The organism is Streptomyces sp. NPDC046939, from assembly GCF_040644575.1.
Taxonomy (GTDB): Bacteria; Actinomycetota; Actinomycetes; order Streptomycetales; family Streptomycetaceae; genus Streptomyces.
The window spans coordinates 112886-168881 of sequence record NZ_JBEYWV010000020.1; the positions used below are offsets into that span (position 1 = coordinate 112886).

The following is a 55996-nucleotide window of genomic DNA, read 5'->3' on the forward strand; positions in this document are numbered from 1 at the left end:
CGCCGCCCCCGGATGAGCCGCGCTCACGTCAAGAAGCTGGTAGCGGTCGATCGCCTGCTTCAGGAGGGAGCGGTCCAGTTTGCCCTCGCGGGCCAGTTCCGTGAGGACCGCGACGACCACCGACTGGGCGTCGATGTGGAAGTAGCGGCGGGCGGCGCCCCGGGTGTCGGCGAAGCCGAAGCCGTCGGCGCCGAGGGACTGGTAGGTGCCGGGGACCCAGCGGGCGATCTGGTCGGGCACGGACCGCATCCAGTCGGAGACGGCGATGAACGGACCCTGCGCGCCGGAGAGCTTGTGGGTGATGTACGGCGTGCGCTGCTCCTCCTCGGGGTGGAGCAGGTTGTGCCGCTCGACCTCCACGGCGTCGCGGCGCAGTTCGTTCCAGGAGGTGGCGGACCAGACGTCGGCCCGTACGTTCCAGTCCCGGGCGAGGATCTGCTGGGCCTCGATGGCCCAGGGGACTCCGACACCCGAGGCCATGATCTGCGCGGGGATCTCGCCGGAGGTGCCCGTGCTGACGCGGTGGATGCCCTTGAGGATGCCCTCGACGTCGACGTCGGCGGGTTCCGCGGGGTGCTGGATCGGCTCGTTGTAGACGGTGAGGTAGTAGAAGACGTCCTCGCCGGGCTTGCCGTCGGCCGTCGGGCCGTACATCCGGCGCAGGCCGTCCTTGACGATGTGGGCGATCTCGTAGCCGTACGCCGGGTCGTAGGCGACGCAGGCGGGGTTGGTCGAGGCGAGGAGCTGGGAGTGGCCGTCGGCGTGCTGGAGGCCCTCGCCGGTCAGGGTCGTACGGCCGGCGGTCGCGCCGAGGACGAAGCCGCGCGCCAACTGATCGGCCATCTGCCAGAACTGGTCGCCGGTCCGCTGGAAACCGAACATCGAGTAGAAGACGTAGACAGGGATGAGGGGTTCGCCGTGCGTTGCGTAAGCGGAACCGGCCGCGATGAGGGAGGCCGTGCAGCCCGCCTCGGAGATGCCGTCGTGGAGCATCTGGCCGGTCGGCGACTCCTTGTACGCGAGGAGGAGGTCGCGGTCGACGGACTCGTACTGCTGGCCGAGCGGGTTGTAGATCTTCGCGCTCGGGAAGAAGGAGTCCATGCCGAAGGTGCGGTACTCGTCGGGCGCGATCAGCACGAAGCGCTTGCCGATCTCCTTGTCCCGCATGAGGTCCTTCAGGAGCCGGACGAACGCCATGGTGGTGGCGATCGACTGCTGCCCGGACCCCTTCTTGACCGTGGCGTACGCCTTGTCGTCCGGCAGTTCGAGCGGCTTGGCGCGCACCACGCGGGTCGGCACGTAGCCGCCGCATGCCTTGCGGCGGTCGTGCATGTACTGGATCTCTTCGCTGTCGCGGCCGGGGTGGTAGTACGGCGGCACGCCGCTCTCCAGCTGGGCGTCGGAGATGGGGATGTGGAGCCGGTCGCGGAACCGCTTCAGGTCGTCGACCGTCAGCTTCTTCATCTGGTGCGTGGCGTTGCGCCCCTCGAAGTTCGGGCCGAGGGTCCACCCCTTGACCGTCTGCGCGAGGATGACCGTCGGCTGGCCCTTGTGCTCCTTGGCCGCCGTGAACGCCGCGAAGATCTTTTTGTGGTCGTGACCGCCGCGGCCCAGGTGCAGGATCTGGTCGTCGGTCATGTTCTCGACCATGGCGCGCAGGCGGTGGTCGTCGCCGAAGAAGTGCTGGCGGATGTAGGCGCCGGACTCGGTGGCGTAGGTCTGGAACTGGCCGTCGGGCGTGGTGTTCAGCTTGTTGACGAGGACGCCGTCGCGGTCCTGGGCGAGCAGCGGGTCCCAACTGCGGTCCCACACCAGCTTGATGACGTTCCATCCGGCGCCGCGGAACTGCGACTCCAGCTCCTGGATGATCTTGCCGTTGCCGCGCACCGGTCCGTCGAGCCGCTGCAGGTTGCAGTTGACGACGAAGGTGAGGTTGTCCAGGCCCTCGCGGGCGGCGATGGAGAGCTGGCCGAGCGACTCGGGCTCGTCCATCTCACCGTCGCCGAGGAAGGCCCACACGTGCGAATCGGAGGTGTCGGCGATACCGCGGGCCTCCATGTAGCGGTTCATCCGGGCCTGGAAGATCGCGCCGAGCGGGCCGAGGCCCATCGAGACGGTCGGGAACTCCCAGAAGTCCGGCATGAGGCGCGGGTGCGGGTACGAGGAGAGCCCGTGCGGCGCCTTCGACTTCTCCTGGCGGAAACCGTCGAGCTGGTCCTCGGTGAGCCGGTCCAGGAGGTAGGCGCGGGCGTAGATGCCGGGCGAGGCGTGCCCCTGGAAGAAGATCTGGTCGCCGCCGCGGCCGTCGTCCTTGCCGCGGAAGAAGTGGTTGAAGCCGACGTCGTACAGCGACGCGGACGAGGCGAACGTGGCGATGTGGCCGCCGACGCCGATGCCGGGGCGCTGCGCGCGGGAGACCATCACCGCGGCGTTCCACCGCGTGGCGTTGAGGACCTTGCGCTCGATCTCCTCGTTGCCGGGGAAGAAGGGCTCGTCCTTGGTGGCGATCGTGTTGATGTAGTCCGTGCTGCGCATCTCGGGCACGGCCACGCGCTTCTCGCGGGCCCGCTCGATCAGCCGGAGCATCAGGTAGCGGGCCCGCTCACGGCCGCGCTGGTCGACCGCGGCGTCGAGGGAGTCGAGCCACTCCTGGGTTTCTTCCGGATCGAAGTCCGGGACCTGACTGGGAAGACCGCCAATGATGATCGGGTTGCGATCGGATCCGGAAACCACGCTGTTCCTTCACTGTCGGTGATGCCACTCTCGGTGGGTTCGGCCGCGCACGGTCGGTTGTGCATCGTGCACTGTCGCGTACGCCGTCGGGGTACACCCTTGTCCATCGTGTACCTCGGAATCGGAATCGTCATCTCTGTGCGAGGCAATTCGACGGGCCCGTTACGCTCGGTGTCGGCGCAGGGCGGGCAAACCCGGCAGAATGCTGTGGCGTACATCACCGGCCTGCGGGAATCCTTGACAGGAGTTGTGGTGGCACAGCCCGGAACGTCACCGTTTCGGCGGTCTCGGCGGCCGGGTACTTGCGCGATCCGTCGCGCACGTGTGGACTACGGCCAACGCTTCGCGCCTGCGCGAGGCTCAGACATTCATAAACATGATCAGGAGGCAATCCGTGAGCGCGACCGCGGACCACGCGGAGACGAACCTTGCCGCAAGGCTTGGTTTCCAGACCGACATGGTGGTCCAGGAGATCGGCTACGACGAGGACGTCGATCAGGAGCTCCGTGAGGCCATCGAGGCCGTAACCGCCACAGAGCTCGTCGACGAGGACTATGACGACGTGGCTGATGCCGTGGTGCTCTGGTTCCGTGAGGACGACGGGGACCTTACTGATGCGCTGGTGGACACCACCACGTACATCGAAGACGGCGGTTACATCCTGCTTCTGACGCCGAAGACCGGGCGGGACGGGTACGTCGAGCCGAGCGAGATCGGCGAGGCCGCCACGACCGCCGGGCTCTCGCAGACCAAGGGCGTCAGCGTGGGCAAGGACTGGACCGGGAGCAGGCTGGTGACGCCCAAGACGGCCGCCAAGAAGCGGTAGACCGGCCCGGCGGGACCGGTAAGGACCCGGGAGACCTTGACGAGGCCCCGCGGGCGCACACGTGCGCCCGCGGGGCCTCGCCGCTTGCGCGTGGGGTCGGCGGAGGGGCGCACCCGCCGCCAACTAGGGTGAAGCCACCCGAACAGCCCCATCGAAGGGAAGCTTCACCATGGCGATCGAGGTCGGCACCCAGGCTCCGGACTTCGAGCTGAGGAACCAGCACGGCGAGACCGTGAAGCTCTCGGACTTCCGCGGCGAGAAGAACGTGGTGCTGCTCTTCTATCCGTTCGCTTTCACCGGGGTCTGCACCGGCGAGCTGTGCGCCCTGCGGGACGAGCTGCCGAAGTTCGTCAACGACGACGTGCAGTTGCTCGCCGTGTCGAACGACTCCCCGTTCTCCCTGCGGGTCTTCGCCGAGCAGGAGGGCCTGGAGTACCCGCTCCTGAGCGACTTCTGGCCGCACGGCGAGGCCTCGCGCGCGTACGGCGTCTTCGACGAGGAGAAGGGCTGCGCGGTGCGCGGCACCTTCATCATCGACAAGGAGGGTGTGGTCCGCTGGACGGTCGTCAACGGCCTGCCCGACGCCCGCGACCTCAACGAGTACGCGAAGGCGCTCGAAGCCCTGTAAAGCGGTTTTTCCGGATTCCCGGGGTACGACACCCGGCGGGAACCTCGCCGGGGTGGGAACCCCTCACTAGGATCCAGACGTTGATCCGATACAAGACGCACTACGGGGCTCCCCGCCCCTACAGACCATAGGGAGGACTCGTGGGAGTCAGCCTCAGCAAGGGCGGCAACGTATCGCTGAGCAAGGAGGCCCCTGGCCTCACAGCGGTCGTCGTGGGCCTGGGTTGGGACGTCCGCACCACCACCGGTACGGACTTCGACCTGGACGCCAGCGCCATCCTGATCAACGCGGAGGGCAAGGTCCGCAACGACCAGGACTTCGTGTTCTTCAACAACCTGAAGAGCGCGGACGGCTCGGTCGAGCACACCGGCGACAACCTGACCGGTGAGGGCGAGGGCGACGACGAGCAGGTCAAGGTCGACCTCTCCGCGGTCCCGGCCGACGTGGACAAGATCGTGTTCCCGGTCTCGATCTACGACGCCGAGAACCGCCAGCAGTCCTTCGGCCAGGTGCGCAACGCCTTCATCCGCGTCGTGAACCAGACGGGCGGCGCGGAGATCGCCCGGTACGACCTCTCCGAGGACGCCTCGACGGAGACCGCCATGGTCTTCGGCGAGCTGTACCGGAACGGGGCGGAGTGGAAGTTCCGCGCCGTCGGCCAGGGCTACGCCTCGGGCCTGCGCGGCATCGCGCAGGACTTCGGCGTCAACGTCTGAGCCGGCAGTAGCCACACGAGCGGTCGCCGTACGCGCGGCACGCTCACCCGTCCGGCGCCGCACTCTCGCAGTGCGGCGCCGGACGCGCTCGACCACAGCACTGTCTTACACGCGGGGAGGACCAGGGATCATGGGCGTCACGCTCGCCAAGGGAGGCAATGTCTCCCTCTCCAAGGCCGCACCGAACCTCACGCAGGTCCTGGTCGGGCTCGGCTGGGACGCACGTTCCACCACCGGGGCCGATTTCGACCTGGACGCCAGCGCGCTGCTGTGCAGCGGCGGCCGGGTGATGGGCGACGAGTGGTTCGTCTTCTACAACCAGCTCAAGAGCCCGGACGGCTCGGTCGAGCACACCGGGGACAATCTGACCGGTGAGGGCGAGGGCGACGACGAGTCGCTCATCGTGGACCTGTCGAAAGTGCCGGCCGCCTGCGACAAGATCATCTTTCCTGTCTCCATCCATGACGCGGACAACCGCGGGCAGACCTTCGGCCAGGTGAGCAACGCGTTCATCCGCGTGGTCAACCAGGCGGACGGCCAGGAGCTCGCGCGCTACGACCTCTCCGAGGACGCCTCCACCGAGACGGCGATGATCTTCGGCGAGCTGTACCGGTACGGCGGAGAGTGGAAGTTCCGTGCAGTCGGTCAGGGGTATGCGTCCGGTCTGCGGGGCATCGCTCTAGACTTCGGAGTCAACGTTTCCTAAAGCGTTGCTAAAGCCGTGCACGGAGCGGGGGAGCCCCGTACAACCAGCACGGGGAAACCCGTACACACGATGGGGTAGTCAGTGGTTCTGAAAACCTTCGGCTGGTCGTTCGCGATCACCGTGCTCGGATTGATCGCCGCGGTGTTCTACGACGGCTGGACGGCGCTCGGCCTCGTCGGGATCCTCGCGATCATGGAGGTCTCCCTCTCCTTCGACAACGCGGTGGTCAACGCCGGTGTCCTGAAGAAGATGAACGCCTTCTGGCAGAAGATCTTCCTCACGGTCGGCGTGCTGATCGCGGTGTTCGGCATGCGGCTGATCTTCCCCGTCGTCATCGTGGCGATCAGCGCCAAGATGGGCCCGGTCGAGGCGGTCGACCTCGCGTTCAACCAGCCGGACCGCTACCAGCAGCTCGTCACCGACGCGCACCCGTCCATCGCCGCCTTCGGTGGCATGTTCCTGCTGATGATCTTCCTGGACTTCATCTTCGAGGACCGGGACATCAAGTGGCTCGGCTGGCTGGAGCGCCCGCTCGCCAAGCTCGGCAAGGTCGACATGCTGTCGGTCTGCATCGCGCTGATCGTGCTCCTCGTCTGCGCCATGACCTTCGCCGTCCACGCGCACCAGCACGGCGGCGTGCACGCGGACAAGCAGTCCACGGTCCTCATCTCCGGCGTCGCCGGTCTCATCACGTACCTCGTGGTCGGCGGGCTCTCCAGCTTCTTCGAGAACCGCCTGGAGGAAGAGGAGGAGCGCGAGCACGAGGAGGAGGAGCGGGCGGCCCGTGAGGGGACCAAGCCGAAGTCGGCCGTGCTCCTCGCCGGCAAGGCCGCGTTCTTCATGTTCCTCTACCTCGAGGTCCTGGACGCGTCGTTCTCCTTCGACGGTGTGATCGGCGCCTTCGCCATCACCAACGACATCGTGATCATGGCGCTCGGCCTCGGCATCGGCGCCATGTACGTCCGTTCGCTCACCGTCTACCTGGTCCGCCAGGGCACCCTCGACGACTACGTCTACCTGGAGCACGGCGCGCACTACGCGATCGGCGCTCTGGCCGTGATCCTGCTCGTCACGATCCGCTACGAGATCAACGAGATCATCACCGGCCTCATCGGCGTCGTCCTGATCGCCTGGTCCTTCTTCTCCTCGGTGCGCCGCAACAAGCGCCTCGCGGCCGAGGAGGGAAACACGGGCAGCCCGGACAAGAGTGAGGTCTCCTCCGGGGTCTGACCTGGAGAGAGGCCCCCGGGGTTTTAGCCGGGCCCCAATCCTGGAACGCTTCGGACGGGGCGGTCGCACGAGGCATTGCCTCCCCGCGACCGCCCCGTTCGGCATGATCGGCACGATCGGCATGAACGGGCGACTCGGCATCGGCAGTTGGGGGCGGCATGTCCTTGTGGGACAAACTCTGGCGCGGCGGCTCCGCGCAGTTCGACTTCGACTCGGGGAGCGCGGCGACCAACGCCATCGAACTCACCAAACGACATCCGACGATCTCGCTCTCCAAGCAGGGCGCGACCACCGGCAACCTCCGCGTCAATCTGTCCTGGCGGATGCGGACCTCGGACATCGGCGGATTCGAGAAGAACAGCCTGATCCGCCATCCGTTCAGCATGTTCAAACCGGACGTCGTGCAGGCGCACACCCAGTCCATGGTCAATGTCGACCTGGACCTCGGCTGCCTGTACGAGCTGACCGACGGCGAGAAGGGCGTCGTACAGCCGCTCGGCAGCTTCTTTGGCTCGCTCAACGCGCCGCCGTACGTGAAGCTCAGCGGCGACGACCGGTTCGGCTCGGCGTCCGGCGAGACCATGTACGTCAATCTCGACCATCGCGACGCCATCAAACGGCTGCTCGTCTTCGTCTACATCTACGACCAGACGCCGGCCTTCGACCGTACGCACGCGATCGTGACGCTCTACCCCAGCAACGGCCCGCGCATCGAGATCAGCCTCGACGAGCGCGCGCCGCAGGCCCGCTCCTGCGCCGTCATCTCCATCGAGAACGTCAAGGGCGACCTGGTGGTGCGGCGCGAGGTGAAGTTCGTGTACGGGTTCCAGGCCGAGCTGGACCGGCTGTACGGCTGGGGGCTCCAGTGGGGCCGCGGCTACAAGTCCAAGGTGGGGGAGCGCTAGCCGCCCCCGCGCCCGTACCGGTTCACCGTCCGATGAACTGCGGCCCCTGCGGCGGCAGCCGGAACTCCTGGTCGGGCTGGGCCGCCGCCACCGGCTGCGGATAGCCGTACGCGGGCTGGGACGGCGGCGCCGGCTGCGCCGTGGCCTGCGGCGGATAGCCGTACGACGGCGGCTGCTGGGGCGGCAGCGGAAAGGACGGGGCGGGGGCCGCGGGCGCCGGGTGGGCGGCGGGCACGGTCGGCGCGGACGTGTCCGTCGCCGAGGGGGACGGTGCGGACGGAGACGGTGCCGACGGGGCCGGTGCGGGCTCCGCGGCGGCCGACTCGTCCACCGAGATGCCGAAGTCCGTGGCGAGCCCGACCAGGCCGTTGGAGTAGCCCTCGCCGACCGCGCGCAGCCGCCAGCCGTCGCCGCGCCGGTACAGCTCGCCACAGATCATCGCGGTCTCCGCGCCCGTCTCCGGCTTGATGTCGAAGTGGGCGAGCGGCTCGGCGCCCTCGGCGCTGGCGTCGTACACCACCATCCGCAGCGCCTGCACGTGCTCGAACGCGACCTCGTCGGCGGAGGCCGTGAAGAGGATGCGGGTGATGTCCTGCGGCATGCCCGCGAGGTCGGCCTGGAGGGTGTCCGTCATGCCCTCCGGCACGCGCTTCTGGCCGAGCCGCCAGACCTTGCCGGAGGGGTGGCGCGGCTGGTTGTAGAAGACGAAGTCCTCGTCGGAGCGGACCTTGCCGTCGGCGCCGAGGAGCAGCGCGGAGGCGTCCACCGCCGGTACGCCCTGCCCGGGGGTCCAGCGGAGCACGGCGCGCACCGCCGTGGCGTCGAGCGGGACGTTCGCCCCCTTGAGCATCGCGTGCGTCATACGGTCATCCTGCCTTCCCGCGGTGGGCCGGGACAACGCGGGGTACTCGCGTTCGAAGGGGACGCGGGGCGCCCGGGGAGCGGGGGCGGGGCGGAACGCCGTACGACACGCACGGGTTACCAGAATTTCATTGCACCCGGGAACTGTTGACACAAGTTTGTACGTACTATTACCGGCCACATCAAGCCGGGCGGCCCAGTAACAAGCAGGGAGACTAATGCGTCATTTCGGGCATATCGCGCCTGAGGTGCGGGAGCGTCTGTTCCACCGGGAGCCCGCGCTCTTCGGTGCGGACTCCGCGCCCCGCGTCCTCGCGGCGGCGCTCGGCGCCACCCTGTACAGCCCCGCCACCCGGCCGCACCTCGCCGACGACGTCCTCAAGCAGGCGCGGCGCGGCGTCGTCTCCATGGTGCTGTGCCTGGAGGACTCGATAGGGGACGAGGAGGTGAGCGGCGCCGAGGACAACCTGGTCCGCCAGTTCGCCGACCTCGCCGCGCGCGGGGCCGAGACGCCGCTGCTCTTCATCCGCGTCCGCGCGCCCCGGCAGATCACCGACCTCGTCCAGCGTCTCGGACCGGCCGTCGCGCTGCTGTCCGGATTCGTACTGCCGAAGTTCACGGAGGAGCGGGGCGTTCCGTTCCTGGAGGCGCTCACCGCCGCCGAGGCCGTCACCGGACGCAGGCTGTTCGCCATGCCGGTCCTGGAGTCCCCCGAACTGCTCCACCTGGAGACGCGCACCGAGACCCTCGACGGGATCGCCCGCACCGTCGACAAGTACCGCGACCGCGTCCTCGCCCTCCGCCTCGGCGTCACCGACTTCTGCTCGGCGTACGGGCTGCGCAGGCCGCCCGACATGACCGCGTACGACGTCCAGATCGTCGCCTCCGTCATCGGTGACGTCGTCAACCGCCTCGGCCGGGCCGACGGCACCGGGTTCACCGTCACCGGACCGGTCTGGGAGTACTTCCGCCACCAGGAGCGGATGTTCAAGCCGCAATTGCGCCGCAGTCCCTTCCTCGAGGAGGGCGCCGAAACCCTGCGCGAGGCGCTGATCAGGCACGACCTGGACGGGCTGCTGCGCGAGATCGAGCTGGACCGGGCCAACGGGCTGCTCGGCAAGACCTGCATCCACCCCACCCACGTCCTGCCGGTGCACGCGCTCTCCGTCGTCAGCCACGAGGAGTACAGCGACGCCCGGGACATCCTGCGGCCCGAGCGGGGCGGCGGCGGGGTGCTCAGGTCGTCGTACACGAACAAGATGAACGAGGTGAAGCCGCACCGCGCCTGGGCCGAGCGGACGCTGACGCGCGCGGAGGCGTTCGGGGTGGCGCGCGAGGACGTCGGGTTCGTGGAGCTGCTGACGGCGGGGCTGCCCGCCTCATGACCGAGAGCGTGGCTGGGACCGCCACCCGAGCAGAGGACACAGAGAACAAAGTGAACACCGTGTGGTCGGGTACGTGGGTCGCGGAGCGGCTCGGCGTCGAGCTGACCGGCGACCAGGAACTGCCCGCGCTCCTGGGCCTCGCCCTGCGGCGCAACCCCAAGCGCGCGCACCTGCTCGTCTCGAACGTGCTCGGCAAGCACGTGCCGCAGCGCCCCTCGGTGGTGTGGGGCGCGGGACGCGAACTGGGCATACGGGTAAGGGAGTTGCTCGGTGACGAAGCGGCGGCGCGCGCCGTCGTCCTGGGGTACGCCGAGACCGCGACGGGCCTCGGCCACTCGGTCGCCGACGGCCTCGCGCTCGCGCCGTACCTGCACTCCACGCGCCGTCCCGTCGACGGGGTGGCCCCCGCGGGCGGCTTCGAGGAGTCTCACTCGCACGCCACCTCCCACCTGCTGCTGCCCGAGGACCCGCAGCTGCTCGCCGGGGACGGCCCGCTGGTCTTGGTCGACGACGAGTTCTCCACCGGCAACACGGTCCTGAACACCATCCGCGCCCTGCACGAGCTGCACGCCCGCGCGCACTACGTCATCGTCGCGCTCGTCGACATGCGCTCGCCCGGCGACCAGGGGCGGCTGGAGGCGTTCGCGGAGGAGATCGGCGCCCGGGTCGACCTCGTCGTCATGGCGCGGGGCGAGGTGCGGCTGCCCGACGGGGTCCTGGAGAAGGGGCAGGCGCTCGTCGCCGCCCACGAGGGTGCGGTCGTGCCCGCGGCCCGGCGCGAGCGGGGCGACATCGTCCGCGTCGGTGACCTCGGCTGGCCGGACGGGGTGCCGGACGGCGGCCGGCACGGCTTCACCCCGGCCCACCGGGTCCGCCTCGAAGCGGCGCTGCCCGCCATGGCCGCACGACTCGCCCCGCACACGCGCGGACGCGTGCTCGTCCTGGGCACCGAGGAGCTGATGTACGCGCCGCTGCGCCTCGCCACCGCCCTGGAGGAGAGCGGCGCCGACGTCTCCTTCTCCACGACCACCCGCTCGCCGGTCCTCGCCGTCGACGACCCCGGGTACGCGATCCGCACCCGCCTCGTCTTCCCCGCGCACGACGCGCCGGCCGACGGGCCCGGCGAGCGGTACGCGTACAACGTGGCGGGCGGCGGCTTCGACACGGTCGTCGTCGTCCTCGACTCGGCCGGTGACCGGGCCGAACTCGAAGCGTCCGGCGGGTTGGTGGAGCGGGTGGCCGAGCACGCGGGCCGGGTGGTCGTGGTCGTGCTGCCGTCGTACGTGCCGGAGAGAAGCCAGGAGAGGTCGTCCATGTCGTTGCCCGAGCCGCTGCGCGGTCCCGCCTTCTCCTCGTACGCGCCCGACGAGGTCGGCTGGCTGCTGCGGGACCTCTCGGACGTGACCCTGGAGGCGCCGACCGAGGAGCGCGAGGAGGCCATCCAGAGCGGGGGCGCGCACTACGCGGAGTCGCTGCCGGTCGAGTACCAGCCCAGCGCCCAGTACCAGGAGCTGTTCCACGCCGCGCTCGACGCGTCCGCCGAGCGGATCGCGCACGCGGTCGGTGTCGTTACCGAGACGGTGTTCGCGGAGCGCTCGCCGCGCCCGGTCCTGGTGTCGCTCGCGCGGGCGGGGACGCCGGTCGGCGTGCTGATGCGGCGCTGGGCGCTGCGGCGGCACGGCCTCGAACTGCCGCACTACGCGATATCCATCGTGCGCGGCCGGGGCATCGACGAGAACGCGCTGCGCTGGCTCGCCGCGCACCACGACCCGGCCGACGTCGTCTTCGTCGACGGGTGGACGGGCAAGGGGGCGATCACCCGCGAACTGGCCGCCGCGGTAGCGGAGTTCGAGGGGTTCGACCCGGAGATAGCCGTGCTCGCCGACCCCGGTTCGTGCGTACGGACCTACGGGACGCGCGAGGACTTCCTGATCCCCTCCGCCTGCCTCAACTCCACCGTCTCCGGGCTGATCTCGCGCACGGTGCTCCGCTCCGACCTCGTCGGGCCGAACGACTTCCACGGCGCCAAGTTCTACGCGGAGCTGGCCGGTGCGGACGTGTCGCGGCACTTCCTCGACGCGGTGGAGGAACGGTTCGACGCGGTGCGCGACGCGGTCGACTCCGACGTCAAGGACATGCTCGGGGCCGATCGCACCCCGACCTGGGAGGGCTGGGCCGCCGTCGAACGCATCAGCGAGGAGTACGGCATCCACGACGTGAACCTCGTCAAGCCCGGCGTCGGCGAGACGACACGCGTGCTGCTGCGCCGCGTGCCCTGGAAGATCCTGGCGCGGACCGGCGCCGGGGCCGACCTCGCGCACGTGCGGCTGCTCGCGGAACAGCGCGGGGTGCCCGTGGAGGAGGTCGACGGCCTCCCGTACACCTGCGTCGGCCTGATCCACCCGAGGTTCACGCGCGGGGCGACGGGCGGGGACGGCAAGGCGGTGGCGGCGAAGTGAGCTCCGCTGTCCCCATGACGGTCGTCGCGAGCGACCTCGACCGTACGCTCATCTACTCGGCCGGGGCGCTCGGCCTGACCATGCCCGACGCGCTCGCGCCGCGCCTGCTCTGCGTCGAGGTGTACCAGAGCAAGCCGCTGTCGTACGTGACCGAGGACGCGGCCGCACTGCTCGCGGAGCTGGCGCGGCGCTCGGTGTTCGTGCCGACGACGACGCGGACCCGCGAGCAGTACGGCCGGGTGCGGCTGCCGGGCCCGGTGCCGAGGTACGCGATCTGCGCCAACGGCGGCCACCTCCTGGTCGACGGGGTGTCCGACCCCGACTGGAGCGCGGCGGTGGCCGCGCGGATCGACTCGGGGTGCGCGCCGCTCGGCGAGGTGCGCGAGCGGATGGTCGCCGCCGCGGACCCGGCGTGGCTGCTGAAGGAGCGGGTCGCCGAGGACCTGTTCGCCTACCTCGTGGTGGACCGGGCCCTGCTGCCGCCCACCTGGGTCAAGGAGTTCGCCGCGTGGGCCGACGGCGTCGGCTGGAACGTCTCCCTCCAGGGCCGCAAGGTCTACGCCGTTCCGAAACCGCTGACCAAGGGCGCGGCGGTACGCGAGGTGGCCCGCAGGACCGGCGCCGAACGCACCCTCGGCGCGGGCGACTCCCTCCTGGACGCGGATCTCCTCCAAGCGGTGACCCAGGCATGGCGCCCGGCCCACGGCGAACTCGCGGAGACGGGCTGGACGATGCCGGGCCTGACGGTTCTCGCGGAGAGCGGGGTACTGGCGGGGGAGGCGGTACTGCGGGGGTTCCTGGGGGCGCTGTGAAGTGACCCGGGGCCGGTGAAGCGGCCCCGGGCGGCCCCGGGCGGTCGCCTTCCCGGTCGCCGGAGGCTAGCCGCAGCAGCCGCCGCCGCAGCAACCCCCGCCACCGCCGCCCGTGCTCGGCGAGGGGGCCGGGGCCGCCGCGCCCGTCACGGCCACCGTCGACAACAGCTTCACCGTGTCCTCGTGGCCCGACGGGCACGGGGTGGGGGCCGAGGACTGGGACATGGGGCGGCGGAGTTCGAAGGTGTCGCCGCAGGTGCGGCAGCGGTATTCGTAACGAGGCATGGGTCGAGGTTACGGGGTCGGGTCGTCCTGGAGCGAGAGGTCGAGGAGTTCCAGCATCGCCGTGTAGGCGCCGTCCGCGTCCCGGTCCCGTACGCGCGCCGCGACCTCGGCGTGGACGGGGAGCGGGTGGTGGTGCGGGCCCGCGTGCACGTGTTCGGCGCGGGCGGTGAGGGGCGGGGCCAGGACGTGGGAGAGGCGGGCGAAGAAACGGTTGCCCGAGGCCCTGAGGAGGGTCGTGTGGAAGGCGACGTCGGCGCGTGCGGCGAGTTCCGGGTGCGGGGCGTTCGCCAGGCGCTCCGCCTCGGCCATCGACGCCAGCGCCGCGTCCAGCGTCCGCAGGTCGGCCTCCGAGCGGAACTGGGCGGCCAGGGCCGCGGCCGACGGTTCGACGGCGCGGCGCAGTTCGTGCAGGTCGGGGAGGATGTCGAGGGGGCCGGGCGGTGCGTGGGCCAGGGTCCAGCGCAGGACGTCGGCGTCCAGCACGTTCCACTCGGCCCGGGGGCGGACCCGGTGCGCGGCGTCCACGACGCCCTTCGCCGCGAGCACCCGTACCGCCTCACCGATGACCGGTTCGACGAAGCCCAACTCGGCGGCCAGGGACGGCAGTCGCAGTCGGCGTCCGACCACGTACGCGCCGTCCGCGATGCGACGGGCCAGGGTCTCCACCGCGGCGCGGTGCACGTCGTGCCCGTGCGGCAGCGGTGGGGAGCTGGTCATGGGGAGCAGGCTCGCACGGGTCTCCGTACGAGATCAATTCGCTCTGCGTGACGCGGGGTTGGGCGGGCGGCGGGGGTGCCTTGTCAGGCGCCGCCCCGCTCCTCGCGGATCCGCGCCACGACCCGGGCCGCCGTCTCCCGGACCGCCTCCGTCTCCGTGAGGAAGTGCCAGTAGTCGGGGTGGCGGCCCTCCAGGCCCTCGACGGCGCGGTCCAGGCGGGCCACGGAGTCGTCGAGCGGGCGGGCGTGGCGCGGGTCGGGCGTGGAGCGGCCCGCCATGGCGAGGCGCTGGGCGTCACGGATCGCGAACCGGGTGCGGTCGATCTCCTGCTGCGGGTCCTTCTCCACCGCGTTCAGCCGGTGCAGCCGGTCGGACGCGGCCGAGACCGACTCGTCCGTCGTGTTGAGCAGGGCCCGCACGGTGGAGAGGAGCGAAGTGGCGTCGGGCCAGCGCTGCTCGTCGCGCGCGGCGCGGGCCTCGGCGAGCTTGGTCTCGGCCTGCCGCACGTTCTCCGCGGCCACGTCCGGTACGCGCTGGAGGTCCTGCCAGCACGCCGCGGTGAACCGGCGCCGCAGCTCGCTGAGGATGGGCTCGACCTGCCCCGCGCGCGTGGTCAGCGCCTGCGCCCTGGTGCGCAGGGAGACGAGGCGCCGGTCGATCTCGGCGGCCCGCTCGGGCAGGCGTTCGGCCTCCGCCCGTACGGACTCGGCGTCCCGCGCGACCCGCTCGGCGCGCTCCAGCGTCTCCGGGACGCCGTGCTGCCCCGCGCCCTGGTTCAGCTTGGTCAGCTCGGGGCCGAGCGCGGCGAGCCGGCCCGCCAGGTCGTCGGCCTTCAGCCCGGCCGCGCGGACGGTGTCCAGCGCCGTCGTCGCGGCGAGCAGGGCCTGCCGGGCGCGCTCCACGGACGGGGCGAGCCGCGCCAGCTGCGTCTCCGCCTTGCCGAGCAGCGGCCCGAGCCCCTGCGCGAACCGGTCCAGGTCCTGCTTGGTCCGGAGCAACTGGTCCTTGGCCTGCGTCAGATCGGCCCGCGCGCGAGCCGCGACGCTCGCCTCCAGATCGTCCCGGTCCAGGTCATGGGCGTCGACCGCGCTGATGTACTGCGCGCTGACCTCGTCGATCCGGGCCCCGAGCCGCTCGAACTCGCCGACGGCGCGGCGCGCGGCCGGGGAGTCGTCGACCGCCGTGATCGTCTCTATCGAGATGCGCAGGTCCCGCTGGGCGGTGTCCAGCTCGTAGAACGCGGCCGCCGCGGCGTCCTTCGCCGCCTGCGCCTCCGCACGCTGCGACTCGGCCCGGCCACCGAACCACTTCCGGGTGCCGCCACCGGCGAAAGCCGTGGTCATGGCCGCCGCCAGCACGGGCAGCGGCAGCAGCGTGAGGACGAGCAGATCGTGGAGCGGACGGGGGCGGGGGTGGGGGCGGGAACGGGGCCCGCGCCGCGCACCCTGACCCGTCCCGGTCGTGGCCGGGCGCACCTCGCCGGGGCGCTCGTTCTTCGCCGTCGTCACCAACCACTCCCCGTGCTGCCCGTGCCGTCGTCCGCCCTGACCGGTCTCCATTCTCCCACCGGTCAAGGGCGAACACACGAGCCGGTCAGTCCGCGGTTCCGTCCGCGGTGCGCACGGTGACCTTCCCGTCCTGCGCACGGGCCGAGATCCGGTGCGCGCTGGCGTCATCGCGGGGCACCGAGACATCGACCCGGCCGTCGTCCGTGTGCGTGTCCACGCGGTACTTCGCGGAACCGGGGAGTTCGAGGGTCAGCGAACCGTCGTCGCTGGTGGCGTCGAGCCGGTCGGGGGCCGTGCGCAGCGCGACACGCGCCGAGCCGTCCTTGGTGTGCAGGGACACCCGCTTGGCGTCGACGCCGGAGGCGCGCAGAGAACCGTCGTCGCTGCGCAGCCGCAGCGGCCCCGACACGTCCTCCACCCGCACCGAACCGTCCTTCGTCGCGATGTCGAGACCCTTGCCGAGACCGTTCGCGCGGACACTGCCGTCGTCACTGCGGACGACCACGGCGACACCGCGCGGCACCTCCACGCGGTGGCGCGCCGAGCAGTCGGCGATGAACCCGCTGCAATGCAGGCGCAGGGTGAGCCGGTCCTCGTCCTCCTGCCACTTCCACGTCACCTTCGGATCGGAGCCGATCACGGTGGAGCCCCGGAACCAGCGGACCACCTCGACCTTGGCGCTGTCGCCCGGTACGAGTTCCAGGGCGGCGTCGTCCGAGTCGACGGTGAGGGTGCGGCCCTGGAGGGCGAAGGAACGGTGGTCGGGGTGGTCGTCGTCGGAGGCGTCGGCCCCGCACGCCGAGGCCGTCGCGGCGACAGCGGCCACGGCCGCCACGGCGGCGAGACCGCGGGCGGTACGGGTGCGGAACGGATGGACGGTCATGACGAACTCCCCCTGCGACGACTCCCCTTGCGGCGCCGGACCGGCGAGCCGCACCCCATGAACGTACGGCGGCGGGAGCCCGGCCGGGATGCGGGTGGCCACCGGATCACGGGTGGGGACAACCCCCGCCGCGGGACCGCCTCTCACGGGTTTGCGGTGCACTGCCTGCGGCAAGGTAGGCTGTCGACTCGTCCTGGTCGCGAGAGCGCGGGGCGCAGGGGTGCGTAGCTCAGGGGTAGAGCGCCTGCCTTACAAGCAGGATGTCGGCGGTTCGAAACCGTCCGCGCCCACCAGTGTTCAGCAGCAGGACCAAGGCTCCCGGCTCGTGTGCCGGGGGCCTTTTCTGTGTGCCGTGGGTCCTTCTGCGTGCCGTGCGCGCGGGGCGGGGTAGGCGCGCGGCATGGGGTGGTTTCGGTGGTCCTTGATCATGCTTGCGGTCGCGACAGCGTGGGGCGTGCTGGTCTGGGCCGTCGCCCGGTGGGTGTTCCACGTCGACGATCCGTCCGGGACGGGGTTCGTCGCCGGTGGCGTCCTGATCGGGCCGCCGCTGGGGCGGCGGATACGGGAGCGGCGGCGTGGGGCGGCGCGACGGTAGGGGGCCGGGGGCGGGGACGGGCCCCGGGCCGGGGCGGGGGCGGGTCAGGGGTGCGGTTCTGAGTCTGGTTCCTCGTGTATGTGGTCCTTGTGTGCGCGCTCCTCGTGTACGTGCTTGAGGCGGGCCCTCGCTCTCACCGCGTCGGGGCCCGACAGGTCGCGCCAGTAGCGGTGGCACGTCACGAAGACGGCCAGCTCCAGTTCGCGCCGTCGGAGCTTCTCGACCTCGGCCTGTTCGTCCTCGGTCCAGCCCGGTGAGGCGGGGCGCTCCAGCTTGCGCCAGCCCTGGGTGTCACTGATCGCGTCATGAGGTGCGACGGACCAGGGGAGCCGCTTCAATAGGGCCAGGAGTTCGGCCCGGACCTGGTGTAGCTCCTCCTGGCCGGCGCGGAGGTCGCTCGGGAAGTCGAAGTCGGGGTCATCGGTCGCTGCCACCCGGCAATGGTACGTCTGTTCGAATTGGGTGTGCGAGGGGTCCCGGGGGTTTCACGCGAACGTGTGATCGGGCCGGCCTCGCGGAGGCAGACTGGGGGTATGTGCCGCAGCATCAAGACCCTTCGCCCGCCCGCCCTCCCCGAGGAAGCCACCGAGGACGAGATCAGGGCCGCCGCGCTTCAGTACGTACGGAAGGTGTCCGGTTTCCGGGCGCCCGCCGCGCACAACCGGGAGGTGTTCGAACGGGCGGTGGAGGAGGTTGCGCGCGCCACGGAGGTTCTCTTGGCGGGGCTTGAGGTGCGGGGCGCGGGGCGCGCCAGCGCGTGACCCGGCCGGGGGTGCGGGTGGGGTGGCGGGTGCGGCGTTGGTGTGGCTGGGCGCGCCGTTCCCCGCGCCCCTGGGGGGTTGATGTGCTGCGGTGAGGGGGCGGGCGCGTCACCGTCTTGGGGGTGGGTGTGTGGTGGCGGGTGCGGCATCGTTCTGGCTGGGCGCGCAGTTCCCCGCGCCCCTGGCGGGGTTGGTGTGCTGCGGTGACAGGGTGGGTGCGTCACCGTGGTGGGGGCTTGGGTGTGGTGGCGGGTGTCGCGCGTCGTTGTGGCTGGGCGCGCCGTTCCTCGCGCCCCTGGGGTGCGCACTTCGTGCGGCACTCTCCGCAGGGGCTCGTGGCTGGGCTGGGCGTGGTCGCTTTAGGCCGGTTCCGGGGTTTCTCGGGTGGGGCGGCGCATTACGTAGGCCGCCACTACGCCCGCCCCGATGAGCGCCAGCAAGGACACCACCGTCGACAGCCAGCTCGCGCCCAGCCACTGCGCGCCGAAGTAGCCGAGGGCCACGCTGTACGCCGCCCAGGCCACGCCCGCCGCCGCCGACCAGGGCAGGAACTCGCGGACCTTGCGGTGGGCCGAACCCGCCGCGAAGGAGACGACCGAGCGGCCCGCAGGCGCGAACCGGGCGATGATCACGAGCAGGCCCCCGCTGGAGCGCGCGAGCGCCCCGCCGAGGCGTTCCTGCGCGGTCGTGAGGCGCCGGGAACGGGCGATGGCGCGGTCCAGGCGCTCGCCGCCGAGCCAGGCGAGCCGGTACGCCACCAGGTCCCCGAGGACCGACGCCGTCGCCGCGCTCAGCGTGAGGACCAGCAGATCGGGCACCCCGTGCGGAACCGCACCGGTCGCCGCGCCTGAACCCGCCGCGGCCGCGGTCGCCGCGGTGATCACGAGGACCCCGCTCGGCAGCACCGGCACGAAGACGTCGAAGAGCACGGAGAGCGCCACGATCGCGTAGATCCATGGACTTCCGGTCAGAGAACCCACGCTCTCCAGCACTGCCAGCCAACTCCCGTAAAACGTTCCCCCGGACCGTTCCTCCAGGCGGGAGCGGTGTCATGACAGCTCTACAGCGTACGCCTGGTGTGTCGCCCGAGTGACGCAAGGGGTACAGATGTTCCCCATCTCACGTTCACCTCGTTCACCCAGGTGCGCCGCCCCGAGCGGCGGCATGCCGTCCCGTCGCGTACGAACGGACCGAAGAGAAGAAGTGAAGACGACGGACAACGGACGACGGACGACGGAGACCGGAGGAGCAGGCGATGGTGGCAGGGATGGTGACCGGCGCGCTCGCGGCGGCCGTGCTCGCGGCGGGCGGCGGCGGGGCCGCGGACGCCACGGGGACGTCCTCGTACTGGATGGAGAGCAGGGCGACGTTCTCGCCGCCCACGGCGTTCCTGCCGTCGTCCGCAGTGACGTACGACACCGGGCTGGTGCCCGCGGCGGCGTCGATCAAGGTGACGCAGAGCGGTGACACGGACCGGATGACGGTGCGGCTGGACGTCGGGGGCCTTGCCCACTCGCACGCCTTCGGGGCGCATGTGCACCAACGGGCCTGCGGCGCGGGCCCGGAGGCTGCCGGCGGGCACTACCAGCACGTGGCCGACCCGAAGAAGGCGGACGCCGAGAACGAGGTGTGGCTCGACTTCACGACCGACGCCGAGGGCGCGGGCCACGCCGAGGTCAAGAAGGGCTGGGGGCTTCGGGACGGCGAGGCGGGATCCGTCGTCATCCACGACGCGCCCGGCGCCGCCGGCAAGCGGGTCGCATGCTTCACCGTACCGTTCGGAAAACACCCATTCAGCAAGCCACCTTTCGCGACGCAACCGCCGGGTCAGCAGTCGGGCGCCCAGCAACCGGCCGGTCAACAACCGGCGGGTCAGCAGTCGGGCGCACAGCAAGCGGCCAGCCAGCAGCCGAGCGCCCAGCAAGGGGCCGGTCAACAACCGGCGGGTCAGCAGCCGAGCGCACAGCAACCGACCGGTGAGCAACCGGCCGGTCAACAACCGAGCGCACAGCAGTCGACTGAACAGCAACCGGCCGGCCAGCAAGCGAGCGCCCCCTAGCCGATCGGTCAGTAACGACGCACCAGCAGCCGACCGGAGAGCAACCGGGCTTACAGCAATCGGCCGCAGCAACCAAGCGCGTCGCAGCCAGGCGTCAGTAACCGATCGACAGCAGTCGGTCAGCCAACAGCCAGCCGGACAGTAAACAGCGACAGCAGCAGGGCGCACAACAGCCGACCGGAGAGCAACCGGGCTTACAGCAATCGGCCGCAGCAACCAAGCGCGTTACAGCCAGGCGTCAGTAACCGATCGACAGCAGTCGGTCAGCCAACAGCCAGCCGGACAGTAACCAGCGACAGCAGCAGGGCGCACAACAGCAGAGCGCACAGCAGCCGACCGGACAGCGACCGAGCTCACAGCAGCCGGCTGCCCGATCAGGAGCCGCGCGCTCAGCAGCCGTTCGGACAGCGTGGTCTGCCAGCAACCAGCCGGACAGTGATCGGCCGACAGCTACCCACCGCACAGCAATCGACCGGCAGCGACCGACCGGTCAGCAACCGTGCGGTGAGCAACCGTTATCAGCTACCGGTCGGAGAGCAGTCGGCTGGCAGCAACCGGCCGGACAGCAGTCGCCTGCCAGCAGCCAGCCGGACAGCAGTCGGCTGCCAGCAACCGGTCGGACAGCAGTCGGCTGCCAGCAGCCAGCCGGGCAACAGTCGGCTGCGGCTACCGGTCGGACAGCAGTCGCCTGCCAGCAGCCAGCCGGACAGCAACCGAACGCACCAGCAACCGGCCAGCCAGCAACCAAGCGGCCTGCACCCGTTCAACAACCGAGCGGGAAGCAAGCGCTCAGCAACCACGTGCGAGGACGGCCCGCCCATTCAGGGGCGTGCCCAGTCCAGCCGGGTCCGTCCTCGACCGCGTTCACATACTCACGCCGCGACCGTCGCCCGCTCGGGGTGTGTCTTTTCCGGGTGTTCGCCGTGGCCGGTGAACAGGCGGTCCAGGCCGAACGCGCCTGAGCCTGTGAAGACGAGCAGGAGCATGGTCCAGCAGAACACCGCGGCTGCCTCGCCGCCGTTCTGCAGGGGCCAGAGCGATTCCGGCTGGTGGACCTTGAAGTACGCGTAGGCCATCGAGCCGGACGAGATCAGCGCGGCGGCGCGGGTGCCGAGGCCGAGCATGACCAGGCCGCCGCCGGCGAGCTGGATGACGGCCGCGTACCAGCTCGGCCAGGTGCCCGCCTCGACGGTGCCGCCGCCCATGGATCCGCCGAGGACGCCGAAGAGCGAGGCGGCGCCGTGGCAGGCGAAGAGCAGACCGATGACGATGCGGAACAGGCCGAGGACATAGGGCTGGGCGCTGTTGAGACGTCCAGTCATGGTGGGGCTCCTTCGGTCGGTTGGGGACGAACCGATGTCACCGATGGAGTCGGCGCCGACGCTGCCGCCGTTGCCACCGGCTTGGAAGAGCCAAACGTTAGGTGTCCCTAAATAGAGCTTGCAAGTTCAACATTCGGCCAAGTTCCGGTTCCGCTTGCGCCGCTTGCGCCGGGCTTACGTGATCTTGCGGTGGTCCTTCCTGACCAGGCCCTGCCGCGCGTCGGCCTGGTCGAGGGCGAGTTCGGCGGAGCGCCCGCGCAGCGTCAGCGTCATCAGGTGGTTGCCGAACCAGGGCCCGCCCGACCTGCGCCAGTGGACCCGCAGGGCTGCCGCGCGGGCGTGCCGGGCGAGGCCGCGCCCGATGGCCCGTCCCCATCGGCTCCAGCCGAACCGGAACGCCAGGCGCATATAGCGGGGGATCGAGTTGTGCACGGGCGAGCAGGTCAGTTGCAGGATGCGGGACGTGGGCGCCGGAGTTCCGGTGGGCCAGGTCGGCTCGGCGATGTAGGCGTGGTGCACGTCGCCGCCGAGGACCGAGATCGTCGCGGGCGCCACCGGGCCGCCACCCGCCTCCGCGATCAGGTCCGTGAGCGTGTCGAACGACTTCGGGAACGCCGGCCAGTGCTCCAGATCGGCCCGCCTGCGCAACTTCTCGCCGCGCCGCGCCCAGCGGGCCCCGCGCTCGCCGCCGCACATCGCCGCGTTCCAGTTCTCCGCGTCGTGGATGAGGTGGGGCAGCAGCCAGGGCAGCGAGGAGCCGATGAGGAGGTGGTCGTAGGCGCCGGGCGCGCTGTCCTGGCCGTCGAGGACCTGCTCGCGCACCCAGCGTTCCTCGTCCGGGTCGAGCATCGACCGGTGCTCCTCCTCGAGGACGCGGGCGGCGCGCGTGTCGATCATGACCAGGCGGACGCGGCCGAAGTCGCGCCGGTAGCTCCAGCGGGCGCAGGTGGGGTCGGCGTCGGCGCGGGCGGCGAACGCGCGCAGGGCGTCCGTGCCGTCGGGGGTCGCGCACACCGCCGCGTAGACCGGGTCGTCGGCGAGCACGGACGGTGGCAGATTGCCTATGTGCTGGTGCACCCAGTACGACATGAGGCCGCTCAGGATGCGCTCCTGCCACCAGGGCTTCGCGCGCATGTCCCGCAACCAGGCCGAACTGGTGTTCCAATCATCTATCACGTCGTGGTCGTCGAAAAGCATGAGGCTGGGGACCGTGGACAGGAGCCAGCGGATCTCCGGGTCCAGCCAGGATTCGTAGTAGAGGTGCGTGTACTCCTGGTAGTCCGCCACCTGTGTGCCGGGCGGTTCGTCCAGGTCGCGGCGGCGGGCCAGCCACTCCTGCGTCGCCGGTGAGGTCTCGTCCGCGTAGACCTGGTCGCCGAGGAGGACGAGGACGTCGGGGCGCTCGGCCGACGGGTCGGCGGCGAGGCGTGCGGCCAGCGTGTCGAGGGCGTCGGGGCCGACCGGGTCGTGTTCGCCGCCCAGCTCACGGCCGCGCTCCCGCCAGGAGGAGCCGGAGGCGGGCGGCGCGGCCCAGCGGCAGGAGCCGAAGGTGACGCGGAGCCGCGCGTCCGCCGCCTCGTGGTGCGGGGTGCGGATGGTGCTGGCGGGGAAGCGGGAGTCCGGCTCGGGCCAGACCGTGCCGCCGTCCAGGACCACCTCGTACGCCGTCTCGGTGCCCGGCGTGAGGCCGCCGACCGGGACCAGCGCGTAGTGGTGGCCGTCGATCTGGAAGGTCCGCGCGGTGCCCGACGCGCCGTCCGCGCAGCGCACCTCCGCGACGCAGGGCCGGCTCGCCTCGACCCAGACCGTCGCGGCCTCCTCGTCCACGTACCTCAGCACCGGTCCCAGGCGCAGCTTCGCCACGTCGCCTCCTCCGCACTCGCTCGGTCGGTGTTCCGTAGTCGTCCGTACGGTACGGAACACCGGGAGAAAGCGGGGGACCCGGCTCAGCGGCCGGTCAGCAGCCGCTCAGCTTCGTCTGGATCGCGGACTTCTCCGCCGAGTCCACGGAGAGGTTGTAGTAGTGCTTCACCTGCACGTACATCCGCAGGTACGTGCAGGCGTACGCGGTGCGGGGCGGCATCCACTCGGCGGGGTCCTTGTCGCCCTTGGCCTGGTTCACGTTGTCCGTGACGGCTATGAGCTGGGGGCGGGTGAGGTCGTTGGCGAGCGACTGGCGCTGCGCCGTCGTCCAGGCGTTCGCGCCGGACTTCCACGCCTCGGAGAGCGGTACGACGTGGTCGATGTCGACGTCGCTCGCCGCGGTCCAGGTGGCGCCGTCGTACGCGGAGTACCAACTCCCGGACGTGGCCGCGCAGTCGGAGCCGGTCTGGACGTTGCTGCCGTCGCGCTTGAGGACGACCTCGCGCGTGTTGCAGGTGCCGGACTGGGTGATCCAGTGCGGGAACTTGTCGCGGCTGTAGCCGTCGGAGGAGCCCTCGGCCTTGACGGTCAGCTCGGCGAGGTAGGTGCGGGCCGTGGCGGCGCTGACCGGGGTGGGCGGGGCCGCCTGCGCGGCAGGGGCCGTCGTGAGGAGGGTGAGGGCGCTGAGGGCGGCGGCTGCGGTGCCGAACGCCGCGGCGCGGGATCGGGATCGACGCGCGTAGAGGCTGGGCATGGGTGAACTCCCTTGACATGGGGGGTGGTTGGCCGGGCGCGGGGGGTGCGTGCGGCCATGGTGGGGGGAGGGGGTTGCGCGGGGGTGTTCTTCTGGTGACAGGGTCGCGTCAAAGTGGTGGGCGGGACAAGGGGCGAGGCGGCAACTCCGCCGATTTGCCCGGTATTTGGGCCGGTCGGCTCTCTGAGGTGCGCCCGGTCGTGTTCCGGTGCGCCCGCTCTCCGTCGGCTGCCGTGTTCGCGTCCGGACCGCGGGGCTCCGCCTCGCCGCCGTCGGGGGGTGTGATGTGCGCGGGTGGCGCCGACCCCCCTCCGTTTTGTACCGTGAGGGAACAAAGTGGCCCCCGCCCGCGTACCCTGACCGGTGGGCGGGGCCGCCTTGTCCCCGCCCGGCACACAGCCGTCACACGTTCACTGGAGCCCGCCGAATGACCGTCCTCTCCGCGCGTGCCCTCCTGCTCGACATGGACGGCACCCTCGTCAACTCCGACGCCGTCGTCGAACGCATCTGGCGGCGCTGGGCCGCCGAGCACGGCCTGGACGGCGACGAGGTGATGCACGTCGTGCACGGGCGCCAGGGCCACGCCTCCATGGCCCTCCTGCTGCCCGAGCGCCCCATGGCGGAGAACCACGCCGACAACGCCCGCATGCTCGCCGCCGAGACCGCCGACATGGACGGGGTCGTGCCCGTCCCCGGCGCCGCCGCGTTCCTGGACTCGCTGCTCTCCAGCGGCGTCGCGCACGCGCTCGTCACCTCGGCCGACCTGGCCCTTTCCACCGGCCGGATGGCCGCCGCCGGGCTGCCCTACCCGGCCGTCCGCGTCACCGCCGAGAACGTGGGCGCCAGCAAGCCCGACCCCGAGGGCTTCCTGAAGGGCGCCGCCGAACTCGGCGTCGACCCCGCCGACTGCGTCGTCTTCGAGGACTCCGGCGCGGGCATCGCGGCCGGGCGCGCCGCGGGGATGCGGGTGGTCGGGATCGGCCCGCGCGCGGCCGAGCACGGGCCCACGGTCCACGTGCCCGACCTGACGGCCGTACGGGTCGAGGCCCGCGCCGACGGCGAGATCCTGCTGCACATCGGCTGACCAGGAGAAACTTTCGAAACACGCCCTAGCGCGTCTCCGCCTCCAGGAGCCGCCGCGTCGCCGGGCCGTACGTGCCCGGGGCGTCGCCTCGGACGCCGCGGGCCATCTGGTAGTTCCGCACCGCGGACTCCGTACGGTCGTCGAACCTGCCGTCCGGCTCGGCCGGATACAGGTTCACCTTGCGCAGCCGGTACTGGAGCTCGCCGACCTCCGGGCCGCGGTCGCCCCGGCGCAGGACCTCCGGCTCCCGGCGCTGCGAGCGGGACGGGCGCGGCGTCGCGGAGGCGGACGCGGAGGGCGGGGCGGAGGTCCGTGCGGACGCGGACGGTGAGCGGGTTGGGGAGGCGGGCGGCCTGCTCGCCGTGGCCGACGGGGAGGGCGCCGCGACGGCCGACGCCGCCCGCGACACCCGCGGGGGCGCGGGCCGCGCCGTGCGCTCCGACGCCGGGGCGGAGGGGCGCGGGGACGTCCCGGACGGCGCCGGTGCCGGTGTCGTCGCGGAGAGCGGGGTGCCCGCCTCCTGCGCGGTGGCGCCCGTGTCGCCGTCGCCCGACGAGATGAGGACCGTCACCAGCGCCGCCACGCTCAGTACCCCGGCGAGCGCGGCGAGGAGCAGCACCGGGGGACGGCGCGGCGGCGGGGGCTCGGGGGCGTCGTCGTCCTCATCGGCCCCTGTCCGCCCGGGCGGCAGCGGCGGGCGCGCGTACGGGTCCGGGGCGCGCGGCGGCGGGGGCTGGGACGGCTCCGGCAGGGTGACGTAGGGGCGGACCCGCAGCGGACCGAACCCCTCCGCCTCGCAGACGCACGTGGTCTCCCCGCCCGCTGCCGCCGTCGCCCCGCACTCCTCGCAGGGATACTCCGGACGCCGTGGACGCTCCTCACCACTCCCGCTCATGCGTGGCCCCTCCCCGAGACTCCGACGCGGTCCTCCCCCCGAGAACTGCAGCGCATTATGCAGACCCGGCGGCCCGGCCCGAACTCGACAGGCCGGATCGGGCCGCACGGGACAGGAGGGGTGGACCCGAGCAGGAGCGGCGGGGTCCTCGCCGTCGTCCTCTTCCTGATCGGCTCGGCGCTGTGCGGAATGGCGCGGAACATGCCCGAGCTGATCGGCTCCCGGGCGCTCCAGGGGCTCGGCGGCGGCGCCCGCACGAGGGCCGTCGGCAGGGTCTCGCGGCCTGAACCTCACGTGCCCTCGGGGGCCTCACGCGTTCTCACGGGGTGAGCCGCTTGCTGAACCAGTGCTCGGCGTAGACGTCGTCGTTGTGCGGCGCCGTCTCCTCGTAGCCGAGCCGCGCGTACAGGGCCCGCGCCTCGACCAGGTCGGCGCGGGTGTCGAGCCGGATGCGGGTGGCGCCGAGCGCGCGGGCCGCGTCCTCGGCCGCGCTCACGAGCAGCGCCGCCCCGCCCGTACCGCGTACCTCCTCGGCCACGAAGACACGGGTCAGCTCGGCGACCCCCGGCTCCACGAGCCGCACGCCCGCGGTCCCGGCGGGCTCGCCGTCGTACCGGCCGACCAGCAACTCGCCATTTGGGCGCGCCAGTTGGGCACCCGACTCCGAGGCGATCCCGCGTTCCAGGTCCGCCGGGTCGGTGGCGCGGCCCTCGTGCAGCAGGTACCAGCGGTCGCTGACCTCCGTGTAGTAGGCGCGCCACAAGGCGGCGGCCACGGGGGAGTCGTAGGGCTCGGGGGAGACGGTCCAGCGGGTGCGCATGACGCATTGTGAGACGCGTGGGGCGTCGCGCGGCAACCGGATTTCGCCGCCCCGTGCCGCCGCCGGTGCGGCCTGTTTATGCCCGCGGGCGCGGGCAACCCGGTTACCGGTAAGCACGGTTGACAGTTGACCCATATTCGACGGACACCGGGAAGGTCGGGAAGACAACCATGTCCACAGGCGTGATCATCGCTCTGATCGTGGTGGGGGTCGTGGTCGTCGTCGCGGCGGGCGTGTTCGCCGCGCGGACCAAGCCCCGCGGCGGCCGGAGCCTCAAGAGCCGCTTCGGGCCCGAGTACGAACGGGTCGTCGCCCGACACAACGGCGACACGAAAGCCGCGGAGCACGAGCTGACCGAGCGGGTGCGGCGCCACGGGTCGCTGCGCACGCGCGAGCTCGACCCCGCCGCCCGCGAGCGCTACCGGGCGCGCTGGGCCGCCGCCCAGGAGCGCTTCGTCGAGTCGCCCTCCGAGGCGGTCGCCGAGGCGGAGGCCCTCATCGCCGACCTCGCGAAGGAGCGCGGCTTCCCGGACGCCGGCCGCTACGACGAGCAGGTCGAGGCGCTCTCCGTCCACCACGCCCACCACGTGCACGGCTACCGGCGCGTCCATGAGGCGGCGCACACCGGGATCGGCGCCGGTACGGAGGAGCTGCGCGAGGCGATGGTCGAGGCGCGGGCCCTCTTCGACGACCTGACCGGTGCGGGCGGAGGCGTCGCGCACCGGGACCGCACGGACGAGACCGCGGCGGACAGCGCGCACACGCGACACAACCGGACGAGCGGCAGCCCCCTCAAGGGCCGCCTTGCGAAGGGGAGTTGAGCGAGGATGACGGAGATCGGACGCACGCGACAGGACGGCACGGCGCCGCACGCGGCCCCGCTGAACGAGACGCCGGAGGAACCGTTCAAGGAGCCGCTGCACGACCCGGCGGCGCCCGGCGCGCAGGCCCCCCGGCACGAGCCCGGCCACGAGCCCCGCGAACAGGCACCGGGCACGGCCACCCCGGCCGGCGCGAACCCGCTCACCGGGCACGGCACCGACGGCCCGCACGGTGCACACGGCACCGACGGCACGCACGAACCGCACGGCACAGGCACCACGCACGACACCCACGGCACGCCCGGCACGGGTCACCATCGTGCCGCCGAGGGCACGGGCCACCACGACGGCCGCTCACCGCTCGTCGCGCACGAGCTGCGCGAGGACATGACGGGCCGCCTCAAGCACGCGGTCGCGGGCTTCGTGGACCAGCCCCGGGCCGCCGTCGAGGAGGCCGACCACGTCCTGGAGGACCTGACGGCCCGCCTCACCGAGACGCTGGCCGGTCACCGCCGCACCCTGCGCACGTCCTGGCAGGACTCCGGCGAGGACACGGAGCGGCTGCGCCTCGCCCTGCGCGACTACCGCGAGACGGCGGAACGCCTGCTCAGCCTGTGACGCCCTCACCCACGACGCGGTGCGGCCGGACCCCGAGGGGGGGACCGGCCGCACCGTCGTACGCGCGCGTGATCAGGCGCTCTTCGGCGCCGCCTGCTGCACGACCTCGAAGGACCACACCGAGGAGCCACTGGCGGCGGGCTTCGGACGGTCGCCGCCGCCCTGGTGCGCGGCCTTCATCGGGCCCTCCATCCACGCCTTGAACGACTCCTCGTCGCGCCAGCGCGTGTAGACCAGGTAGTCGTCGGTGCCCTCGACGGGGCGCAGCAGCTCGAACCACTCGAAGCCGTCCGAGCTCTCCACGGCGCCCGCGCGGGACGCGAAGCGCTGCTCCAGGACCTCGCGCTGCTCGGCCGGGACGTTCAGGACATTGATCTTCACGATGCTCATGACCTCATCCTGCCGCACCGCCCGCTCCGGGGAGCCCCGCGGGCTGCCGCCGCTTGCGTTCGGTCATGCGTCCATTGTCCCGCAGCCCCCGCGACGGGCGGGCGCGCGCTCTAGGATGCGGCCCCTACGGTCCTGCTGGACCCGGACGCTGGGGGAGTACGGTGCTCGAACTGACCATGGCCGCGGTGGGCGGCGGCGACGAGGGCGCCACCGCCGGGATGGTGATGGCGGAGGCCGCCAGCGCCCCGGGGGCCGTGCTGCGGGTGGGCCGGGACGCGGCCCGGTGCCGGCTGGTGACGCCGGAGGACTGGCTGTTCGTGTCGCGGGCGCACCTGGAGTTCCGGTGCGGGCCCGAGGGCGAGTGGAGCGTGCTGTGGCTGCGGGGTTCGCAGGGCGACCCGGCCGCCGAGGTGCGGGTGCGGCTCGGCGCGGGCGGCGGGCCGGGGCACCCGCTCGCGTACGGCGGGGTGTACCGCCTGCCGCGCGGCGCCTCCGGCGAGGTCGTCGTCCTGGACCGGAGCGGGCCGCGCGGCGTGCACGTGGGCTTCTACCACGAGGTGTGAGCGGTACGGGTGTGCGGTACCGGGTGTCAGCCCTGTACGTACGCCACCGCGAACCCGTCGTACCCCTTGGCGCCCACCGTCTGGATCGCCGTCGCGTCCAGCTTCGGGTGGTCGGCCATGAGCCGGAGCGCGGCGCGGGTGCCGGTGACGTCGGGCCGGTCGTCGGCGGGGTCGGCGACGCGGCCCTCACGCACCACGTTGTCCACGACGATGACGCTGCCGGGCCGGGTCATCCGCAGCGCCCACTCCAGGTAGTGCGGGTTGTTGACCTTGTCGGCGTCGATGAAGACGAGGTCGAAGACGTGCCCCTCATCGGCGAGCACCGGCAGCGAGTCCAGGGCGGCGCCCACCCGCACCTCGACGACTTTGTCCAGGCCCGCGCGGGCGAGGTTGGCGCGCGCCACCTCGGCGTGCTCGGCGCTGTACTCCAGGGTGATCAGTGCGCCGTCGGCGGGCAGCGCGCGGCCCAGCCAGATGGTGCTGTAGCCGCCGAGCGTGCCGATCTCCAGGATGCGGCGGGCGCCTTGGACGCGGGCGAGCAGGTGGAGCAGTTTCCCGTTGGTGGCGGAGACGGCGATGCTGGGCAGCCCCGCCTCCTCGCTGTCCGCGAGGGCACCGGCGAGGGCCTCGTCGGCGGGGACGAGCAGTTCGCTGAGGTAGGCGTCGACAGCGGCGGGGTCGGGCCGCTGGGCCCCGGGTGGCGTGGTCATGCCGGTCAGCCTAGGCGCGGCGGCACGTGGGCGGGAGGATCAGACGGCCGGGGGCGAGCCGGGGAGCGGGCGGCCCGCCGATTCCCGCATGCGCCAGGCGGCGATGCCGCCGATGACGGCCGCGCCCATCATGTAGTAGGCCGGGATCATCAGGTCGCCGGTGGCGGCGATGAGCGCGGCGGCGACGAGCGGGGTGGTGCCGCCGAAGAGGGACACCGAGAGGTTGAAGCCGACGGAGAGGGAGCCGTAGCGGACCTTCGTCGGGAACAGCGCGGGGAGCGTCGAGGGCATCGACGACGTGAAGCCGACCAGGAGCAGGCCGAGCGCGGCGAGGCCGAGCGCGATGGCCCAGGTGGAGCCCGCGCGGATCAGCAGCACGGCGGGCACGGAGAGGACGACGAATCCGGCGCAGGCGGCGCCGATCACGGCCCGGTGCCCGTAGCGGTCGTTGGCCCGGCCCATCGGGATCTGCACGCACATCATCAGCACCATCACACCGATGAGGATGAGGGTGCCGTGGGTGGCGTCGTAGCCCAGCTCCTCGCTCAGGAAGGTCGGCATGTAGGAGAGGAGCATGTAGTCGGTGACGTTGAAGACGAGGACGAGGGCGATGCAGAGCGCCATCGCGCCGCCGTTGCCGACGAACATGTCCTTCAGCTTTGGCTTCGGCCGCGCCTTCTGCGCGCTCTCCGCCTCCTCGGCCAGCTTCTGGAACGCCGGGGTCTCCTCCAGCTTCATCCGCACGTAGAGGCCGACCAGGCCGATGGGCCCGGCGATGAGGAACGGGACCCGCCAGCCCCAGCCGTACAGGTCGCCGTCCGACAGCAGCGTCGTCAGCGCCGTGGCGAGGCCCGCGCCCGCCACGTAGCCGATGAGCGTGCCGAACTCCAGGAACGAGCCGAAGAAGCCGCGCCGCTTGTCCGGGGCGTACTCGGCGATGAACGTGCAGGCGCCGCCGTACTCGCCCCCGGTCGAGAAGCCCTGGAGCATGCGGGCCACGATCAGCAGGACCGGCGCCCACACGCCGATGGCGTGGTAGGACGGGATCAGGCCGATCGCGAACGTGCCCGCCGCCATCATGATCATGGTGATGGCGAGGACGCGCTGACGGCCGATGCGGTCACCCAGCGGGCCGAAGAAGGCACCGCCGATGGGCCGCACGAGGAAGGCGGCGGCGAACGTGCCGAGCGTGGAGAGGACCTGTGCCGTGCTCGACGCCGTCGGGAAGAAGACGTGGCCGAGCGTCGCGGTCAGATAGCCGTAGACGCCGAAGTCGAACCACTCCATCGCGTTGCCGAGCGCCGCGGCCTTCACCGCGCGCTTGACCAGGGCCGGGTCGGTGACGGTGACCTCGGACGAGGAGCGCTTGAGGTCCCGCTCCCGCGAGGGGGCCGAGACCTTGCCGGTACTGACTGCGATGGACGTGGCACTGGCCAAGGGTCCGCTCGCCTGCCTTTCGTGGGGGACAAGGGCAAAGGCCGTCCACGCGGGAACGGCCTCAAAACGACCATAGGTGCGTCCGCAAAGGTGACGTGTAGTGTGCAGTTGGTTGCATGGCGTTCCCAAACCGGCTGTGGCCTGCGTAAACGCTGAACGGTCCGGGTGCCGCGAACAGACATTTTTGTGATCTTTGTCGCGGAACCGGGCGCCGTCTTCCGGTCAAAACCGGGTGGACAGACAGGTGAAGAGGGGGTTGCGTGCGTCTCACACCGGGGGCGGTGCGAACCTCTAGGAGAAGGACCTGAGAAGGCCCTGCGAAGGATCTGTGGAACGGCGGGGAGAACGCGTGGCGAACGTGGAGCACGGAGGGCCGATGAGCGGACCGGTGGGCACGGCGACCGGACGCGTGAGCGCCGTGCGCGCCGGTTTGTGGCTGATCGCCGCCTTCCTCGCCGTGCGCCAGCTCGTGGTCGTCCTCAGCACACCGCGCGGCGAACGCCTCACCGACCTGGAGACATGGATCGGGCCCGACGGCGTGCTGCACGTCAAGGGCTCCCTGTACGACGCGCCCGACCGCTTCACCGGCACCCCGTTCGCCGGGCTCGTCCTCAAACCCCTCTCCCGCGCCGCCGAACAGGCGCTCGGCTGGGGCTGGACGTTCGGCTCGCTCGCCCTCGTCGTCGCACTCGGCCTGGTCGCCGCCCGCGCCCTGCCGCAGCCCGTCTCCCGCCGTACGTCCCTGTTCGCGGCGCCCGCCGCGATCAGCCTGCTCATGCTGTCGCTGCCCGTGCGCAACGCGTTCACGCTCGGCCAGACCAGCATCCTGCCCGTCCTCCTCGTCCTGCTCGGCTGCTTCGCCGTACGCGGGGAAAAGACGTCCGGCGTCCTCGTCGGCGTCGCCGCCGCGCTCCAGCCGACCGTGCTCCTGTTCGCGCCGCTGCTGTGGTTCACGGGCCGCAGACGCGCCGCGCTCTCCACGGGCGCCACCTTCCTCGCCGCGACCGGCCTCGCCTGGGCCGCGATGCCGCACGACTCATGGACGTACTGGGTCCACCACCTGGCCGGCGCGGGCCTCGCCACCGACCCGGCGGCCAACGCCAACCAGTCCCTGCACGGCGCGCTGCTCCGCCTCGGTCTCGAGGGGCCGGGCGAGAAGGCGCTGTTCCTCGCGCTCGGTGCGGGCGTCACGGTCCTCGGCCTGCGCCGCGCGGTGCGGTACGCGCGCGACGGACAGCTCCTGCTCGCGGTCGCCGTCACGGGCTGCGTGGCGGTGGCGGTCTCGCCCACCACCTGGCAGCACCAGCTCCTGTGGGTGCTCCTCGCGGTCGTCGGCCGCGTCGGCAAGCGCGCCTCCGACCGCTACATGTGGCCGGTCCTCGTCATCCTCGCGCTGACCCTGCCGTCGAGGATGATGCTGCCGAACATGCCGTCCCTGGAGCCGCTGCGGGACAACGTCGTGCTGATCGCGGCGCTCGCCGCGGCCTGCGCCGTCCCCTTCCTCTCCCGCGAGTCCCCCTTCTACCAGGCGCCGATCCCGACGGAGTACGCCGCACCGGTCCCGGCCCGCTGGACGTGGGTGCCGCTCCTCCCGGTGTGGCGGCGCGTCCTCACCCGCCCGAACCTCATCCTCGAACTGCTTCTGATCCGCGTCGGCTACTCGGCGTACCAGCAGGTCAGGCTCGCCGCGACGGGCGGCACGATCTCCGGCGGCCGGGCCACCGCCGAGCACCACGGCGCGCAGATCCACTCGATCGAGAAGTTCCTGCACATCGACATCGAGCACTGGGTCAACCACACGGTCGCCCTGCACGTGACCTGGCTGAAGGACTTCTTCAACTTCTACTACTCGTCGTTCCACTTCGTGGTCCCGCTCAGCCTCCTCGCGCTCATGTACGTGCGCCGCCCCGCCGAGTACCGCTGGGCCCGCTCCGCCCTCGGCTTCGCCACCCTGCTCGCCCTCATCGGCTTCTGGGCGTACCCGCTCGCGCCGCCGCGCCTGATGCCGGGCCTCGGCTTCATCGACACGGTCCACGGCGTCCAGGACTTCTCCAAGCCGAACTACGGCACGCTCACCGAGCTCACCAACCAGTACGCGGCGATGCCCTCGCTGCACTTCGGCTGGTCCCTGTGGTGCGGCATCGTCATCATCGTCCTGGCACGGCGGAAGTGGGTGAAGGCGCTCGGCCTCATCCACCCCCTGTGCACGGTCTCCGCGATCGTCGGCACCGCCAACCACTGGGTCCTCGACGCGGTGGGCGGCGCGACCGTCGTCGGCCTCGGCTTCCTCCTCACCTACGCGCTCCAGGGCCCGCGCGTCCGGACGGCGAAGGAGCGGCCCGCCGCCGCGCGGGCGGAGGACGGCGCCGAGGAGAGCACGGGCGCCGTCAGCCGGCCGTGATCTCCCCGTGCAACCGCAAAGCCCGCAGCGCCGCCTCCATCGCGAACCGGCGCTCCGGCGACTCCAGTTGGTCGCCGAAGTGGGCCTCCAGATTGCGCAGCCGGTAGCGGACGGTCTGGGCGTGGACCCCGAGCACCTCGCCGACGTGCTCGGCCGTGCCGCGCGTCGTCAGCCAGGCGTGCAGGGTCTCGACCAGGCGGGCGCGGCGGGTGCCGGACGCCTTGTCGAGCGGGGCGAGCTCACGGGCGGCGATCTGTTCGACCAGCGCCGGGTCGGAGAGCAGCCAGAGCGTCACCAGGTGGTCCGCGCAGTCCAGGACGTGTGCGTCGGCAACGATGTCATCGTCGACGAGCTGGAGGACGCGGCGGGCCCAGCGCAGCGAGTCCGCGGCGTGGGCGGTCGGCACAGTCAGGCCGATGGCGAGCGGGGTGTCCAGCGCGGCCGAGTCCAGCATCAGACGGCGCTCGGGCGTGACCGGTCCGGGGATGAGCAGATGCGGCTGCGGAACGCCGAGGTCGGTGAGGACGTCACGGTCGAGACCGGCCTGGATGTGCTCCGGCGCCGGGGTGCGTAACGCGACCAGGGTGACCTCGTCGGGCAGCGGCCAGCTCGTCTGCTCGCACAGCTCGTTGATGGTCGTGTGGGTCAGCGGGGTGCCCGCGAGCAGCAGGTGGAGCAGTCGTCTTCGCAGCGTCTCCAGCGCGAACCCCGACCGGGCCTGCACCTCCAGATAGCCCTCGCGGGACAGCGCCTCCAGCTCGTCGACGTAGGCGAAGAGCGCGTCGGCGAAGGTGAGGAGCAGCGTCGGGGAGAGGTCGTAGCGGCGCCCGATGGTCTTGGCGCGGCGCAGTGCGACCCGCGCGCCCAGCCGGTAGGCGCCCTGGAGCGAGTCCAGCTCCCGGCCCTCGTACGCCTCGACGCGGCCGAACTTGCGCAGGAGTTCGTCGCGGACGGCGGAGGGGGCGGCGGGGTCGGCGACCCGGTCCACGAAGGCGGAGAGGGCGTGTTCGACGCCCTGCCGGATGGCGGCCGCGTTCGGACCGTTGAGGAGCCGCGCGTACTCGGGGTAGGCGCGCTCGACCTCGACCCGGATCTCTTTGATGAGGGAGGGCAGTTCCGGCCGCATCACCGTGGCGAACTCCGGTGGCAGCGGGCCCAGCGGCTCGTTCACATCAAGGTGCTGTACGCGGTGCGGCATTGCACGGTCCTCGCTGTTCGGGCGCCCGGTGGGGGGACAGGCGCGCGCGGGGGCCGTGGGGACGGCCCCCGCGCGGCTTTCGTCAGGTGCGTACCTTCGGGATCTCCTGAAACTAGGGCAACTCCGTTGTGAAGTACACCACTTCGGGCTTCGGTGGCCGGAAGTGATCGGATGTCACGGTGTCCTGACCACGGGCAGCTTCGGGATCACCGGCGGGCAGCCGTAGGGGAAGTTGGGGTCCGGGATGCAGGTGGGGGCCTGGTTCATGACGATGCGGTTGCCGGGGCCGCTGAGCGAGGCCGTGAGCAGCCGGTCGAGGTCCTCGCCCTTGGTGCCGCAGCCCGTGAACGACGGGATGTCGACCGTGCCCTTGAGGATGCCGCCCTCCAGGACGTTGAGGTAGCGGCCGGTCTCCGCCTTGAAGTCGCCCCGCAGGGTCGCCCGGTACCGCTTCGACGTGCGGCAGTCGGGGCCGACGTCCAGCGGGGTGCCGTTCACCTCGACGTCGTGGACGCGCAACGACTGGAGGAAGGTGGCGACGGCGAAGTCCTTCTGGTTGGGGTCCACGTCCATGGTGCCGGTGGAGATGGAGATCGGCCCGTTCTCGAACGAGACCTTCGCGGTGACGGGGACGAAGCCGAAGGCGAGGACCGTGGAGTCCGCGTCGGGCAGGTCGAGTTCGCCGAGGGAGTCGATGCGGAAGTAGAAGGGCCCGTCGGTCGAGGACTGGGTCTGGGCGGCGGCCTTGATGTTCATCAGGCCCGGCTCCCTGCCCGGGTCGTTGATGATCACGGAGCCGTTCGGCTTCCGGATGGTGGTCAGCCCCACCGCGTAGGCGCACACGAGCATGCCGGGCGACGGTTCCACGGGGCCGAGGACCGTTCCGGGCAGCGGCTTCGGGATCTGGCTGAGATCGATGTCGCCCTTCGGTGCCTCGGTCGCACAGGTGGTCGCGCCCGTCGGCCCGTCGTCGTCGGCGCCCTCCTCCGGTGCGACGGCGATCCCCTCGCGGCCCGGCGCCGGGGAGCCGGAGGCGCTGGGCGGGGACGACGACGTGGCCGGGCCGGTCCCGTCTGGGACGCTGATCCGGGCCACATGCCTGCCGGCCGGGTCCTGGCTCGTGGGGGTGCAGGTGACGGTCAAGGGGGCGTTGGCGGTCCCACCGGTCGCGGCGGCCAACGGCTGGAGGCGCAGGGTGAGTTCGCCCGCGTACAGGTCGACGTCGCCCGGTTCGCTCACGGTGATCGTGGGGGCGCCGCCGGTGTGTTCGAGGCGCAGGGTGTCGTCGGACGGCGGGGTCGTGGCGGTCGCCATCAGTGAGGACCAGTCGGCGTCCACGGTCGACTCGCCCTGGTGCACCTGGACGTCGAGCGTCGCGTCACTGGCAACCGTGGTGACGCCCTCCGGCAGGAGAGGAGCGAGGCCGGTGTAGGGGAGGGCCGCCTCCACGGTCACGGTGCCCGGTGCGATCGGGGCGCCGGGTTCGGCGGCCGGTGGGAGCCCGGTGGAGATCCGTACCGAGGCGTGCACGGTGGTGGCCGCGCCGGGTGTGGCGGGCGCGCCCGGCGTCTCCGTCCCCGGGGTCTCCTCCTGCTTGGGCTGCGCGTCGGTCTTGGGCTGCGCGTCGGTCTGCTCGTCCGTCCGCTGGTCGGTCCCCTCGTCCGCTCGCGGCGCGGGTTGCCCGTCGGCCGACCCGCCCGCCGCCGGGGCCGGCAGCGCGCAGTCATAGGCGACCTCCACCACGGCCTGCCCCTCGTCCGCGTGCGAGCCCGGCCCGGAGAGCAGACCGGCGGCGAGCGCGACCGAGGCGACCGGCACCACCCGCGCCATCCGCACCGCCCGCGCGCCACCCGCCCGTCGGCCTTGCCGTCCTTGCACTCTCATCCGCTCGACCTCCACTGGTACGGACGCTGGTCGGCCGGCCGCGCTGCGCCCCCGGACGCGGCCGGGCCCGCCGCCGGTGCTGCACCGGCGGCGGGCTGGTTGGGGCGGGGTTCAGAACGTCACGGCGAGGAGATGACCGGCGACGAGGCGAGGACGTAGTCGCCGACGAAGTCCGCGTGGTCACCGGCGCTGATCAGGCCGAGGCAGCTGGCGCCGGCCTGGGCGGCGAGCGTGCCGCCGCCCGTGACGTGCAGGGTGTGGTTGCTGTTCTGGTACCAGCCCGTCACGCTGCCCGCGAAGTTCGCGTTGCAGCCGGGGCCGGTGATGGTGGCGTTGATGCCGGTGATGGTGCCGTCGGCGTGGTCGGTGCCGCTCATGCCGGACACGTTGATCGCCCACGGCAGCGCGTTCGCCTTCACGGTGAAGGTGATGCCCGCGACCTTGCAGGTCGTGAAGGAGATGGCGCTGATGTTGCCGATGCCGGTGCCGGAGAGCCCGGTGCCGTTCTTGATCGTCCCGGAGGCGGTCGAGGAGGCACAGGTCAGCTTGGCGCGGGGCACGGTCAGGGTCGGGTTGGTCGCCTTGGCCGTGTAGGCGCCACCGCCGGTCACGGTGAACGTGGCCAGCGACGTGGCCGAGGCCGAGGAGACGGAGAGCCCGAGGGCGGCGCCCAGGGACGCGGCGGCGATCGCGGTGTTTCTGGTGAATCTGCGCACGGTGGATCCTTCCAGAGGGGTTGAGTGCGAGCGGTACGGATTCCCGTCCGAGGGACTGCCGGCCGGGTGAGAACAGCGGTGCACACTCCACGCGGACGTCATGGCCAAAACTGCGGGGATGGCTGGTCCGTCGCCTGCCGAAGGACGTTACGAGCAAGTAACCTCGCCCCGCAATGGGGAATGCCCGGATTCCTTCCGGCGTATTCGTACGGGCCTTTTTCTTGTCCATGGGCGCTCAGTCGATCTTCGGGGGTTTGTCGGCGGGTGAGTACTTTTCCGGCAGCCTCGGAAAATGCTCAGCAAGTGCGCAGGGCTGCCCGGAAATTACTCACCCGGTGATGAACGCGCCGGTAGTAAAACTTCTGTCAGCAAGCCCATTGCCGTCTTGGTTTCCTCGTGAGTAACGTCCGCATTCCGGCCTCTTCCGCTCGCGGCCGCGCGCCCTGCCGCGCCCCTTGTCGCCCCCGAAGGGAAACCTCATGTCCGTACTGAGACGCGTGACCGCCGCCCGCACCGCACGCGGGGCCGCGGTGGCCGCCGCCACCGCCCTCGCGACCATGGCGGCGGTGGGCCCGGCCTCGGCCGCCGGCACCGAACTGAACGGGTCCTGGGCGCCGTTCAACCGCTGCCCGGTCGACAACCCCGCGATGCTCGCCGCCGACGGCATCGACACCACGGCGATCTGCATCTCCTCCAGCTCCGCGAGCGGCTCCATCAAACTGGGCAGCTCCCAGGTCCCCACCGGACGCACCGACCTCCAGGCCGGCGTCATCACCCACGCCGACGGCACCACCACCGTGATCTCCCCGCCCGGCGGCGCGCTCGTCGCGGCCCCCGCCACGCTGCCCGGCGGGCTGCTCGGGCTGATGTGTCCCAACAACACGCCGATCGTCAGCGCCATCTGCAAGCAGCTCGCCGACGCCAAGCTCAACAAGGTCGTCGCCACCGTCGAGTCGGTGAACACCCCGACCGACTTCACCCTGCTCGCGGGCGTCATGGAGGGCCAGCCGATCCTCTCGCTCCCGGTCCGGATCAAGCTCGACAACCCGTTCCTCGGCGACAAGTGCTACATCGGCTCCGCCAAGGACCCGATCGTGCTGCGCCCGCAGAACCGGACGGCCCCCGACGTCTCCGTCGACGCCTTCGACCCGGACGGCACCGCCAACCCCGACGGCGTCCTCAACCGCATCGTCGCCGTCGGCGCCGACCAGGGCGACTCCACCTACGCCGTCCCCGGCGCGAACGGCTGCGGCCTGCTCGGCGCCCTCAACTTCGCGGTCAACCTCAAGTCGGCGCTGCCGTCCGCCTCCGGCAAGAACAACGTCGTACTGAACAGCGCCTCCACCCACGTCGCGATGTTCGCCGACCCCACCAGTGTGGCCCCGAACGAGGGGGCCGAGCTCGCACGGCACTGGCACACGGCGGTGAAGTAGGCCGCCGGGCCCACCCGGGCCGATTCATCACTCACGGACAAAGAATCCGTGCGGACCCGCACCGGAATGCCAAGAAAAGCGGGCCCGGTCCAAGGCGGCCGGAAAGTTGGTGAATCGCTCTTGCAGAGCCAGGTTACTCAGCCGTAACCTCTGGTTCTCGGTTGTTCGACTCCGTGTCGACACACCCCTGTCGACCTGGAGTTACATGGGAATTCGCGCATCCGAAACCTCCTTCCGGGCCGGATTTCCCATGGGCGGGGCCTCGTCGATCCGCCCCCCGGAGACACGAGGCCCCGCCCGTCGGCCCCGGGTTTTTCGCTCACTCGGTGACAAGGTTCTCCCGCCGGTTTGTCGGGCGATGACAAAGGCCGGGCGGTGGGGCGGAAACAACTGCCGAACCGCTTGTTCCAGCGGGATGGACCCCTTTAACGTGCGCCCGGCGCACACGAGCGCTTGGTGGAGGTGACATGGGAATCGAAGTCAAGGTCGAGGGCCTCACCAAGTCCTTTGGCAAGCAGCAGATCTGGCAGGACGTCAGCCTCACCCTGCCCGCCGGCGAGGTGAGCGTCATGCTCGGCCCGTCCGGCACCGGCAAGACCGTCTTCCTGAAGTCGCTGATCGGACTGCTCAAGCCGGAACGGGGCCGCGTCCTCGTCGACGGCGTCGACATGGCGCGCAGCCCGGAGCGGGACATCATGGAGGCCCGCAAGCTGTTCGGGCTCATGTTCCAGGACGGCGCCCTGTTCGGCTCGATGAACCTCTTCGACAACATCGCCTTCCCGCTGCGCGAGCACACGCGCAAGAAGGAGTCGGAGATCCGCCGCATCGTCATGGAGCGGATCGAGGTCGTCGGCCTCCTCGGCGCCGAGGGCAAGCTGCCCGGCGAGATCAGCGGCGGCATGAGGAAGCGGGCCGGGCTCGCGCGGGCCCTCGTGCTCGATCCGCAGATCATCCTCTGCGACGAACCCGACTCCGGCCTCGACCCCGTCCGTACGGCGTTCATCTCACAGCTCCTCATCGACCTCAACACGCAGATCGACGCGACGATGCTCATCGTCACCCACAACCTCGACATCGCGGCGACCGTGCCCGACAACATGGGGATGCTGTTCCGGCGGAACCTGGTGACGTTCGGGCCGCGCGAAGTCCTGCTGACCAGCCGGGAGCCGGTCGTGGCGCAGTTCCTCACCGCCAGCAAGGCGGGGCCCATCGGCATGTCGGAGGAGAAGGACGCGGCGACGCTGGCCGCCGAGGCCTCGCAGCCCGTGGTCGAGCCGCGTGCTCTCGTGCCGCAGCTTCAGCCGTCGCCGGGGCTGGGGGAGCGGGCGGCTGTCGCGCGGCGCCGGGCTCGTGTGCTCGGGATGCTCGACACCTTGCCGCCGAGTGCTGCCGCCGCGATCCGGGCCACGTACGGGGCCGATGTGATGGCCACGACCGCTGTGTTGCCCCGGGCCGGGGGGCTCGCGTGAGTGCCCCGGTCGCTTTCGATCCCGCGTGCTGCGTGCGTCGTGGCTGGTCGCGCAGTTCCCCGCGCCCCTGCGGGGCGCTCCGTACTCGGCGAGTGAGCGTATGAGCATCGATTCGCGGCCCACCGTGCCGCCGCCCCCGCCTCAGGCGTCCCCGCCCGTCGCCCTCGACAAAGGCGAGCGGGCAGTGCCCCGTACCCCCAACCCCCTCCTCGGCCCCCTCCGCCAGACCGGGAAGCTGTTCGCCCTCGGGCTCGAAGTCACTCGGGCCGTGTTCCGGCGGCCGTTCCAGTTCCGGGAGTTCGTCGAGCAGTTCTGGTTCATCGCCAGTGTGACGATCCTGCCCGCCGCGCTCGTCTCCATCCCGTTCGGCGCCGTGATCGCCCTCCAAGTGGGTTCGCTGACGCAGCAGTTGGGGGCCCAGTCCTTCACCGGCGGTGCCAGCGTCCTCGCCGTCATCCAGCAGGCCAGCCCGCTTATCGTCGCCCTGCTCATCGCGGGCGCGGGCGGCTCCGCCATCTGTGCCGACCTCGGCTCGCGCAAGATCCGCGAGGAGCTGGACGCGATGGAGGTCATGGGCGTCTCGCCCGTGCAGCGCCTCGTCGTGCCGCGTGTGCTCGCCACCATGTCGGTCGCGCTGCTGCTCAACGGCATGGTCTCCGTCGTCGGCACCCTCGGCGGCTACTTCTTCAACGTCGTCCTCCAGCACGGCACCCCGGGCGCGTACCTGCAGAGCTTCTCCGCTCTCGCCCAGCTTCCCGATCTCTACATCAGCGAGCTGAAGGCTCTGATCTTCGGGTTCATCGCCGGAATCGTCGCCGCCTACCGGGGGCTCAACCCGCGCGGCGGGCCGAAGGGCGTGGGCGACGCCGTCAACCAGTCCGTCGTCATCACCTTCATCCTGCTGTTCTTCGTGAACATGGTGATGACCGGCATCTACCTCCAGATCGTTCCGCCGAAGGGAGGCTGAACCGGCATGACCTCCCCCCTCGTCTGGCTCGACCGTGGTGGCGACCAACTCCTCTTCTATCTGCGGGCGTTGCTCTGGGTGCCGCGCACGCTCGTCCGGTACACCAAGGAGGTGCAACGCCTGCTCGCCGAGGTCGCCTTCGGCTCCGGTGGGCTCGGTGTCATCGGCGGCACCATCGGCGTGATGATCGCGATGACCGCCGCGACCGGCACCGTCGTCGGCCTCCAGGGCTACGCCGCCCTGGACCAGATCGGCACCGCCGCCTTCACCGGGTTCGTCTCCGCGTACTTCAACACCCGCGAGATCGCCCCGCTGGTCGCCGGGCTCGCCCTCTCCGCGACCGTCGGCGCCGGGTTCACCGCCCAGCTCGGCGCCATGCGGATCAACGAGGAGGTCGACGCCCTCGAAGGCATGGGCGTGCGGTCGATGCCGTACCTCGTCACCACCCGCATCATCGCCGGCGTCGTCGCCATCATCCCGCTCTACGCGATCGGCCTGCTCTCCTCCTACCTCGCCTCGCGCCTGGTCACCGTCGTCTTCAACGGACAGTCGCAAGGAACGTACGACCACTACTTCAATCTCTTCCTGTCACCCACCGACGTGCTGCTCTCCGTGCTGAAAGTGCTCATCTTCAGCGTCATGGTGATCGTCGCCCACTGCTATTACGGGTATCGGGCCACCGGTGGTCCGGCCGGTGTGGGTGTCGCCGTCGGGCGGTCCGTGCGCAACGCCATCGTGCTCATCTCCGTCACCGACTTCTTCCTCTCCCTCGCCCTGTGGGGCGCCACCACGACCGTGAAGGTGGCGGGGTGACATGGAGGTCCTTCGCCGCAGACTCGCGGGGCTCGTCTTCCTCGTCGTGCCCGCCCTGCTGATCTGGCTCGCCGTCGCCGTCTACAACAAGGACTTCGTCGACTCCGACGACGTCGTGGTCGAGACCGGCAGCGTCGGCAACGAGATGCACCTCGGCGCCGAGGTCAAGCTGCGCGGCGTCGTCGTCGGCGAGGTGCGTGACATCGACGCCACGCCCACCGGGGCCCGCCTCACCCTCGCGCTGAAGCCCGGCGTCCTCGACAGCGTCCCGGACGACGTCCGCGCGCAGATGCTGCCGACCACCCTCTTCGGCGAGCGCTACGTCGCCCTCGTACCGCCGAACGAGCCCAGCACGCGCACGCTCGCCGCCGGGGCGACCATCCCGCAGGACCGGTCCGCCAACGCCATCGAGCTCCAGCAGGTCCTCGACGACGTACTGCCGATGCTGACCGCCGTCCAGCCGCAGAAGCTGTCGGCCACGCTGTCCGCCGTCTCGCAGGCGCTCGAAGGACGCGGCAGCCAACTGGGGTCCACGCTCACCACCCTCGACGCCCACCTGCGCAAGTTCAACCCGAACCTGCCCGCCCTGAACGAGGACCTGAAGCAGCTCGTCAAGGTCTCGCACGTGTACGCCGACGCCGCGCCCGGCATCCTCGACGCGCTCACCGACCTCACCACCACCAGCGCCACCCTCGCCGAGAAGGAGGGCGACCTGGCCGGCGCCTACGGCTCCACCACCCGCGCCGCCGAGGACCTCGACGCCTTCCTGCGCGCCAACCAGGACTACATCATCCGGCTCTCCGCCACCTCGCGGCCCACCCTCCAGCTGCTCGCCAAGTACTCCTCGTCCTTCCCGTGCACCCTGCGCGCGCTCACCGAGTTCGCGCCGCGCATGGACAAGGTCCTCGGCAAGGGCACCGACCAGCCGGGCCTGCACGTGAACGTGACCACCGTCCCGTCCAAGGGCGCCTACTCCGCCGGACGCGACACCCCGTCGTACGGGGCCGGCGGCGGGCCGCGCTGCTACTCGGTGCCGTACCTGGGCGCGGCGGGCGGAACGGCGGCCAAGGCCGCCACCACCCCCGCCCCCGCCGCGCAGGACCTCGGCCCGGCCAACTCGCCGCAGGAGAACGACCTGGTGAACGAGCTCATCGCGCCCTCCGCCAAAGCGTCGCCCGACGACCTGCCCGACTGGTCGAGCACGCTCGTCGGACCGCTGTACCGGGGCACGGAGGTGAGGCTGAAGTGAGCCCCCCACAGGCAGAGTTCGGGCACGTCAAGCGGCGCTCGCTCACCGGGCCGCTCGTCAAGTCGCTCATCTTCGTCGTCGTCACCGCGCTGACCACCACCGTGCTCGGCCTGAGCATCGCCAACACGGGCGTGGGCACCGACACACGCTCGTACAAGGCCCTCTTCACGGACGTCACCGGGCTCATCGACGGCGACGGCGTCCGCATCGCCGGGGTCAAGGTCGGCGAGGTCACCGACGTGCGGGTCGTGGACCGGCGCACCGCTCAGGTCACCTTCACCGTCGCCGACGACCGGCACCTGCCGAGCACGACGACCGCCGCCGTGAAGTACCTCAACATGGTCGGGCAGCGGTACGTGTCCCTGGAGCGCGGCACCGGGAACGCCACCGGGGACCTCCAGTCCGGGGACACCATCCCGCTCGACCGGACCACGCCCGCGCTCGACCTGACCCTCCTCTTCAACGGCTTCAAGCCGCTGTTCGAGGGCCTGTCGCCGCACGACGTCAACGATCTCGCCACGTCCATCGTCAAGGTGCTCCAGGGCGAGGGCGGCACCGTCGACAGCCTCATCCAGCACGTCGGCTCGCTGTCCTCGACCGTCGCCGCCAAGGACCAGGTGATCGGCGAGGTCGTCGGCAATCTGACCGAGGTCCTGACCACCATCAACGACCGGGAAGCCCAGTTCGACGACCTTGTCACCACCCTCAAGGAGCTGGTCTCCGGGTTCGACGAGGACCGCAAGCCGCTCGGTGACGCCGTCGAGGCGATGGGCGACCTCACCACCGTCACCGCCGGATTCCTCAAGGACGCCCGCAAGCCGCTGAAGGACGACATCCACCAGCTCGGGCGGCTCTCGGACTCCCTCGGCGACGGCATCCCGCAGATAGAGAACTTCCTCGACAAGACACCCGCCAAGCTGACCGCCCTGTCCCGCCTCTCCTCGTACGGCTCCTGGTTCAACCTCTACCTGTGCGAGGCGAAGGTCGGCGGTCTGAAGATGTCCGACGGGTCGAAGCCGCCGACCGGCATCGCCGTCACCGAAGCGAGGTGCCAGTGATGAAGCCGGTCAAGGAGCGCAACCCCGTCGCCGTCGCCGTCGTCGGCCTGGTGGTGCTCGCGCTGCTCGGGCTCGCCGCCGTCAACGCGACCAGCCTCCCCGTCATCGGCGGCGGCACCACCTACACCGCCGACTTCACCGAGGCCGCCGGTCTCGGCGACGGCGACGAGGTGCGGATCGCCGGCGTCAAGGTCGGCGAGGTCACCGGGGTGAGCCTCGACGGGAACAAGGTCAAGGTCGCCTTCGAGATCGAGGACGACTCCACCTGGATCGGCGACCGCACCACCGCCGCCATCGCCATCAAGACGCTGCTCGGCGAGAAGTACGTCGCCCTCGACCCGGTCGGCGGCGAGCGTCAGGACCCGGGCGCCCGCATCCCGGTCTCCCGCACCACCTCCCCGTACGACGTGACCGAGGCGTTCGAGGACCTCAGCGGCACCATCGACCAGATCGACACCAAGCAGCTCGCCGCGAGCTTCGAGACGATCTCCGAGACGTTCAAGGACTCGCCGCCGGATGTGCGGGCCGCCGTGAAGGGCCTGTCCGCCCTTTCGAAGACCGTGTCCTCGCGCGACACGGAACTCGCCAGGCTCCTCGCGGGCAGCAAGAAGCTGACCCGGACGCTCCAGACGAAGCGGTCCAGCTTCGAGACGCTCATCGACGACGGCGGATCGCTCCTCGGCGAGCTGAAGCAGCGGCGCGCCGCCATCAAGGCGCTGCTCAGCGGCAGCGAGGCGCTCGGCCGCGAGCTGAGCGGGCTCGTCACCGACAACGAGCGGCAGCTCGGACCGACACTCCGGGCGCTCGGCCGGGTCACCGACGTCCTGGAGAAGAACCAGGGCAAGCTCGACAAGACCCTCGCGCTCGTCGGCCCCTACTACCGGCTCGTCGGCAACGCCCTCGGCAACGGCCGCTGGTTCGACAGCTACCTCTGCGGCGTCGTGCCCCGGAACTACCTGCCCGCGTCCTCGCTGCCCAAGACCTCCTGCATGCCGCCGAAGAACGGGACGTACGACGTGAAGGCCGGTGGTTGACATGACTGTGCGCAGGAAACTGCTCGTCGGCGGGGTCACGCTCGCCCTGCTGATCGCCGCCGGGGTCTTCGGCGTCCGCGCCGCCGGGTCCGAGGGCACCCGCGTCACCGCCTACTTCGACCGGGCCGTCGGCATCTACGAAGGGTCCGACCTGCGCATCCTCGGCGTGCGGGTCGGCAAGGTGGAGTCCGTGCGGCCCGAGGGCACGCGCGTGAAGGTCACCCTCGGCATCGACGACGGGGTCAAGGTGCCGGCCGACGCGCGCGCCGTGGCCGTCGCCCCGAGCGTCGTCGCCGACCGGTACGTGCAGCTCACCCCCGCCTACACCTCGGGACCCACGCTGAAGGACGGGGCCGAACTGGAGGCGTCCCGCAACCGCACCCCCGTCGAGATCGACCAGCTCTACGACAGCGTCACCGAGCTGAGCAAGGCGCTCGGGCCCGGCGGCGCCAACGCCGAGGGCGCCCTGTCCGGGCTGCTCGACACCGGCGCGAAGAACCTCAAGGGCAACGGGACCGCGATGGGCGACAGCATCGAGCAGTTCGGCAAGGCCGCCAAGACGCTGAACGGCAGCAGCGACGACCTGTTCACCACCCTCTCCCAACTGCAGTCCTTCACCACCATGCTCAAGGAGAAGGACGGCGGCGTGCGCACCGCCCAGGAGAACCTGGACGACGTCACCAGCTACTTCGCCGACAACAAGGACGACCTCGCGGGCGCCCTGAAACAGCTCGGCGCCGCCCTCGGACAGGTCAAGAAGTTCATCGCCGACAACCGGGGCGAACTGAAGAAGAACGTCGACCGGCTCGTGCCGCTCACCCAGACCCTCGTCGACCAACGGGCCTCCCTCGCCGAGGCGTTGGACGTGGCGCCGCTCGCCGCGGGCAACCTCATCAACGCCTACGACCCCAAGACCCGCATGATCGCGGGCCGCGCCGACCTCAACGAGATCAGCATGGGCGGCCCGCTGCTGCCGCTGCCCGCGGTCGGCGGTGAGCAGTGATGAACACCAGAACCCGCGTCGGCGCCGCGGCCGTCGCCGCCGTCACCGTCACGACGGCCTTCCTGTGGACCGTCGGCGCCCTCACCGTGCCCACCCCGTCGTTCGGCGGCGTCGAGGACCTGCCGCTGCCCGGCGGCGCCGACCTCGGCGCCCACCCGTACACGATCACCGCCGACATGAAGGACGTCCTCAGCCTCGTCCCGCAGTCCGCGGTGAAGGTGAACGACGTGGCCGTCGGACGCGTCACCGACATCCAGCTCGCGGGCGGCGACCGGTGGGCCGCCCGCGTCACGATGAAGGTCAACGGCGACGTACGGCTCCCCGCCGGGACCGGCGCACGGCTCGAACAGTCCAGCCTCCTCGGCGAGAAGTACGTCCAGCTCGTCACCCCGAAGGACGGCACCGGGACACTGGCCGCCGGAGACCGCATCCCGCTCTCGCGCACCGGCCGCAACTCCGAGGTCGAAGAGGTCTTCGGCGCCCTCTCCCTCCTCCTCAACGGCGGCGGCGTCAACCAGCTCAAGACCATCACCACCGAACTCAACTCCGCGCTCGGCGGCCGCGAGAACCAGGTCCGCTCCACCCTGCGCCGCGTCAACACCCTCGTCACCGACCTCGACGACCACCGCGACGACATCACCGCCGCGCTCGACGGCGTCAACCGCCTGTCGGCCACGCTCGCGCACCGCAAGGAGGACGTCGGGACCGTGCTCACCGACCTCTCGCCCGGCCTCAAGACCCTGGAGAAGCAGCGCGGCTCGCTCATGACGATGCTGCGCTCCCTCGACCGGCTCAAGGGCGTCGCCGTCGAGACCATCGACACCGGCAAGGCCGACATGGTCGCCGACCTCAAGGCCATCGCCCCCACCGTCAAGGCGCTCGCCGACTCCGGCAAGGACCTCCCCGACTCGCTCCAGGTGCTCCTCACCTACCCGTTCACCGACGAGGTGCTGCGCGGCGTCAAGGGCGACTACCTCAACACCTACCTCGACCTCACCGCCGAGAAGGGGACGACGCTGATCCCGCCGCTCACCGACTCCGCCGGGGCGCCGCCCTCACCGACGCCGACCGCGCCGGGGGACGGCACGACGCTGCGGAAGGGGAAAGCGCCGGAGAAGTCGTCACCGCTGCCCCTGCCGTCGAGCGGGGGCACACGATGATCACGCTCGCCGTCCGCCTCAAGAACCTGGCCTTCCTGATCATCGCCGTACTCGTCCTCGCGTTCCTCGGCATCCGGTACGCCGACCTCGGCCGGTTCGTGGGAGCGGCCGACTACTACACCGTGAAGGTGCAACTCCCGCGCACCGGCGGCCTCTTCACCCACTCCGACGTGACGTACCGAGGCGTCTCGGTCGGCCGGGTCGGTGACATCGACCTCACCTCCGACGGGGTCGAGGCGTCCCTGCGCATCAAGAACTCCGCGCCGCGCATCCCCGACGACGCCAAGGCCGTCGTCGCCAGCCTGTCGGCCGTCGGCGAGCAGTACATCGACCTGCGCCCCGACCGCGACGAAGGCCCCTACCTCGACGACGGCTCCCGCATCGACGCCACGGCGGCCAGCGTGCCGCGCCCCGTCACGGACGTCCTCGCCAGCGTCGACGACCTCACGACCTCCGTGCCGCTCGACTCGCTGCGCACGGTCGTCGACGAGTTCGGCAAAGCCTTCGAAGGGCGCGGCGAGGACCTCCAGGTCCTCATGGACAACGGCACCGAGTTCGTCCGCGCCGCCGACCGGGCCCTGCCCCAGACCACGCGGCTCATCGACGACGGGCAGATCGTGCTGCGCACCCAGGCCGAGGAGAGCGCCGCCATCAAGGACTTCGCGTCCGGCGCCAAGGACCTCGCCGCGACGCTCAAGTCCTCCGACAGCGACCTGCGACGCCTCATCACGACCGCGCCCGACGCCGCGACCCAGCTCAGCGGTGTCCTGCGCGACATGAACCCCGAGCTGGGCGTCGTCCTCGCCAACCTCCTCACCACCTCCGAGGTCGCCGTCACCCGGCAGCGCGGCACCGAGGAACTCCTCGTCAAGCTCCCCCAGGCCGTCGCGGCGGGCGCCACGGCCATCGACGGAAAGAAGATCAACCTCGGCATGGCGGTCACCTTCTTCAAGCCCCTGCCCTGCACAGCGGGCTACACCGGTACGCCCTACCGCCTCGGTGCGGACCTCAGCCCGGCGCCCGCCCTCAACACGGGCGCCCGCTGCACGGCACCGGCGTCCAGCGGGATCAACGTACGCGGCTCCGCGCACGCGCCGGGCAGCGGCGCGGTGCCCGAACCGGCGCGCCCCGGAGCGCTGTCGCTGCCGTCGGTCGGGGAGTCGTCCCCACCGACCGGCATGCAGGACCTGCTCGGCCTCGGGAGCGGCTCGTGATGCGGCGGGCCCTCGCCGGGGCGGGGCTCGCCGTGGCGCTCGCCGTCGGCGGGACGGGCGCCTGGACGTACGCGCAGGCCCACGGCGACGACGACCTCGCCTACGGGCGGGCACGAGACGCTGCGCTGGCCGACGGGCGCGCGGCCGTCGCCACGCTGACCACCCTGGACGCCTCCACGGCGGCCCGCGCCCGCACCGGCGTCACCACCTGGAAGACGGTCACCTCCGGGCCCCTGCGCACCCAGCTCGGCCGGCTCTCCCCGGCCACCGGGACGTCCACACGCGGCGTCGTCACCGACGCGGCGCTCACCGCGCTCGACACCCGGGCGGGCACGGCCAAACTCATCGCGACGGTCCGCGTCGAGACGACCCACCCCAACACCAAGCCCCCGACGACGTCCCGCAAACGCCTGGAGGCGACCCTGACGAGATCCTCCGGAGACACCTGGAAGGTAAAGACGCTCAGCGCGGTACCGGTGACGGAGGTGACGTCCGGATGACGCACGGCACGGAGACCCCCGGCACGACCGACGCGGCCACCGACAGCACGGACGACTCCGGAACGAACCCGGAGCCGGCCACTGGGGGCGCGACCCGAGTGGCCACTCGCGAGACGGACCCGGCGAGCGACGCGGCGACCGGGACGACGGCCGAGGACTCCGGCGGCGGAGCCCCGGTGGTCATGGGCCGGTGGCGGCGGTGGATTGTCGGCGGGGTTGCCGGTGGGGCCGTCCTCGTCGCCCTCGCCGGGGGCGTGTTGTTCTGGCAGGCCCAGGCGTTGCGGGACTCGGATGCCGCGCGGAACTCCGCTCTGACGGACGTCGAGGCGACCACCCGGGTCAGTGGGGACGTGGGCAGTGCGCTTGCCAAGGTGTTCTCGTACACGCCGGACGGTACCGACGCCACCGAGCGGTCCGCCCGGACCGTTCTGGCGGGGCAGGCCGCGCGGCAGTACGCCGAACTGTTCCAGCAGGTCAGGGCGAACGCGCGGGGGCAGCACGTCTCCCTCACCACCCGGACCGTGCGGGTCGGCACCGTCGATCTGCGGGGCTCCACCGCGCACCTGCTCGTCTTCCTCGACCAGACCGCCCGGCGCGGCGGCAAGAAGCCGGCCACGTCCGCCGCGCAGTTGTCCGTCACCGCCCGGCTCCACGACGACGTCTGGCAGATCGTCGACATCAAGGCCCGATGAATCACCGCACCGAACGAAAGGGGCGTCCATGCACCGGCTCACCCAGCCGCTGACCGCCGCCGCGGTGGCCCTCGCCCTCCTCGCGGCCGGTGTCGCCGCCTGGGCTGGCTGGTCCTGGTACGAGGCCGCCCACGACGACACCGCCGGATACGCCGCCGCCCGCGACGACGCCCTGGAGGCCGGGGAGCAGGCCGTCCAGAACCTCAACACCCTCGACCACCGCAAGCTCGGCCCGGGGCTCGACCTGTGGGAGACCTCCACCACCGGTGACCTGCACACCCAACTCGTCAAGGGCAGGGCCGCGTTCACCGAGCAGGTGCGCAGCGCCAAGACTGTCAGCACCGCGAAGGTGCTGTCCGGCGCGGTCACCGAGCTGGACGAACGCGCGGGCCGGGCCAGGGTCATGGTCGCGCTCCGCGTCACCGTACGGGCCTCGGGCCAGCAGCCCACCGACAAGGACAGCCGCATGCTCGGCGAACTCACCCGCACCGACGGCCACTGGAAGCTCAGCGCCCTCGGCCAGGCGCCGGTCGGCTCCACGGCGACCACCGACTGACCTGACCGGAAAGGACCGAGGGATGTCGACGACGACCCGCCACCACCTCAACCGCCAGCGCCGACTGGCGGCGAGACCGGCTCCCGCTCAGCTGACGGGCGCCCCCGTCGACGAGGCGGAGGAGCGAGCCGCGCCGGAGCCCCGGCCCCGGACGCGACCCCGGTCCCGGCCGCTTGTCGAGACGGACACCGCACCGGACGTGCCCGACACCCCGGCCCGCGCGGAGCGCCACCGCACCCTCCTCACCGCCCTCTGTCTCCTCACCCTCCTCCTCGGCGCCTTCGCCGGCTGGGCGTACGCCGAGGCGCGCGGGCTGCGGGACGACGCGGCGACCCGCAACACCGCGCTCACCGACGCCGCCCGCACCAGCGAGGTCAAGGGCCGGGCGGCCACGGCGGTGAACGCCCTCTTCTCCTACGACCACGCCGATCCCGGGGCCCAGCGGAAGGCCGCCGCCACCTATCTCACCGGCAAGGCCGTCGCCCAGCACCGCACGCTCCTCGCCCCGGTGCTGGCGCAGGCGGCGAAGCAGAAGACGGTGGTCACCACCACCGTCACCGACAGCGCGGTCGAGCGCATCGACGGCGACCGCGCCCGCGTCCTGGTCTTCGCCGACCAGAGCAGCACCAGCACCGCCGCGAAGGCGAAGGACGCCGCCAACTACGCGGGCGCGATGCTCGCCGTCGATCTCGTGCGCAGGGACGGCCGCTGGCTGGTCTCCGCGCTCGACACCTTCGGCGGCGGCTGATCCGCCGGCGGACCCACCGGACCCACCGGACAGAGAGGGCCCCATGCGAACCCCGCGTCAACGAATGCGCCGCCGCCTGCGCGGCACCGCCGTGGCCGTCGCCGCGACCGCGCTCCTGACCGCATCCCAAGCCCCCGACGTCGTACGGGAGTTACAGGGAAGGAAGGCGGGGGCGACCGCCCTGGACGGGCAGCCGGTCGGCAACGCCACCGGGTCGCTGCCGCCCGTCCCCTCCCAGGGCGACGGCTCGTACCACACCGAGCTGCCGCCCCTGGAGAGCCCGCCGGCGCCGAACATGGCGTTCCCGGTGCGGCAGGCGCGCGCCCAGTCCGGCATCCCGGCCACCGTCCTCGCCGCCTACCGCCGCGCCGAGTCGTCCGTGGCCCGTACGGATCCGGGCTGCCGCCTGCCGTGGCAGTTGCTCGCGGCGATCGGCAAGGTCGAGTCGGGGCAGGCGCGCGGCGGTGACGTCGACGCGCACGGCACGACCCGCCACCGCATCACCGGGCCCGCCCTGAACGGCGACGGCTTCGCCCTGATCCGGGACACCGAGAACGGCGCTTGGGACGGCGACGCCGTCTACGACCGGGCGGTCGGGCCGATGCAGTTCCTGCCCGGCACCTGGCGCCGCTGGGGCGCCGACGGCAACGGCGACGGCCGCTCCGACCCGAACAACATCTTCGACGCGGCCCTCGGCGCCGCCCGCTACCTGTGCGCGGGCGACCGCGACCTCGGCACCGCGACCGGTCTGGAGCGGGCGGTCCTCAGCTACAACTACTCGCGGGACTACCTCGATCTGGTCCTGTACTGGCTGGCGTTCTACCGCGAGGGCGTGCACACCGTGCCCGACGGGCGCGGGGTCGTCCCCGCCACGCCGGGCGCCGGATCCACGAACCCGGCCACGCGACCGGTCGGCCACGAGGACAAGGGCGACGGCGGCGCGGGCCACAAGGGCGGCGGCATCGTCATCGGGCCCCAGCCCTCCAAGAGCCCACGCCCGACCACGACTCCGAGGCCGTCCGGCAGCCCGCGCCCGACGCCCGGCCCCTCGGACTCCGTCACCCCGCCCACCAAGCCGCCGACGACACCTCCGACCGAGGAGCCGACAAAGGAGCCGACCACACCGGAGCCGACCGACCCGGGCACGGCGACCCCCTGCCCGTCCGACACCGCGTCCCCCAGCGAGGAGCCCACCCCGACCGGTACGCCGGAGAGCCCGGCCCCGTCCCCGACGGGCACCGCCTCACCGTGCGCCACACCCACCGCCTGACCCGCTCGGCGACGGCGACGACTCCCAGTGCGAGCCGATCCGGTACGTGCCGGGCGCCGCCGCCGTCACCTCCGTGAACTCGCCCTTCTCCTGCCCGCGCACCTTCAGACAGGTGCTGTCGGACTTGAGCCAGGGCGAGTACGCGACCCGCAGCGTCGCCGTCCCCGCCCGCCGGAAGCGGACCGTGACCCGCGCCCCGTCCGAGCTGACGACGGACGCGGGCGAGGACACCAGCGGCACCGCGTCCCGCACCCGGAACACCCGCCAGTGCGCGTCGCGCCACACCGGCTCCAGATAGTCGGCGCCGCCCCGGACGAACGCCGCCTCCTGCTCGGCGTACCCGTCCGGCTTGCCCTCGGGCAGCACGACGAAGCCGACCGCCCACCGGTCGAGCCACGCCCGGTACGTCGCCGCCGAGAACGTGCCGTCGTAGAACAGCCGCCCGCGCTCGATGTCCAGTTGCCGGTTCCAGCCGCGCGCCATGTTCACGTACGGGGCGAGCCGGGTCGCCTCCCGGTGGTTGCGGGCCGGTATCACCTCGACCCGGGTCCGGTCCGCGCCGAGCCGCCGCAGCTCCGTCACGACGCCGTGCGTATGGGCGGCCCAGGTCGGCACCTCCGTCGACACCTCCAGGTCGTCGGCCGTCTTCTTCACGACCCACGCCGAGGACAGCACGAGCCCGGCGACCAGGATGGCCGCCTTCAGCCGGGTGAGGCCGGGGGTGCGCACCGCGGCGAGCAGGATCGCGGGCGCGACCAGCTCCGCGAGCCGCTCCACGTTCGTCCCGATGGGGGAGGGGACGAGGTAGGTGAGGACGGTGCCGGCCGCGTAGGCCACCGCCGCCCAGCGCGCCACCCGCCAGCGCCGCGGGCCCGCCACGAGGAGGGCGAGGGAGAACAGGACGGGCGGCCAGATCCGGTCGAGGGGCATCAACTGCTCGCCCTTGAACGGGAACAGCAGCGTCGTCGTGCCGACCACCGCCGCGGGCGGTACGAGCAGCGCGGCCGCCCGGCGCCAGTCGCGGGCGCCCGCGTACCCGGCGCCGACCACCGCGAGGAACAGGCCCGCCACGGGTGACGCCATCGTGGCGAGCGCGCCGCACACCACCGCGATGACGAGCCCGCGCGGTCCGCCCCGGCCGCGCAGCGCCACGCAGGCGCCGAGCCCGAAGGCGACGCCGAGCGCGAACGTCGTACGGCCCGACGCCACGTTGCACCACAGCGCCAGGGAGAGCAGGACGGCCGGGGCCAGCGGGCGGCCGATCCCCGACCGTGCGACGCAGACGGCGCCGAGCCAGGCCGCGGCCAGGCCCGACACCACGGTCACCGGCCGCACCCCGAGCGCCGCCATCAGGTACGGCGAGATCAGCGAGTAGTTGGCGGTGTGCATGCCGCCGTACCAGAACAGGTTGTACGCGGACGCGCCGTGATCGGCGGCGAACCTGGCCCAGGCCTGCTGGGCCGCGAGATCGCCGCCGCCGGTCGCCAGGAACAGCGCCCACACCACGTACAGCGGCAGTGTCGGCGCGGTGGCGAGCAGCGCGATCCGGTGGTGCGCGGCAAGGGGGAGGCGGCGGCGCGCGGGGGCACCGCCGAGGGGCAGGTCGACCGTGGCCACGGGTACCGGTCCGTTTCCGTGTCGTCGCTTGTCGCTGGCGTGGGCATGTTCCACGGACGAAGACGCGTCTGGCAACGGAAAGGTGCAGCCGGTCAGCCGGTTATGGCCACTTTCAGTTCTTTCACACCGTTCAGCCAGGCCGCGCGGAGTCGGCGCGGGTCGCCCGCCAGGCGCAGGCCGGGCATCGCGTCGGCGACCGCCTGGAAGATCAGGTCGATCTCCTGGACGGCCAGCGACTTGCCCAGGCAGAAGTGCGGTCCGCCGCCGCCGAAGCCCAGGTGCGGGTTGGGGTCGCGGGTGATGTCGAAGACGTCCGGGTCCTCGAAGACCTCCGGGTCGTGGTTGGCGGAGGAGTAGAAGAGACCGAGGCGGTCGCCCGCGGCGATCTTCCGGCCGCCCAGCTCGGTGTCGCGGACCGCCGTGCGCTGGAAGGAGACCACCGGGGTCGCCCAGCGGACGATCTCCTCCGCCGTGGTCGCCGGCCGCCGCTCCTTGTACAGCTCCCACTGGTCCGGGTGGGTCAGGAACGCGTGCATCCCGTGGGTGATCGCGTTCCGCGTCGTCTCGTTGCCCGCCACCGCGAGCAGGATCACGAAGAAGCCGAACTCGTCCGAGGACAGATTGCCCTCGTCCTCGGCCGCCACGAGCTGGCTGACGATGTCCTTCGCCGGGCACCGCTTGCGCTCCGCCGCCAGGTTCATCGCGTAGCCGACGATCTCCATCGCCGCCTCGGCGCCGATCTCCTCCGTGATCGCGTACTCCGGGTCGTCGTACGCCACCATCTTGTTCGACCAGTCGAAGACGCGGGCCCGGTCCTCCTGCGCTATCCCGATCAGCTCGGCGATGGCCTGGAGCGGCAGCTCCACCGCCACGTCCGTCACGAAGTCGAACGTGCCGTCCGGGCCCGCCCTGCGGCGCGCGGAGGCGACGATGTCGCGGGCGCGGGTGCGCAGCGCGTCCTCCAGGGAGCGGACCGCGCGCGGTGTGAAGCCGCGCTGCACGATCTGGCGCACACGGGTGTGCTCCGGCGGGTCCATGTTCAGCATGATCAGTCGCTGGGCCTCGATCTGGTCCCGTTGGATCGAGGGGTGGAAGCGGATCACGGCGGTGTTGAGGTAGGAGGAGTACAGCTCCGGGTGGGTGGAGACGTGCTTGACGTCCGCGTGCCGGGTGACCGCCCAGTACCCCGCGTCGTCGAAGCCGGACGTTCCCGGCTCCTGCGCGATCCAGCGGACCGGCTCGGCCCGGCGGAGCGCGGCGAACTCCGGGTGGGGGACGCGGGCTTGCAGCAGGTCGGGGTCGGTGAGGTCGAACCCGTCGGGCAGCGCGGGACACGGCATGGTCTCTCCCGAGTTCTGACAGGTCGTCAGGTGTGGCTCGAAAGGTAGTGACGCGTATCGGAAGTGGCAAGGGCCATGGGTTCGCCGGTTGTCGTGGCGGTGGGTGCACGCCCCTTGCGTACCCGGGGTAAGCGCGTCGAGACTGCTCGCAGAACTGGTACGCGTTCTAGTTTCGTGTGTGGGTGACATCGGGGGGCGTCCGCCAGTTCTGGTCCTGCTGGTCCGGGAGCGTGGAAGGACGACCGTCATGGCAGCCGAACCCGTCATCGTCGAAGCCGTACGTACGCCGATCGGCAAGCGCGGCGGCGCGCTCGCCAACCTCCACCCC

At 71.6% G+C, this 55996-nt stretch carries 55 protein-coding genes and 1 tRNA gene (2 of these 56 cut by a window edge); 35 read left to right on the top strand and 21 right to left on the bottom strand.

Annotated elements, in window-relative coordinates; translation table 11 throughout:
• Positions 1 to 2733: the 5' portion of a pyruvate dehydrogenase (acetyl-transferring), homodimeric type gene (gene aceE / locus ABZ877_RS22500; protein WP_361073972.1), read on the bottom strand. It extends 15 nt beyond the left edge of the window; only the first 2733 of its 2748 coding nucleotides appear in the window; its start codon is at positions 2731 to 2733; the stop codon falls past the left edge of the window.
• 394 nt (positions 2734 to 3127) lie between these two features.
• Between aceE and ABZ877_RS22505 the strand changes: the two genes are divergently transcribed.
• The 6 genes from ABZ877_RS22505 to ABZ877_RS22530 all read left to right on the top strand — a co-directional run bounded on the left by ABZ877_RS22505 (position 3128) and on the right by ABZ877_RS22530 (position 7744).
• Positions 3128 to 3559, top strand: a complete 432-nt coding sequence (locus ABZ877_RS22505; protein ID WP_361073974.1) for a DUF3052 domain-containing protein — start codon at positions 3128 to 3130, stop codon at positions 3557 to 3559.
• Positions 3560 to 3728: 169 nt separating this feature from the next.
• Positions 3729 to 4187 (top strand): peroxiredoxin, encoded by a 459-nt coding sequence (locus tag ABZ877_RS22510; protein ID WP_361073976.1) that lies wholly within the window; start codon positions 3729 to 3731, stop codon positions 4185 to 4187.
• A 140-nt stretch (positions 4188 to 4327) separates the two neighbouring features.
• Positions 4328 to 4903, top strand: coding sequence for a TerD family protein (locus ABZ877_RS22515; RefSeq protein ID WP_361073978.1), 576 nt, complete (start codon positions 4328 to 4330; stop codon positions 4901 to 4903).
• Between the two features lie 130 nt (positions 4904 to 5033).
• Positions 5034 to 5609, top strand: coding sequence for a TerD family protein (locus ABZ877_RS22520; protein WP_361073980.1), 576 nt, complete (start codon positions 5034 to 5036; stop codon positions 5607 to 5609).
• Between the two features lie 81 nt (positions 5610 to 5690).
• Positions 5691 to 6839, top strand: coding sequence for a DUF475 domain-containing protein (locus ABZ877_RS22525; RefSeq protein WP_361073982.1), 1149 nt, complete (start codon positions 5691 to 5693; stop codon positions 6837 to 6839).
• Positions 6840 to 6997: 158 nt separating this feature from the next.
• Complete coding sequence (locus ABZ877_RS22530) at positions 6998 to 7744, top strand: Tellurium resistance (RefSeq protein WP_361073984.1); 747 nt, start codon at positions 6998 to 7000, stop codon at positions 7742 to 7744.
• Between the two features lie 22 nt (positions 7745 to 7766).
• On the opposite strand, the gene ABZ877_RS22535 is transcribed toward ABZ877_RS22530, so the two are convergent.
• Positions 7767 to 8606 carry a TerD family protein gene (locus tag ABZ877_RS22535; RefSeq protein ID WP_361073986.1) on the bottom strand — a complete coding sequence of 280 codons (840 nt, stop codon included), beginning with the start codon at positions 8604 to 8606 and terminating at the stop codon, positions 7767 to 7769.
• 217 nt (positions 8607 to 8823) lie between these two features.
• On the opposite strand from ABZ877_RS22535, the gene ABZ877_RS22540 reads away from it, so the two are divergent.
• Genes ABZ877_RS22540 through ABZ877_RS22550 form a run of 3 tightly spaced genes read left to right on the top strand, consistent with a single transcriptional unit; the run spans position 8824 to position 13261 of the window.
• On the top strand, positions 8824 to 9990 hold the full coding sequence (locus ABZ877_RS22540) for an HpcH/HpaI aldolase/citrate lyase family protein (protein ID WP_361073988.1): 1167 nt from the start codon (positions 8824 to 8826) through the stop codon (positions 9988 to 9990).
• Entirely contained in the window at positions 9987 to 12449 is a 2463-nt protein-coding gene (locus ABZ877_RS22545; protein WP_361073990.1) for a phosphoribosyltransferase, read from the top strand. The genes ABZ877_RS22540 and ABZ877_RS22545 overlap by 4 nt, the downstream gene beginning before the upstream one ends.
• 14 nt (positions 12450 to 12463) lie before the next feature.
• Positions 12464 to 13261 carry an HAD family hydrolase gene (locus ABZ877_RS22550; RefSeq protein WP_361073992.1) on the top strand — a complete coding sequence of 266 codons (798 nt, stop codon included), beginning with the start codon at positions 12464 to 12466 and terminating at the stop codon, positions 13259 to 13261.
• Positions 13262 to 13327: 66 nt separating this feature from the next.
• Here ABZ877_RS22550 and ABZ877_RS22555 read toward each other — a convergent pair whose 3' ends face one another.
• The 4 genes from ABZ877_RS22555 to ABZ877_RS22570 form a co-directional block, all read right to left on the bottom strand.
• Positions 13328 to 13546, bottom strand: coding sequence for a zinc ribbon domain-containing protein (locus ABZ877_RS22555; protein WP_361073993.1), 219 nt, complete (start codon positions 13544 to 13546; stop codon positions 13328 to 13330).
• 9 nt (positions 13547 to 13555) lie between these two features.
• The gene (locus tag ABZ877_RS22560; RefSeq protein ID WP_361073995.1) at positions 13556 to 14263 is read right to left on the bottom strand and encodes an FCD domain-containing protein; all 708 of its coding nucleotides are present in this window, start codon (positions 14261 to 14263) and stop codon (positions 13556 to 13558) included.
• An 83-nt stretch (positions 14264 to 14346) separates the two neighbouring features.
• The gene (locus ABZ877_RS22565; protein ID WP_361074087.1) at positions 14347 to 15651 is read right to left on the bottom strand and encodes a hypothetical protein; all 1305 of its coding nucleotides are present in this window, start codon (positions 15649 to 15651) and stop codon (positions 14347 to 14349) included.
• Positions 15652 to 15856: 205 nt separating this feature from the next.
• Positions 15857 to 16654, bottom strand: coding sequence for a DUF4097 family beta strand repeat-containing protein (locus ABZ877_RS22570; RefSeq protein ID WP_361073997.1), 798 nt, complete (start codon positions 16652 to 16654; stop codon positions 15857 to 15859).
• Positions 16655 to 16872: 218 nt separating this feature from the next.
• Between ABZ877_RS22570 and ABZ877_RS22575 the strand changes: the two genes are divergently transcribed.
• Positions 16873 to 16947 (top strand) — tRNA-Val (locus tag ABZ877_RS22575).
• Between the two features lie 134 nt (positions 16948 to 17081).
• Complete coding sequence (locus tag ABZ877_RS22580; protein ID WP_361073998.1) at positions 17082 to 17249, top strand: hypothetical protein; 168 nt, start codon at positions 17082 to 17084, stop codon at positions 17247 to 17249.
• A 44-nt stretch (positions 17250 to 17293) separates the two neighbouring features.
• On the opposite strand, the gene ABZ877_RS22585 is transcribed toward ABZ877_RS22580, so the two are convergent.
• Positions 17294 to 17683, bottom strand: coding sequence for a hypothetical protein (locus tag ABZ877_RS22585; protein ID WP_361074000.1), 390 nt, complete (start codon positions 17681 to 17683; stop codon positions 17294 to 17296).
• Positions 17684 to 17782: 99 nt separating this feature from the next.
• On the opposite strand from ABZ877_RS22585, the gene ABZ877_RS22590 reads away from it, so the two are divergent.
• On the top strand, positions 17783 to 18010 hold the full coding sequence (locus ABZ877_RS22590) for a DUF2277 domain-containing protein (RefSeq protein ID WP_361074002.1): 228 nt from the start codon (positions 17783 to 17785) through the stop codon (positions 18008 to 18010).
• A gap of 359 nt (positions 18011 to 18369) precedes the next feature.
• Here the strand turns inward: ABZ877_RS22590 and ABZ877_RS22595 are convergent, their stop codons facing one another.
• Positions 18370 to 19002, bottom strand: coding sequence for a VTT domain-containing protein (locus ABZ877_RS22595; RefSeq protein WP_361074004.1), 633 nt, complete (start codon positions 19000 to 19002; stop codon positions 18370 to 18372).
• 263 nt (positions 19003 to 19265) lie between these two features.
• Between ABZ877_RS22595 and ABZ877_RS22600 the strand changes: the two genes are divergently transcribed.
• Positions 19266 to 20069: a hypothetical protein gene (locus ABZ877_RS22600; protein WP_361074006.1), complete on the top strand. Its 804-nt coding sequence runs from the start codon at positions 19266 to 19268 to the stop codon at positions 20067 to 20069.
• A gap of 872 nt (positions 20070 to 20941) precedes the next feature.
• On the opposite strand, the gene ABZ877_RS22605 is transcribed toward ABZ877_RS22600, so the two are convergent.
• The 3 genes from ABZ877_RS22605 to ABZ877_RS22615 all read right to left on the bottom strand — a co-directional run bounded on the left by ABZ877_RS22605 (position 20942) and on the right by ABZ877_RS22615 (position 24008).
• Entirely contained in the window at positions 20942 to 21391 is a 450-nt protein-coding gene (locus tag ABZ877_RS22605) for a DoxX family protein (protein WP_361074007.1), read from the bottom strand.
• A 174-nt stretch (positions 21392 to 21565) separates the two neighbouring features.
• A complete protein-coding gene (locus ABZ877_RS22610; protein ID WP_361074009.1) occupies positions 21566 to 23254 on the bottom strand; it encodes an alkaline phosphatase D family protein in 1689 nt (562 codons plus the stop codon).
• Positions 23255 to 23348: 94 nt separating this feature from the next.
• The gene (locus ABZ877_RS22615; protein WP_361074011.1) at positions 23349 to 24008 is read right to left on the bottom strand and encodes an HNH endonuclease family protein; all 660 of its coding nucleotides are present in this window, start codon (positions 24006 to 24008) and stop codon (positions 23349 to 23351) included.
• A 427-nt stretch (positions 24009 to 24435) separates the two neighbouring features.
• Here ABZ877_RS22615 and ABZ877_RS22620 point away from each other — a divergent pair, with 427 nt between their 5' ends.
• Entirely contained in the window at positions 24436 to 25092 is a 657-nt protein-coding gene (locus ABZ877_RS22620) for an HAD-IA family hydrolase (protein WP_361074013.1), read from the top strand.
• Positions 25093 to 25117: 25 nt separating this feature from the next.
• Here ABZ877_RS22620 and ABZ877_RS22625 read toward each other — a convergent pair whose 3' ends face one another.
• Positions 25118 to 25987 carry a peptidoglycan-binding protein gene (locus ABZ877_RS22625; RefSeq protein WP_361074015.1) on the bottom strand — a complete coding sequence of 290 codons (870 nt, stop codon included), beginning with the start codon at positions 25985 to 25987 and terminating at the stop codon, positions 25118 to 25120.
• Positions 25988 to 26107: 120 nt separating this feature from the next.
• Between ABZ877_RS22625 and ABZ877_RS22630 the strand changes: the two genes are divergently transcribed.
• Positions 26108 to 26317: a hypothetical protein gene (locus ABZ877_RS22630; protein ID WP_361074017.1), complete on the top strand. Its 210-nt coding sequence runs from the start codon at positions 26108 to 26110 to the stop codon at positions 26315 to 26317.
• Here ABZ877_RS22630 and ABZ877_RS22635 read toward each other — a convergent pair.
• Positions 26307 to 26807 carry a GNAT family N-acetyltransferase gene (locus ABZ877_RS22635; protein WP_361074019.1) on the bottom strand — a complete coding sequence of 167 codons (501 nt, stop codon included), beginning with the start codon at positions 26805 to 26807 and terminating at the stop codon, positions 26307 to 26309. The two genes, ABZ877_RS22630 and ABZ877_RS22635, sit on opposite strands and share 11 nt — an antisense overlap.
• Before the next feature lie 170 nt (positions 26808 to 26977).
• Here ABZ877_RS22635 and ABZ877_RS22640 point away from each other — a divergent pair, with 170 nt between their 5' ends.
• Positions 26978 to 27628 carry a hypothetical protein gene (locus tag ABZ877_RS22640; protein ID WP_361074021.1) on the top strand — a complete coding sequence of 217 codons (651 nt, stop codon included), beginning with the start codon at positions 26978 to 26980 and terminating at the stop codon, positions 27626 to 27628.
• Between the two features lie 6 nt (positions 27629 to 27634).
• On the top strand, positions 27635 to 28246 hold the full coding sequence (locus ABZ877_RS22645) for a hypothetical protein (protein ID WP_361074023.1): 612 nt from the start codon (positions 27635 to 27637) through the stop codon (positions 28244 to 28246).
• A gap of 72 nt (positions 28247 to 28318) precedes the next feature.
• Here ABZ877_RS22645 and ABZ877_RS22650 read toward each other — a convergent pair whose 3' ends face one another.
• Complete coding sequence (locus tag ABZ877_RS22650; RefSeq protein WP_361074025.1) at positions 28319 to 28636, bottom strand: antibiotic biosynthesis monooxygenase; 318 nt, start codon at positions 28634 to 28636, stop codon at positions 28319 to 28321.
• Between the two features lie 161 nt (positions 28637 to 28797).
• Between ABZ877_RS22650 and ABZ877_RS22655 the strand changes: the two genes are divergently transcribed.
• Entirely contained in the window at positions 28798 to 29199 is a 402-nt protein-coding gene (locus ABZ877_RS22655) for a hypothetical protein (protein ID WP_361074027.1), read from the top strand.
• A 26-nt stretch (positions 29200 to 29225) separates the two neighbouring features.
• Here ABZ877_RS22655 and ABZ877_RS22660 read toward each other — a convergent pair whose 3' ends face one another.
• Positions 29226 to 29909, bottom strand: a complete 684-nt coding sequence (locus ABZ877_RS22660; protein ID WP_361074029.1) for an O-methyltransferase — start codon at positions 29907 to 29909, stop codon at positions 29226 to 29228.
• Positions 29910 to 29948: 39 nt separating this feature from the next.
• On the bottom strand, positions 29949 to 31328 hold the full coding sequence (locus ABZ877_RS22665; protein ID WP_361074089.1) for an MFS transporter: 1380 nt from the start codon (positions 31326 to 31328) through the stop codon (positions 29949 to 29951).
• Between the two features lie 394 nt (positions 31329 to 31722).
• Between ABZ877_RS22665 and ABZ877_RS22670 the strand changes: the two genes are divergently transcribed.
• Positions 31723 to 33747: a bifunctional glycosyltransferase 87/phosphatase PAP2 family protein gene (locus ABZ877_RS22670; protein ID WP_361074031.1), complete on the top strand. Its 2025-nt coding sequence runs from the start codon at positions 31723 to 31725 to the stop codon at positions 33745 to 33747.
• Here ABZ877_RS22670 and ABZ877_RS22675 read toward each other — a convergent pair.
• From ABZ877_RS22675 to ABZ877_RS22685, 3 genes are all read right to left on the bottom strand, one after another.
• A complete protein-coding gene (locus ABZ877_RS22675) occupies positions 33734 to 34945 on the bottom strand; it encodes a helix-turn-helix domain-containing protein (protein ID WP_361074033.1) in 1212 nt (403 codons plus the stop codon). The genes ABZ877_RS22670 and ABZ877_RS22675 overlap by 14 nt on opposite strands.
• 174 nt (positions 34946 to 35119) lie before the next feature.
• Entirely contained in the window at positions 35120 to 36829 is a 1710-nt protein-coding gene (locus ABZ877_RS22680) for a DUF6801 domain-containing protein (protein ID WP_361074034.1), read from the bottom strand.
• 119 nt (positions 36830 to 36948) lie between these two features.
• A complete protein-coding gene (locus ABZ877_RS22685; protein WP_361074036.1) occupies positions 36949 to 37545 on the bottom strand; it encodes a hypothetical protein in 597 nt (198 codons plus the stop codon).
• Positions 37546 to 38024: 479 nt separating this feature from the next.
• Between ABZ877_RS22685 and ABZ877_RS22690 the strand changes: the two genes are divergently transcribed.
• The 15 genes from ABZ877_RS22690 to ABZ877_RS22760 all read left to right on the top strand — a co-directional run bounded on the left by ABZ877_RS22690 (position 38025) and on the right by ABZ877_RS22760 (position 52711).
• Positions 38025 to 38978, top strand: a complete 954-nt coding sequence (locus ABZ877_RS22690) for a hypothetical protein (protein WP_361074037.1) — start codon at positions 38025 to 38027, stop codon at positions 38976 to 38978.
• Positions 38979 to 39445: 467 nt separating this feature from the next.
• A complete protein-coding gene (locus ABZ877_RS22695) occupies positions 39446 to 40447 on the top strand; it encodes an ATP-binding cassette domain-containing protein (RefSeq protein ID WP_361074039.1) in 1002 nt (333 codons plus the stop codon).
• Positions 40448 to 40547: 100 nt separating this feature from the next.
• Entirely contained in the window at positions 40548 to 41414 is an 867-nt protein-coding gene (locus ABZ877_RS22700) for an ABC transporter permease (protein ID WP_361074041.1), read from the top strand.
• Positions 41415 to 41420: 6 nt separating this feature from the next.
• Positions 41421 to 42227 carry an ABC transporter permease gene (locus ABZ877_RS22705; protein WP_361074043.1) on the top strand — a complete coding sequence of 269 codons (807 nt, stop codon included), beginning with the start codon at positions 41421 to 41423 and terminating at the stop codon, positions 42225 to 42227.
• A 1-nt stretch (position 42228) separates the two neighbouring features.
• Complete coding sequence (locus tag ABZ877_RS22710) at positions 42229 to 43476, top strand: MCE family protein (RefSeq protein WP_361074045.1); 1248 nt, start codon at positions 42229 to 42231, stop codon at positions 43474 to 43476.
• Complete coding sequence (locus ABZ877_RS22715) at positions 43473 to 44534, top strand: MCE family protein (RefSeq protein ID WP_361074047.1); 1062 nt, start codon at positions 43473 to 43475, stop codon at positions 44532 to 44534. The genes ABZ877_RS22710 and ABZ877_RS22715 overlap by 4 nt, the downstream gene beginning before the upstream one ends.
• Positions 44534 to 45568 carry an MCE family protein gene (locus ABZ877_RS22720; RefSeq protein ID WP_361074049.1) on the top strand — a complete coding sequence of 345 codons (1035 nt, stop codon included), beginning with the start codon at positions 44534 to 44536 and terminating at the stop codon, positions 45566 to 45568. Before ABZ877_RS22715 ends, ABZ877_RS22720 begins: the two co-directional genes overlap by 1 nt.
• A gap of 1 nt (position 45569) precedes the next feature.
• A complete protein-coding gene (locus ABZ877_RS22725) occupies positions 45570 to 46571 on the top strand; it encodes an MCE family protein (protein ID WP_361074051.1) in 1002 nt (333 codons plus the stop codon).
• Positions 46571 to 47731, top strand: a complete 1161-nt coding sequence (locus ABZ877_RS22730) for an MCE family protein (RefSeq protein ID WP_361074053.1) — start codon at positions 46571 to 46573, stop codon at positions 47729 to 47731. The genes ABZ877_RS22725 and ABZ877_RS22730 overlap by 1 nt, the downstream gene beginning before the upstream one ends.
• Positions 47728 to 48945, top strand: coding sequence for an MlaD family protein (locus ABZ877_RS22735; RefSeq protein ID WP_361074055.1), 1218 nt, complete (start codon positions 47728 to 47730; stop codon positions 48943 to 48945). The genes ABZ877_RS22730 and ABZ877_RS22735 overlap by 4 nt, the downstream gene beginning before the upstream one ends.
• A complete protein-coding gene (locus ABZ877_RS22740; protein WP_361074091.1) occupies positions 48945 to 49445 on the top strand; it encodes a hypothetical protein in 501 nt (166 codons plus the stop codon). The genes ABZ877_RS22735 and ABZ877_RS22740 overlap by 1 nt, the downstream gene beginning before the upstream one ends.
• On the top strand, positions 49442 to 50137 hold the full coding sequence (locus tag ABZ877_RS22745; RefSeq protein WP_361074057.1) for a hypothetical protein: 696 nt from the start codon (positions 49442 to 49444) through the stop codon (positions 50135 to 50137). The genes ABZ877_RS22740 and ABZ877_RS22745 overlap by 4 nt, the downstream gene beginning before the upstream one ends.
• A gap of 28 nt (positions 50138 to 50165) precedes the next feature.
• Entirely contained in the window at positions 50166 to 50693 is a 528-nt protein-coding gene (locus tag ABZ877_RS22750) for a nuclear transport factor 2 family protein (RefSeq protein WP_361074059.1), read from the top strand.
• Between the two features lie 22 nt (positions 50694 to 50715).
• Entirely contained in the window at positions 50716 to 51441 is a 726-nt protein-coding gene (locus tag ABZ877_RS22755) for a hypothetical protein (protein WP_361074061.1), read from the top strand.
• A 43-nt stretch (positions 51442 to 51484) separates the two neighbouring features.
• Complete coding sequence (locus ABZ877_RS22760) at positions 51485 to 52711, top strand: lytic murein transglycosylase (protein ID WP_361074062.1); 1227 nt, start codon at positions 51485 to 51487, stop codon at positions 52709 to 52711.
• On the opposite strand, the gene ABZ877_RS22765 is transcribed toward ABZ877_RS22760, so the two are convergent.
• Positions 52685 to 54313 (bottom strand): hypothetical protein, encoded by a 1629-nt coding sequence (locus ABZ877_RS22765; protein WP_361074093.1) that lies wholly within the window; start codon positions 54311 to 54313, stop codon positions 52685 to 52687. The genes ABZ877_RS22760 and ABZ877_RS22765 overlap by 27 nt on opposite strands.
• A 107-nt stretch (positions 54314 to 54420) precedes the next feature.
• Positions 54421 to 55668: a cytochrome P450 gene (locus ABZ877_RS22770; RefSeq protein WP_361074064.1), complete on the bottom strand. Its 1248-nt coding sequence runs from the start codon at positions 55666 to 55668 to the stop codon at positions 54421 to 54423.
• Between the two features lie 247 nt (positions 55669 to 55915).
• Between ABZ877_RS22770 and ABZ877_RS22775 the strand changes: the two genes are divergently transcribed.
• On the top strand, positions 55916 to 55996 hold the beginning of the coding sequence (locus tag ABZ877_RS22775) for a steroid 3-ketoacyl-CoA thiolase (RefSeq protein WP_361074065.1). The gene runs 1089 nt beyond the window's last position; the window shows 81 of its 1170 coding nt (coding positions 1–81); the start codon lies at positions 55916 to 55918; its stop codon lies beyond the right edge, outside the window.

Coding starts and splice junctions, on each gene's coding strand:
- ABZ877_RS22510 (WP_361073976.1), top strand. CDS start 3,729: ATGGCGATCGAGGTCGGCACCCAGGCTCCGGACTTCGAGCTGAGGAAC.
- ABZ877_RS22520 (WP_361073980.1), top strand. CDS start 5,034: ATGGGCGTCACGCTCGCCAAGGGAGGCAATGTCTCCCTCTCCAAGGCC.
- ABZ877_RS22530 (WP_361073984.1), top strand. CDS start 6,998: ATGTCCTTGTGGGACAAACTCTGGCGCGGCGGCTCCGCGCAGTTCGAC.
- ABZ877_RS22535 (WP_361073986.1), bottom strand. CDS start 8,606: ATGACGCACGCGATGCTCAAGGGGGCGAACGTCCCGCTCGACGCCACG.
- ABZ877_RS22540 (WP_361073988.1), top strand. CDS start 8,824: ATGCGTCATTTCGGGCATATCGCGCCTGAGGTGCGGGAGCGTCTGTTC.
- ABZ877_RS22545 (WP_361073990.1), top strand. CDS start 9,987: ATGACCGAGAGCGTGGCTGGGACCGCCACCCGAGCAGAGGACACAGAG.
- ABZ877_RS22550 (WP_361073992.1), top strand. CDS start 12,464: ATGACGGTCGTCGCGAGCGACCTCGACCGTACGCTCATCTACTCGGCC.
- ABZ877_RS22555 (WP_361073993.1), bottom strand. CDS start 13,546: ATGCCTCGTTACGAATACCGCTGCCGCACCTGCGGCGACACCTTCGAA.
- ABZ877_RS22560 (WP_361073995.1), bottom strand. CDS start 14,263: ATGACCAGCTCCCCACCGCTGCCGCACGGGCACGACGTGCACCGCGCC.
- ABZ877_RS22570 (WP_361073997.1), bottom strand. CDS start 16,654: ATGACCGTCCATCCGTTCCGCACCCGTACCGCCCGCGGTCTCGCCGCC.
- ABZ877_RS22580 (WP_361073998.1), top strand. CDS start 17,082: ATGCTTGCGGTCGCGACAGCGTGGGGCGTGCTGGTCTGGGCCGTCGCC.
- ABZ877_RS22590 (WP_361074002.1), top strand. CDS start 17,783: ATGTGCCGCAGCATCAAGACCCTTCGCCCGCCCGCCCTCCCCGAGGAA.
- ABZ877_RS22600 (WP_361074006.1), top strand. CDS start 19,266: ATGGTGGCAGGGATGGTGACCGGCGCGCTCGCGGCGGCCGTGCTCGCG.
- ABZ877_RS22605 (WP_361074007.1), bottom strand. CDS start 21,391: ATGACTGGACGTCTCAACAGCGCCCAGCCCTATGTCCTCGGCCTGTTC.
- ABZ877_RS22615 (WP_361074011.1), bottom strand. CDS start 24,008: ATGCCCAGCCTCTACGCGCGTCGATCCCGATCCCGCGCCGCGGCGTTC.
- ABZ877_RS22620 (WP_361074013.1), top strand. CDS start 24,436: ATGACCGTCCTCTCCGCGCGTGCCCTCCTGCTCGACATGGACGGCACC.
- ABZ877_RS22625 (WP_361074015.1), bottom strand. CDS start 25,987: ATGAGCGGGAGTGGTGAGGAGCGTCCACGGCGTCCGGAGTATCCCTGC.
- ABZ877_RS22635 (WP_361074019.1), bottom strand. CDS start 26,807: ATGCGCACCCGCTGGACCGTCTCCCCCGAGCCCTACGACTCCCCCGTG.
- ABZ877_RS22640 (WP_361074021.1), top strand. CDS start 26,978: ATGTCCACAGGCGTGATCATCGCTCTGATCGTGGTGGGGGTCGTGGTC.
- ABZ877_RS22645 (WP_361074023.1), top strand. CDS start 27,635: ATGACGGAGATCGGACGCACGCGACAGGACGGCACGGCGCCGCACGCG.
- ABZ877_RS22650 (WP_361074025.1), bottom strand. CDS start 28,636: ATGAGCATCGTGAAGATCAATGTCCTGAACGTCCCGGCCGAGCAGCGC.
- ABZ877_RS22660 (WP_361074029.1), bottom strand. CDS start 29,909: ATGACCACGCCACCCGGGGCCCAGCGGCCCGACCCCGCCGCTGTCGAC.
- ABZ877_RS22670 (WP_361074031.1), top strand. CDS start 31,723: ATGAGCGGACCGGTGGGCACGGCGACCGGACGCGTGAGCGCCGTGCGC.
- ABZ877_RS22675 (WP_361074033.1), bottom strand. CDS start 34,945: ATGCCGCACCGCGTACAGCACCTTGATGTGAACGAGCCGCTGGGCCCG.
- ABZ877_RS22680 (WP_361074034.1), bottom strand. CDS start 36,829: ATGAGAGTGCAAGGACGGCAAGGCCGACGGGCGGGTGGCGCGCGGGCG.
- ABZ877_RS22690 (WP_361074037.1), top strand. CDS start 38,025: ATGTCCGTACTGAGACGCGTGACCGCCGCCCGCACCGCACGCGGGGCC.
- ABZ877_RS22695 (WP_361074039.1), top strand. CDS start 39,446: ATGGGAATCGAAGTCAAGGTCGAGGGCCTCACCAAGTCCTTTGGCAAG.
- ABZ877_RS22700 (WP_361074041.1), top strand. CDS start 40,548: ATGAGCATCGATTCGCGGCCCACCGTGCCGCCGCCCCCGCCTCAGGCG.
- ABZ877_RS22705 (WP_361074043.1), top strand. CDS start 41,421: ATGACCTCCCCCCTCGTCTGGCTCGACCGTGGTGGCGACCAACTCCTC.
- ABZ877_RS22710 (WP_361074045.1), top strand. CDS start 42,229: ATGGAGGTCCTTCGCCGCAGACTCGCGGGGCTCGTCTTCCTCGTCGTG.
- ABZ877_RS22720 (WP_361074049.1), top strand. CDS start 44,534: ATGAAGCCGGTCAAGGAGCGCAACCCCGTCGCCGTCGCCGTCGTCGGC.
- ABZ877_RS22725 (WP_361074051.1), top strand. CDS start 45,570: ATGACTGTGCGCAGGAAACTGCTCGTCGGCGGGGTCACGCTCGCCCTG.
- ABZ877_RS22730 (WP_361074053.1), top strand. CDS start 46,571: ATGAACACCAGAACCCGCGTCGGCGCCGCGGCCGTCGCCGCCGTCACC.
- ABZ877_RS22735 (WP_361074055.1), top strand. CDS start 47,728: ATGATCACGCTCGCCGTCCGCCTCAAGAACCTGGCCTTCCTGATCATC.
- ABZ877_RS22740 (WP_361074091.1), top strand. CDS start 48,945: ATGCGGCGGGCCCTCGCCGGGGCGGGGCTCGCCGTGGCGCTCGCCGTC.
- ABZ877_RS22745 (WP_361074057.1), top strand. CDS start 49,442: ATGACGCACGGCACGGAGACCCCCGGCACGACCGACGCGGCCACCGAC.
- ABZ877_RS22750 (WP_361074059.1), top strand. CDS start 50,166: ATGCACCGGCTCACCCAGCCGCTGACCGCCGCCGCGGTGGCCCTCGCC.
- ABZ877_RS22755 (WP_361074061.1), top strand. CDS start 50,716: ATGTCGACGACGACCCGCCACCACCTCAACCGCCAGCGCCGACTGGCG.
- ABZ877_RS22760 (WP_361074062.1), top strand. CDS start 51,485: ATGCGAACCCCGCGTCAACGAATGCGCCGCCGCCTGCGCGGCACCGCC.
- ABZ877_RS22770 (WP_361074064.1), bottom strand. CDS start 55,668: ATGCCGTGTCCCGCGCTGCCCGACGGGTTCGACCTCACCGACCCCGAC.